The following is a 56,376-nucleotide window of genomic DNA, read 5'->3' on the forward strand; positions in this document are numbered from 1 at the left end:
CTCCACGGTGGGGCTGGTCCCGGCCATCCGCCGACTGGTCCGGGGCGGTAGCGGCACCGGGGCCGTCGAGGGGGCCGCCGGCGCGGCGACCTCGCCGGCCCCCACCGCTTGCGGCGCCCTGATCGGCGCGCGTACCCGTGTCACGTCGCCCCTGGTGGAGGCCGCCGGCACCACGGCCCCCGACGTCGCCGTGCCCGTCGCCCACGCCACCGGCTCGCCGGGGGCGGCCGGGGCGGTGGCCTCGACGAGGTTCGGCGGCGCGGCGGCTGAGCCCCGCGCGCCCTCGCCCGCCCGGGACGGCGGGCCGGCCCGCTCCGGTCCGACCGTGCCGGCGGCGGTCAGCGTCACGAACGCCACCGCGACGACGGCGGCGGCGAGGGCCGCGCGACGTTCGGCACGCGGCCCGGTCGACGGGGCCTGATGCGGGTGGACCGTCGGCGGTGGCACGGGCTGCGCCGCCCGGTGGGCGGCCAGCAGGGCGTCGAGCTGCTCGGCGACAGCGGCCCGTGCGCCGGCGGCGGTGGCGAAGGCGAGGGTGAGGTAGAAGCGGAAGTTCACGGTCGCGACGGCCGGCACCCGCAGCCCGGCGAGTCGGCCGCCGTCGGCGGCGTGCAGCAGGGTGAGCGGCACCGCGGGATGATGCGCGGGCCCCACGAGGTCGGTGTATCTCCACTCGTGCCGCCGCCCGCGCTCGGAGGAGAAGGCGACGCGGTGGTTGGTCACGACGGCCATCCCCGTGTCGACGGCCCGCACGCCCCTCGGCAGCGCGTCACCGGCGACGCCGTCCGTGGCCACGGTCAACCCCGGGGCGGGCAGCCCGGTGCCGTGCCGCGCGTCCACCTCGACGAGGTCCGCGACCGGCAGTACCCGGTAGACGACCTCGTCGTCGGCGAGGTCCACCGGCAGGCCGGCGCGCGGTTGCGTGCACCCGAGGAACCCGGCCGCCTCGATCCGCAGCCGGATCAGGTGGTCGTGGTGCCGCCGCCAGGCCGCGGCCTCCGCGTCGTACGCGCACCGCCGCCGGTGGTTCTCGCGCTCCGCCCACCTGATCTGCCACGTGGACTGCGCCGACGCCGGGGCTGCCATGATGGAGTGTGAGGTTGCCGCCACGTCTCGTACAACCACCGGCGGCTGAATTAGGAAACTGGTGCCGGTCGATACTTCCCATTGTTACCGATAGGGACGGTTCGGCCTTCGATCCTGAGCTACTGACGGTCCACCCTGACGCACGGCGCCCCCACCCCCATCCACACCTGCGCCTGCCGCCCGGCCGAGCGGACAACCATCGGCACGCAGGCCGGCCGGGCAACCCGGTTCCCGCCGACGAAGGCCAGCCACGGCGACCGACCCGCGGCAGGACCGCAGGCATTCACGCGCACGCTCGCCGCAGGCGCGACCGCAGCGCCCCAACCGATGCGCGCCTCGCCCTCCCAGCCCGGCGCCACCTGAATGTCAACCACCGCGCCGGAGCGCACCACGAGTCCCCACTTGGCGAACAACCGCGTGGCGGGGTCGGCGTCCCCCGATTCCGCCACTGCAGAACAGGCGAACCGGGCACCGCGACGTCCCCCGCGACGATCCGGTAGCCGGCCGGCGGCTCCGGCATGGCGTCGATCGCATACGCGCACGCCACCTCGCCCGGGGCCACCGGGCATCGAGGCCGGCGCCCCGCTGCCCGCACCCACCGGAGCCGCAGCCCGCGTCGAGGGCCGGAGATCCCGGCTCACGTCCCGCGAGGACGGGCACGGCGCGGCCCGCCATCGCGCCCATCGCCGACCCGCGGGATCCGCACTTCGGAGCCAACGAATCCAGTCATGTCTATCAATGTCTGGTGGAAATCCTGCAAGGTCGGCCTTCTCATCGCAGAAATCCCCCACGCGAACGGGAGAGCCATGTCGTCCACCCGATCCGCCCTGGGCCGCCTGCCGGGACACCGACTCCTCACGGCAGCAGCGACAGCCGGCGCCGGTGCGCGGTCCTGCGGGCCGCGACGATGATCGCGAGCGCCCCGCCACCGACCGTCCCGGTCAGGCCGAGGCCGACCGCGCCGAGCCGAGTCAGCGCCCGAGCCTTCACCCCGTAGAGCCATGGCGGAACACCGATCGACAGCTCGAGGCCGGGCTGGGCCGGGACCACGTCGCAGCGCACGGCGTACCGCCCGGGTGGCTCGGCCCGGATGACGAGCACGCCACGCCACTGCCGCCCGCCCGCACTCCGGACGATCTCGTGCCCGGTCGTCGACACGCTGTGCCACGCGTCAGCTTCCCGACCGTCGAACGCCGAGGGCTCGCAGGTCACCGCCGGCACGGTCGCGCCGGCCCCGGTGATCCACACCATCCTGTCGGCCTCCTCCCCGGCGGCGAAGCGCACCGGAACCGACCGCCCCGCCGGAACGCCCTGTCCGACAGAGCCGCCCAGCCGTCCCGGCAGGAACGCCAGCCCGGCGCCCGTGAGCAGAGCGAGCAGCGTGGTCACCGCCGCGACGGCGTACCACCGGCGGGACGGCCGCAGCGGCCCGGCGTCCACGGACAGGAAGGTCATTACGGCATGATGCCGGAACCCGAGCGTCGCCGCGACGGGCTGTTCGTCCGCCGTGCGTCGACGCCCCGCGACCGGGACCCCCGCGCGGGCGAGGGGCGCCCACCCGGCGGTGGACGCCCTGCCCGGTCCGGCGCCCCGGGGCTCAGGCCCCGCCGAGGGTCCGGGCGAATCGGCGGATGTCGTCGGCCAGGAGCCCCGGCTGCTCCAGCCCCGGGAAGTGGCCGCCACGGTCGTACTCGGTCCACTGCACGATGTTCGGGAAGACCCGGGCGGCCCAGGCCCGCACGGGCTGCGACGGGTCGTGCGGGAAGACCGCCACCCCGAGCGGCACCGGCAGCGGGGGCTGCTGCCGCGGCGCGGCACTGACCGGGAGCATGTCCGCCGTCTCGTAGTAGAGCTGGGCGGAGGAACCCGCCGTCCGGGTGAACCAGTAGAGCGACACGTTGGTGAGCAGGCGGTCCCGGTCCACGGCGTCCTCGGGGCTCTTGCCGGAGTCGGTCCACTCCTTGAACTTCTCCACGATCCACGCGAGCTGCCCGACCGGCGAGTCGGTGAGGGCGTACGAGAGCGTCACCGGGCGGGTGGCCTGGATCTTCATGTAGCCGGACTCGTCGTCGACGAAGTGGGCCAGCCGGGCGAGGCGCCGGCCGGTGTCCTCGTCGAGTGCGCCCAGCTCGCGCGGGTCGCCCGGAGGCGGCGTGATGAGGAAGTTGATGTGCGCCCCGATCGCGTGCTCGGCGTCCATCGCGGCGAGGGTGACCGCCACCCAGGAGCCGAAGTCGGTGCCCTGCGCCAGGTAGCGGTCGTAGCCGAGGCGGTTCATCAGCTCGGCCCACGCGCCGGCGATGCGCGGCACACCCCAGCCGGTCTCGGTCAGCGGGCCGGAGAAGCCGTACCCGGGCAGGGACGGGATCACCACGTGGAAGGCGTCCGCGGGGTCGCCCCCGTGGGCGCGCGGATCGGTCAGCGGCCCGATGAGGTCGACGTACTCCAGGAAGCTTCCCGGCCAGCCGTGGGTGAGCACGAGCGGCGTCGCGTCCGGTTCCGGGGAGCGTACGTGCAGGAAGTGCACCGTGGCGCCGTCGATCTCCGTGACGAACTGGGGGTACTCGTTCAGCCGCGCCTCGGCCGCCCGCCAGTCGTACCCGTCGGCCCAGTAGTCGGCCAGCTCCCGCAGGTAGGGCTGCGGCACGCCGCGTTCCCAACCGTCCGTGGCCGGCTCGTGCGGCCACCGGGTGTCGGCCAGTCGTCGGCGCAGGTCGTCGATGTCGGCCTGCGGTATCTCGATGCGGAACGGCTTCATCCCAGCGCCCTCCATGGTCACGGCACGCACGAGATTCACATCCTTGACGGCGTACGCGCGGGCGCGCACCTTCGCCCGTGCGGTTTGCCGCGCCGGCACGCGGGTAGACGCCGCCATCCGGCCGAGAGAAAGGCGCCAAGGGTGGAGAACAGCGAGTTCATCGGCTCGGTGGCGAGACGCCTGCGCACGTCGCCCGAGCAGGCGACCGCCATCACGCGCGCCACGCTGACGACCCTCGCGGAGCGGATCGACGGGGGCGAGGCGCGCGATCTCTCCGCCCTGCTGCCCGACGAGTTGCGGGCCTACGCGTTCGCGCCCCGCGAGACGGCCCAGCGCTTCGGGCTCGACGTGTTCGTCCAGCAGGTCGGCGGGCGGGCCGGGGTGGACGGGGCGACGGCGGAGGCCGGCGTACGCGCGGTGTTCGACACCCTCCGCGAGGCCCTCCCGCCAGGCGACTACGACGACGTCGTCACCCACCTGCCGGCGGAGTTCTGGGAGCTCACGGACTCGGCGGGCCGGTACGACGGCAGGCGCGGCGGCTAGCGCCTCGCCGGTCGGTCCGCCGGCGGCGTGCTCGTGCCACGCCCGACGCCGGAATCAGGCGGCGTCGGGGTGCCGGGGTCTGCCGACCCTCAGCCAGGTGTCCACGGCGCTGTGACCTATCGCCCACGCCCGGGGGCCAGCGGATCCGGCAGCCGATACCTACAGTCGGGGCCATGAGCACCGACGAAGGCGTGCCGGTCCGGCTCCGTGGCCATGAGGCTGAGCTGCCGGCGGGGCCGCGTCCGGCAGCACGGACCCCCGGTCGCGTACGCGTGCGAGCCGTCTACCCCGGCAGCTTCGATCCCTTCACGCCCGGGCACCTGGACGTGGTGAACCGGGCACGCGGCCTCTTCGACGAAGTGGTCGTGCTCGTCGCGGTCAACGGCAGCAAGCATCCGGGCACCGGCGAAGCGGAGCGGGCGGCCGCTGTCCGGGCCGTCCTGCCGGTCGAGTGGACCTCCGTCACCGTTGCGGCCTGGCGCGGGTTGACCTCCACCTACTGCCGTGACCATGACGTGGGAGTGATCGTCCGCGGCGTGCGTAACACCACCGACCTTTGGACCGAGTGCCAGCTCGCCGCGATGAACGAGTCGCTGGGTGTCCCCACGGTGTTCCTGCCCGCGCAGCCCGAACTGGCCGCGGTGTCCTCGACCGCGGTGCGCACGCTGGGGAGACTGCCGCGTCAGGATCAGGTGACGGTGGGGCACCAGACTGTGCCCGTCGGCCACGGCATGGGCCTTCGATAGGGCATGAGGGCGGAGCATTCGGTGGATTCCCGTACGGCCACCGCCCGGATCGTCGGGGAAGCGAACCTCGCCGGCTTCACCGCCGGCCAGCTTCTGGACGTGACGAAGGCCCTCACGATGATCCTCGCGCTGCCCCAGTCGGCGGCCGACCGCGTCGACGCCCTCGTCGTGGCCACCGGCCAGGGCGAGGAGTGGCGCCTCACCCACGCGATCCGAAGCTGGGAGGCGAATCAGGGCCTCCGCCACCTCCTGGTGGCGAACGGAAACCCGGCCGAGGAGACCTACGTCGAGCCCACGCTCGCTCACCTGCGCAGCCTCGGCCTCCGTCGCCTCGACGGGGTCTGCGTCCAGGCCGAGCCGGCCCTCGACACCGGCCGGCAGGCCGCGTGGATCGCCGAACAGGTCCGCGGCCGCGGCGTCGCGAGCCTCGCGCTCGCCGTCTCCCCCTACCACCTGCCCCGCGCCTACCTGACGGTCCTCAAGGCACTCGACCGCACTGGCCTCCGCCTGCCCGTCATACCGGTCCCCGTGGCCGTCTCCCCGGACACTCCGGTCCCGGAGACCGGAGCCACCGCCTACGACCTCCTGCCGGGCGAGGTGACACGCATCCTCACCTACGCGGACGAGGGCTGGGTCGCCACCCTCGAAAAACTCCAGCAGTACCTGCGGTGGCTGTGGAGCCGCCACGGGTCGCTCCTCGTCGGAGCCTCGGACTGAGGCCCCGGCCCGCCAGCGGTCCCCCGCCGGCCGGGGTCGTGCTGCCCTGAGCAGAATCGCTCGCCTTTCTGGGCCGTACCGCCGGAGGCTGGCGGCATGGGAACGGGCTTCAGCGGCGAGGTGGCCACCTACTACGCGCGATACCGGCGCGGGTACCCGCCGGAGGTGCTCGACGCCGTCGTCGGGGCCTTCGGTCTCGACGACGGCGACACGGTCGTCGACCTCGGCTGCGGCACCGGTCAGCTCAGCCTGCCGCTCGCCGCCCGGGTGGGCACGGTCCTCGGCGTGGATCCGGAGCCGGACATGCTGGCGTTGGCCCGGCGGGCCGCCCTCGACGCGGGGGTGACGAACGCCGCGTGGCTGCTCGGCGCGGACAGCGACCTGCCCACTGTGGGCCGGTTACTGGGCGAGCGCGCGGTCGGCGCCCTCTGCGTCGCCGTCGCGATCCACTTCATGGACCGCGAGGCGCTGTTCCGGGCCGCCCGGCCGCTGCTGCGTCCCGGAGGCGGAGTCGTCGTGATCACCAACGGCGCCCCGCTGTGGTCTCAGGACGCCGAGTGGTCCCGGGCGCTGCGCGGCTGCCTGGAAGGGCTGCTCGGGCGTCCGGTCACCGCGACGTGCCAGACCGACGACGCCGGCCGCCGGCGCAACCGGGACGCCCTCGCCGCCGCCGGCTACCGGGTGGTGGAGTCGTCGGTGGAGTACGCCGCGCCGCTCACCGTCCACGACCTGGTCGGCGGCGTCTTCTCCGCGATGTCACCGGACCTGCTGCCCTCCCCGGAGGGTCGGACCGCGTTCGCCGCCGAGGTCCGCGACGCCCTCGGCGGGCGGGAGTCGGTCACCGAGCGGGTGCGCGTGTCGCTCCAGTGCGGCCTGCCGGGCTGACCCGGCAGCCCGACGACGAACCGCCCGCATCGCCGGTGCCGGGTCGCGGCGCGACGTGCGGGGGCCCCCGCCGAGATGGCGGAGGCCCCTGCGTCGACGCTCGGTCGGGTGCCGGTCAGCACCAGCCGTTGATCGGTCCGTTCACGCCGGTCCACACGTAGGCGTCGGACACCCAGGTGCCGTCGCTCAACCGGTTCCACAGGGCGGTGGTGCCGTACCGCCCGGTGTGGGAGGTGCCGTTCGCGGAGCAGGAGACGGTGACGGTCGCGCCGTCGCCCACCGATCCCTGCAGGGCGTAGCCGGCGCCGGGCCCGGACCGCTTGTTCACCGCGCCCCCACCGTTGGCGTCGACCACCGCCTGGTTGAAGCCCAGCGCCCCGTAGTTGTAGAGCGCGCCGCCGGCGGCCCGCCAGGTCGAGCCGTGCCGCGCGCCGCCCTGGTAGGCGGAGGCGCCGTTGACGAACGCCCACTTGCCGAGGTCGTGGCCGCCGATGGACACGTACGCGCTGTTCTGCCGCAGCCCGAAGTGGACGTGCCGGCCGGAGGCCGCTCCACCGCAGGTGACGTCGGTGCCCGTGTAGCCCAGGTACGAGCCCTGGCTGACGGCGGCGCCGTTGACCGAGATGCTGCTCCACAGGTGGTAGTAGTCGGTGGAGTAGCCCCGGTCGTGGATCACCCGGATCCACCCCGTGCACATCGTGTACGCCGTGCCGGCGCGCGCCGCCCGGACCACCTGGTCGCCGCCGGCCAGGTCGATTGAGCTGTACGGCAACTCGGAGCCGCCCCAGCCGTGCGGGCCGCCGGTCAGCGTCCACGTCTGCCCGACCGCGAACGGCAGGGCCATCCCGGTCCGGTAGTCGCCGCCCGCCTGCATGACGCTCGGGCCGCTCGGGTTACTCGGGGCGCTCGTGAAGACCGCCTTCTCCTGCTTGTTCACCAGGGGCGACACGGCGGCCAGCTCGCTGAACCCGGCTTCGCCGTCGAAGTTCACCCGCCACGTGCCGGCCTCGGCACGGGCGATGAAGATCGCGCCGGTCGGGTGGACGTCCTTCTCGTGGCCGGTGACGGCCACGGCGGTGCCGAAGGCCCACTTGCCGTTCTTGCGGGTGACGGTCACGCGGGTCTCGGAGCTCTCGGCGTGCTCCGCCTCGGAGCTGTCGGCGTGCTCCGCCGCCGCGGCCTGGACCTGCCCGCGCAGCTTGGCGGTCACGGCGTCCTCGACGCTCACCTGCACCGGGGTGGGCGCCGCGGCCTGCGCGGTGCCCGCGACCAGGAGTTCCGTCGCCAGCAGCGCGGTGGCGACGCCGGCCCATCGTCTGATGTGCACCATTGACGACCTCTTTCGAATCGAAGCACATCGCTAAGTGGTGCTGACGATAGACAGAACGACGAATGTTGTCTACATGTTGACCCCTTGGCAATGAAAGTATGTTTCGCGGTCCGCGACCCGGCCGGCACGCGCGGTCACGGCCGGGCGGTGACGGCGGCTACAGGCTGGTCGCGGAGGCCGTCTCGGGGACGAGGGTGGCCTGGCTGCGGTGCGCGACCGGGATGATCAGCGCCGACGCGACCAGCGCGGCGACCGCGATGCCGAGCCAGCCCCAGAAGCCGAAGGCGATGACCAAACCCGACAGCGCGGCCGGGCCGATGATGTTCTGGGTGATCACGTGCAGGTCGAACGCGCCCAGGTACTCGCCCTGCGCGTGCTCGGGGGCGAGGCCGAACGCGAGGCCCCAGCCCGAGGCGGCCTGCATCACCTCGGCCACCGACAGGATCAGCACCGCGGCGACGATCGCGACGGAGACCAGCACGACGTTGTCGTCGAGGGCGCTCACCGCGATGACGGCGCAGCCGCCGGCCAGCCAGTAGCCGGAGCGGCGGGCGAGCCTGCCGGCGCCCTCCACGGTGTCCGCGCCACGGCTGGCCCGCACCTGGAAGAGGATGACGAACACCGTGTTGAAGATGAGCAGCAGCGGGATCAGGAAGTGCGGCAGCGAGGTGCGGTTGAGCGCCCACAGCGGCATCGTGACCAGGATGACGGTGACGTGGGAGGCGAGCACCGTCGAGACGCCGATGACGGAGAGGAAGCGGGGATCGCGTACGGCGGCGAAGCGCTTGAAGCCCACCGGGACGGGACGCGACGGCGCGTCGGGCAGGCGGGTGACCAGCAGCGCGGCGCCGGCCATCAGCAGGGCGGTGGTGAGCGGGATCAGCACGAGCAGCCGCTGGTGGAGCGCGGCGACGGCGGCCACCCCGATGCCGATGCTGAAACCGATGTTGAACACCGACCGCATCATGGCCTTGAGCTTGACCCGTTCCTCGGCGGGCACGAGGTTACCGACCAGAGCGCCGTTGGTCGGGCCGGTGCCGTACTCGATGAAGCCGACGGCGACCACCAGGACGAAGAAGTGGACCGGGTTGTCCACCAGCGCGTAGAGCCCGAAGCCCACCGCCAGCGCCGCGAACAGCATGATGAGCAACCTGCGCGGGCCCACCCGGTCGGCGATGACGCCGAACAGGACCGACGAGATGAAGGCGGACAGGCCCGCGGCCGACAGACCCAGGCCGACCTGCTTGGGATCGAGTCCGACGCGAAGTGTGAAGTAGACGACGCTGCCGCTGAGGAAGACTCCCTTGCCGATCGATTCGGCAAGCCGGATCGCGATCAGTTTCCTGCGCAGCGGATCGGCCGGCACCAAACGGGACGAATAATCAGTCAATCGAGACAAGGGCATATTTGCACATCCTGGTGTGATGGAGCGGTCCCGTCAATCCTCGCGGCGGCGCCGCCGGGCGGGACAGGGCGTTCGGCGGAGCACGGGCGGGACGACTTCCCGGGCCACCAGGGAATATCTCCCGTGTACGCCAGGAACGCGGCGCGCTAGCCACCGGCCCGGGGCGTCCCGCCCCGGGCCGGGCGACGAGGTTCCGCAGGCGCCTCGTCCCGGCATTCCCGTTCTGTCGCGGCCTGTTCCATTCAGGCCGAGAATCGCCTTCGACGCTTTTCATTTAATTGGTCGCTGAGAATGCGTCAGATGACTGACATCACTGTCGTCAGACCACGTTCATGTGTTGTTCTGTTGGCCGTCAGAAGACGTTCACGCCGATCGGAGGTCGGCGCTTCCGCGACGCCTCCACGACAGGGAGGCGTCGCGGAGCCAGTTAGGACGGGTGAGGTGTGGTAATGGTCAGCGTTGGCTCGACCTCGGAACCGGCTCATACGATGAGGCGCGATCCGGGAGATGTCGCGGACGGCACAAAACGTCGCGCCGTGACAGTTGTGCTGGCCGACGCCCAGCCGGTGGTGCGCAGGGGCCTGCACGCCCTGCTGTCCCCCTCGGCTGAGGTCACCGTGGTCGCCGAGGCGGGCACCACGCGGGAGGCGATGAGATCGGCGGCGTCGCTGCGCCCCGACGTGCTCGTGCTCGACATCGAGCTGCCGGGCTTCCAGGTGGGCGTGACGCTGCAGGAGATCGCCCGGATGTCACCCACGACCGCGGTGCTGGTCTTCACCGCGGTCGAGGACGAGGGGGCGGTCTTCGCGGCCATGCGTGCCGGCGCACGGGGCTACGTGCTCAAGAGCTGCCCGGGCGACGGAATCGTCCGGACGATCAGGGGCCTCGCCACGGGCGAGGTGATCCTCGGCCCCCGGGTGGCCGACCAGATCGTCCGGCAACTCGGCCGGGAACCACGCAACCAGCAGCTCTTCCCGGAGCTGACGACGCGCGAGCGGCAGGTGCTCCAGCTGATCGCGTCGGGCCTGCGCAACGGGGCGATCGCCACTCAGCTCAACCTCTCGCCGAAGACGGTCAGCAACCACATTTCGACGATCTTCAGCAAGCTCAACGTGTCGGACCGGTACGAGGCGATCGAGGTCGCCCGCAAGGCCAGGCTGGAGCGCGTGGGGCCGTACGGGTCGGATCCCGACCCGACGCGCGGCGGCGGTCTCCCGCCGGCCCACGGGCACGGCGCCACACCCCTGCCGGGAGCGGGCGGCTACGCCGCGTACGCCGGCGCGCAGTCGACGGAAAGGTGAACGGGATGGCCCTGGATCTGGAAGCGATCGCGAACCGGCTGGAGCCGCGGTTCGGCAAGGCGGCGCACCGCTGGGTCGGCACGCTGCCCCAGCGGCTGGACGAACTCGTCGCGCAGTGGGGGCTCGACCTCGGCGACCCCCTCAAGTCCGGCAACTCCTCCGTGGTGTTCCGCTGCCGCCACCCCCGTGGCGAGGCGGTGCTCAAGCTGTCGCCCGACAGCTACGCCGTGCGGGAGGAGGTCGACATGCTGCGCCAGTTCGCGCCCAGCGGACGGGTGCCCGAGGTGCTGGCGGCGGCCAAGGGCGCGGTGCTGCTCGAGTCGATCCACCCGGGCACCCTGGTGGAGAAGATGCCGCGGCCGCCGTCGCCGCGGGAGTACGCCGGGTTCCTCACCGACCTGCACGGCGCCGGGGATCCGGCCGCCGCGCCGCGGCGGCTGGAGGACTGGATCGACGTGCTGTTCAACTCGGCGGTGCGGCGGGGCGCCGACCTCGCCGAGTCGAAGCGGCTGCGCGACGACCTCTTCGCCGCGCCCACCGACACCGTGCTGCTGCACGGCGACCTGCACCTCGGCAACGTGCTCAGCGGCGGCGCGAAGGGCCTGGTGGCCATCGACCCGATGGCCTGCGCCGGCGACCCGTGCTTCGACGCGGTCGACTACGTGCTGGAGGGCCTGGACCGCGCGGAGATGCTGCGCCGGCGTGACGAGCTGGCCGCGGCGGCCGGCATCGACGTGGAGCGGCTCGACATGTGGTGCCGGGTGACCGCCCCGATCGGGGCGACGTACGTCAGCAACCCCGGGCACTCCGCGGAGCTGGCCGCCTTCGGGCGCGGCGAGTACTAGGCACTCCCCCTGCGGGCGGTCGGGCGGAACCCGACCCACGCACCCCCGACCGGCCCCCGGTCCGACGGCTGACCCCGTCGGGCCGGGGGCCGCGTCACGTTCCCAGGCCCCGGAGTCGGCCAGGGTGAGCAGCCGGCCGAGCGGCGATGTGTCCGGCACCCGACCGGGAGGTTTTCCCTGCTGGAGCGGGGAAGCTCGCTCTGCCGGACGGGACGTCGGACACCGCACGATCGATCCATGGTTCGTACCGGTCGTGCTTCCTTCGCTCAGGAAAGACTCTATTTCCTCAACCAGCTCCAGCCCGGCAACCCGGCGTACGTGGTGGCGTTCGCCGTCCACCTGCACGGGGCGTTGCGGCCGGCGGCGCTGCGCGCGGCGCTGACCCGCGTCGTCGCCCGGCACGACGCGCTGCGCACCACGTTCGCGCTGGTCGACGGCGTGCTCACCCAGCGGGTCTCGCCCACCCCGCACGCGGACGTCGACGTGCAGACGGGCGCGTGGGCCGACCGGGACACCCAGGAGTCCTACCTGCACACCCTGGTCGCCGAGCAGGCCCGACGCCCGTTCGACCTCGGCGACGGGCCCGTGCTGCGCGCCTTCCTGCGCTCCTGGGGCCCGGACGAGCACACCCTCGCGGTGCTGGTGCACCACATCGCCTGCGACGGCTGGTCAGTGGGGCTGCTGCTGCGCGACCTCGCCGCCGAGTACCACGCGGCGGTGTCCGGAACGGACGCCGCGTACGCCGAACCGGCGGAGTCGTACCTGGCGTACGCCCAGCGGCAGCGCGAGTCCTGGGAGCGCGACAGCTCCGGGCTGGACTTCTGGCGCGCCGAGCTGCGCGACGTCCCGCAGCTCGCCCTGCCCACCGACTTCCCCCGGCCGAGCGTGCTCAGCGCCGACGGCGCGGTGCTGCGCCGCCCCGTCGAGCCGCAGCTGGTCGAGCGGCTCACCGCGTGGGCCAGGTCGCGGGGCACGACGCTGTTCGCGGTGACGCTGGCCGCGTACGCCTCGGTGCTGTCGCGCTACGCGCGCCAGGACGAGGTGGTGATCGGGGTGCCGGTCGCCAACCGGATGGACGAGGCCGAGGAGCGCGTCGTCGGCTGCCTGGTCAACACGCTGCCGATCCGGCTCGACGTGTCCGGCCGGCCCGGCTTCGCCGAGCTGGTCGAGCGGGCCCGGCGGGCCAGCATGGCCGCGTTCGCCAACCAGGACGTGCCGTTCGAGCAGATCGTGCGGGCCACCGTGGGGGAACGGCAGCTCAGCCACGCGCCGCTGTTCCAGACCTCCCTGACGGTGCAGAACTTCCCGTTCGCGTTCCCCGAGTTCGACGGGGTGCGGCTGACCGAGGTCGACGTCGAGATCGACGTCACCAAGTTCGACCTGGGCCTGACCCTCGACGTCTCCACCGCCACGCCGTTCCTGCGGGCCGAGTACAGCACAGAGCTGTTCACCCCGGAGACCGTCGCGACGCTGCTCACGCACTACCTGACCTTCCTGCGGTCGGTCGTCGACGGGCCGGACGCCGAGCCGTGCATGGTGGACGAGGCGGAGCGGCTGCTGCTGACCGAGGGGGTGAACCCGCCGGTGGCGCGGCAGTCGGCCGACCACCCGTCGGTGCTGCGCCGGTTCGCCGAGCACGTGGCGCGCACCCCGGACGCGGTGGCGGTGCGCCACCGGGACGTGGAGGTCACCTACGCCGAGCTGGACCGGTGGGCCGGGCGGATCGCGGCGGGACTGGCCGACCGGGGGGTGCGACGCGGCGACCGGGTCGGACTGCTGCTGCGCCGCTCCCCCGCGATCGTCGCGGCGATCCTGGGCGTGTGGAAGCTCGGTGGCGTCTACGTGCCGCTGGACCCCGAGTACCCACGGCAGCGCCTCGAACTGATCACGGCCAGCGCCGACATGCCGTTCATGCTGGTGGAGGCCGGCACCGCCGACACGGCCGGCGCGCTGGCGCGGGGCCGCGACATCCGCCTGGCCGACGCGCACACCCTCGACGGGACGTCCGTGGTCGCGGAGACGTTCCCCGGGCCCCGCGACCAGGCGTACGTCATCTACACCTCCGGCTCCACCGGCGTGCCCAAGGGCGTCATGGTCGGGCACGGCGGCCTGGACGCGCTGAACGACCCGACCCCCGCCGGGCTCGACGTCACGGCCGACGACGTGTGGCTGGCCGCCAGCTCGTTCTCGTTCGACGCCTCGGTGTGGGAGATGTGGGGCGCGCTGAGCACCGGCGGCCGGCTGGTCGTCGCCGACCAGGCCGACCTGGTGGACCGGCAGCGCCTGGCCGAGCTGGTGCGCCGCGAGGGCGTCACGGTGGTGTTCCAGACCCCCGGTGCGCTCTACCGGCTGCTGCCCCCGTACCTGCGGCTGCTGGGCGCGGACGAGGTCTCCCGCATCCGCTACGTCGTCCTCGGCGGCGAGGCCCTGAGCTGGTCGCGGGTCGCGTCGCTGGTCGCCGGCGCGCCGGGCCTGCGCGCGGTGTTCGTCAACATGTACGGCATCACCGAGGGCACCATCCACGTCACGATCTTCGAGGCCCCCACGGCGGACCTGGCCCGGGTCAGGGAGGGCACCGTCGGCGTGCCGCTGCCGTCGGGGCGCTGCTACGTCCTCGACGACGACCTGCGGCCGACCGGCCTCAACGTGCCCGGCGAGCTGTACTGCGGCGGCGTGCTCGTCGCGCACGGCTACCTGGGCAACCCGGAGCTGACCGAGGCGCGCTTCCTGCCCGACCCGTACGGCGGGGGCGTGATGTACCGGACCGGTGACGTGGTCAAGTGGGGCGTCGACGGGAACATGGTGTACCTCGGCCGCAACGACACCCAGGTGCAGCTGCGCGGCTACCGCGTCGAGCTGGCCGAGGTCGAGGGCGCGTTCCTGACCCACCCGGCGGTGCGCTCGTGCGCGGTCGCGGCCGAGAACGACGAGCTGGCCGCCTTCGTCGTCGGCGAACTCGGCCCGGACGCCGAACGCGAGCTGCGCGCCCACGTGCGGGCGACGCTGCCGGCGTACATGGTGCCGTCGCGGATCCTGGCCGTCGCGGCGATCCCGCTCACCGCGCACGGCAAGGTGGACACGGCCCGACTGCTGGCCGACAGCCGCGCCGCGCGCGCCACCGTCGCGCCCGCGGCGCGGCGCGGGCTCGCCGCCGGCACCGGGTTGGAGGAGCGCGTCCGGGCCTGCTGGAGCGAGGTGCTCGACCGGGCCGACGTCGGGCTGCACGACAACTTCTTCGACCTGGGCGGGCACAGCTTCGCGCTGATCGCGCTCCAGCAGCGGCTCTCCGACGAGGGCCTGGACGTCTCCGTGACGGACCTGTTCCGCGCCGGCACGGTCGCCGGCTGCGCCGCGCACCTGCAACGGGCGGTCCCGGTGGTCGCCGACGCGCGGGTGGCGCAGCGCCACCGCGGTCGCGCCCTGCTGGCCGACCGGCGCCGGACCGCGGGAGGCCGCCGTGGCTGAGCTGCCCGACGGCGCGGCGGTGGCCGTGGTCGGCATGGCCGTACGGGTCCCCGGCGCCGAACGCGACCTGGACCTGTTCTGGCACCACGTGGTCAATGGAGTCGACGCGGTCACCTACTTCACCCCCGAGCAGCTCGTCGGCTGGGGCGTGCCCAAGGACCTCGTCGAGCGGCCCGACTTCGTGCCCGCCCGGGCGGTGCTGCGCGACGCGGACTGCTTCGACCACCGGCTGTTCAGCTACTCGCCCTCGGACAGCGCGCTGATGGACCCGCAGCAGCGGATCCTGCTGGAGTGCGCCTGGGCCGCGCTGGAGCACGCCGGCCACCCGCCGGTCGCCGCCGACGGCAACCGGATCGGGGTGTACGTCGGCACCGGCCTGAACGTCTACCTGCTCGACAACGTGTGGCCCAACGAGCGCGCGGTCGAGGCGGCCGGCGGCCTGGGGCTGATCATCGGCAGCGACAAGGACTTCGCGGGCACCCGGATCGCGTACAAGCTGAACCTGCAGGGTCCGGCGCTGACGCTGCAGACCGCCTGCTCGACGTCGCTGGTCGCGGTGCACCAGGCGGTGCAGGCGCTGCTGACCTACGACGCCGACATGGCACTGGCCGGGGGCGCCACGGTGGCCCCGCCGACGCGGCGCGGGCACGTGCACGAGCCCGGCGGGATCTTCTCCGCCGACGGCCGGTGCCGGGCCTTCGACGCCGCGGCCGACGGCACCGTGCCCGGCGACGGCGCGGGCGTGGTGGTGCTCAAGCGACTCGAGGACGCCCTGCGCGACGGCGACACCGTGCACGCCGTGATCCGCGGCTCCGCGGTCAACAACGACGGCTCCCGCAAGGCGGGCTTCACCGCGCCCGGCCCCACCGGCCAGGCCGGCGTGATCTCGGCGGCGCTGGGCGTGGCCGAGGTCGACCCGGACACCGTCGGACTGATCGAGACCCACGGCACCGGCACCGCGCTCGGCGACCCGATCGAGGTGGCGGCGCTGCGGCAGGTCTTCGACAGCGACCGGCCCGACCGGGCTCCCTGCGCGCTCGGCGCGGCCAAGTCGGTCGTCGGGCACCTGGACACCGCCGCCGGCGTGGTCGGCCTGATCAAGACCGTGCTGGCGCTGAAGCACCGCGTGATCCCGCCGATCGCCCACCTCGCCACGCCCAACCCCGCGGTCAGGCTGGACGGTTCGGTGTTCGAGCTGCCGGCGGCGGCCCGGCCCTGGGCGCCGATCGACGGCGTACGCCGGGCCGGGGTGAGCGCCTTCGGCATCGGCGGCACCAACGCCCACGTCGTGCTGGAGGAGGCGCCGCCCGCCCGGCCCCGGTCGCGCCGCCACGTCACCGAGCTGGTCCTGGTCTCCGCGAAGACCGCCGCCGTGGCGCAGGCCGGCCTGGACCGCGCCGCCGCCTGCGTGGCGCAGACCCCGCCCGGCGAGCTGGCCGACCTCGCGTACACCCTGCGGACCGGCCGGGCGGAGCTGCCGTGGCGGGCCGCGTTCCTCACCGGAGCGCACGGCTCACCGGCGACGGTCCGGCAGGTCGACGCGAAGGCGCGGGCGCGCGGCGTGGCGCTGCACCTCACCGGGGCCGGCGAGCTGACCGGCAACCGGCCCAACTACGACGCCGACCCGGTCTACCGCCGGGTCGTCGACGAGGGCGTGGCGCTGCTGCGCGACCGCGACCTCGACGAGGCCGTACGGGAGCGCTGCACCCGGCTGCTGGCCTGCGTCGGCCTGGCGCGGTCGCTGCGCAGCCGGGGCGTGGCCCCGCGCGCCCTGGCCGGCGCCGGCATCGGCGCCGTGGCGTGCGCGGTCGTGGCCGGGATCATGTCCCTCGCCGACGCGCTGGAGCTGACCTGCGGCGTCGACGTCGACGCCAGCCGGCTCGACCCGGCCGAACTGCCCGTCCACGTGCCGGGCGGAGAGCCGCCGACCGGGTACGACGGGCTCGCGTACTGGCGGGCGCAGGCGGCCGGGCCACCCGCGCCGACGACGCCGCCGGAGCTCGACCAGGTGCTCTGGATCGAGGTCGGCACGAGCGTCACCCCGCACCTGGGCCCGGACGGGCCCGCGCTGCCCGTCGACCGGCACGCCCGGCTGCTGGCCACCGTCGGCGCGCTGTGGCAGCGGGGTCTCGTCGGCGCCTGGGACCCCGTGCACGACGCGGGCCGACGCCGGCGGCCCGCCCCCACCTACCCCTTCGCGGCCACCCGGCACTACCTGGACGCCCCCGCGACCCGACTGGACACAGAGAGGCACCACTGATGCGCGACGTACACGACCGGACCTGGGTGGGCGAGTTCGAGCAGCTGTGGATGGAGGTGCTCGGCGTCGACACGATCGACGACGACGACGACTTCTTCGACCTCGGCGGCCACTCGCTGAGCGCGCTGCGGCTGAGCACCCTGATCCGCCAGGAGCTCAACCTCGCGGTGATGTTCGGCCACGTGCTGGAGAACCCCCGCTTCGCCGACCTGCGCGACGTCGCGGGCCAGGTGCCGCTGGACAAGCCGGCGCAGGTGCCGCTGGACGAGCCGGTGGCGGAGGTCGTGTGATGACCGCCCCGGAACTCTCCGCCTGGACGCCGCTCGCCGCGCGGGTGCTCGGTCTCGCGCCCGAGCAGCTGCGGGACGCGGCGGTGACCGAGTCGTTCGTCGCGCTGGGCGGCACCTCGCTGCAGGCCATCGCACTGGTCTCGCTGGGCCAGCGCGAGCTGCGGGCGCACGTGGACAGCGCCCGGCTGCTGTCGGCACTGCCGCTGGCGCGGGCGCTGGCCGGCGCGGTGGAGCACGTGGACACCGCGCCCCCGCTGGCCGCTCGGCGGCCCGCCGAGCTGGAGCTGCTGCCCGGCCAGCGCTCCATGCTGGCCGCGCACCTGCTCGACCAGGACGCGCCGTACCACCTGATGTTCACGCTGGAGGCGGACGGGCCGCTCGACGAGGCCCGGACCCGGTCGGCGCTGCGCGAGCTGGCGACCCGCCACGAGGCGCTGCGCACCCGGTTCGTCCGGGACCCGCGGCAGGCCCGGATCGTGCTGCCCGCCCCGTACGAGCCGCGGCTGCTGCACCAGACGCTGCCCGACGACGACCCGGTACGCGCCGTGCACGAGCTGTACGGCCCCTCGGCCGCGCGGTTGCTGCGCCCCTTCGCACAGCCGCCGGTCGTCTTCGTGCTGACCCGCGCCGGGCGGCGCGACCTGCTCACCATGCTGGTGCACCACACGATCGCCGACGGCTGGAGCATCGGGGTGCTCTGGCGCGAGTTCGCCGAGCTGTACGCCGGCGCCGACCCGGCGGGCGCCGCGCCGTCGCCGGAGTGGATCGGCTCCCGGCTCGCCGCGCAGGAGGCCTCCGGGGCGCTGGACGGCGCGCTGGCCCGGATCGCGGCCCGGCTGGACGGCGCGCCCTGGACGGTGGCGCTCCCCACCGACCTGCCGCCGGCCGCCGAGGCCGACGGCCGCGGCGCACGCCTGCGCTTCCACCTCGACGCGGCGACGACGCGGGCCGCGACCGAGCTGGCCCGGCACTGCCGGGTGACGGTGACGTCGGTGGCCATGGCGGCGTGGGCGCTGGCCACCGCCCGCCGCGCGGGCCTGACCGACCTGGTGCTCGGGGTGCCGGCGGCGGGCCGGTTCGAGGCGGGCATGGCTGGCATCGTGGGCCTGTGCACCCGGGTCGTCCCGGTGCGCTGCGCGGCGACCGACGACCTCGACGCGCGGGACTACGTACGCGGGGTGGCCGCCTCGCTGGCCGAGGCGGCGGCCGACGCCGACGTGCCGTTCGAGCGGGTCGTCTCCGGGCTCGGCGGCACCACCGACCCGGGCCGCAACCCGCTGGCGCAGCTCGGCTTCGCCGCCCACCACGAGCTGGTGCCCGACGAGCTGGAGGCGGGGGGCCGCACCTGGCGGGTGCACGAGGGCCACTGCCACGGCGCGGTGTTCGACGCGCTGCTCTACCTCCAGTCGTGGTCGGACCGTCCCCGCTTCGCCCTGGAGTACGCCACGTCGGTGCTCACCGCGGCCGACGCCGGGGAGCTGGCCGAGTCGTTCCAGGCCGCGCTGCGGGAGCTGGCCGCCGGCCCGGGCGTCGCCCTGCGCGACGTCACCACCCTGTCGGCCGCGCAGCACGCGCGGCTGCGGGCGCTGGGCGCGGGCGGGTCGCACGACACGGCCGACGACGTGTGGAGCCGGTTCGCGGCGCACGCGCGGTCCGCGGGCGAACGGGTCGCGCTGGTCGACGCGCACGCCGGGCTCACGCTGACCTACCGCGAGCTGCACGACCGGGCCGTCGCGCAGGCGCGGCTGCTGCACGCGCGCGGCGTGCGCGCCGGCGACGCGGTGGTCCTGGAGCTGCCCCGCTCGGCCGCCGAGGCCGTGGCGGTGCTGGGCGTGCTGCGGCTGGGCGCGCACTACGTCGCGGTCGACCAGCACGCCACGGACGAGTGGCGGGCCCACCTGGCCGCGGCCGTCGCGCCCCGGGCCCGCCTCGGCGCCGCCCCGGCCGGCGCACAGTGGTCGGGCGCCGCCGACTGCGCCCTGGCCGGCCCGGACACGCCGGCGCGGGCCGGGGCGGCCGGCGGCCCCGGCGTCGTCGGGACCGGCGACCACCCGGTCGAGGCGGCACCGGCCGACCCGGCGCGGACCGCGTACGTCTCCTTCACCTCGGGCTCGACCGGGGTGCCCAAGGGCGTGGTCGTGCCGCACCGGGCGGTGCTGCGGCTGGCCGACGACCCGGGGTTGTTCGCCGACCGGGCGGGCATGCGGATGATGCGGCTCTCCCCGCTGGCGTTCGACGCGTCCACGCTGGAGCTGCTGGTGCCGCTGGCCAACGGGGACACGGTGGTCGTGTTCCCGCCCGGGGAACCGACGCCAAGCGGGCTGGCCGAGTTCCTGCGCGCCGCCGGGATCACCCACGCGTGGCTCACCTCGGGCGTGTTCCACCTGGTCGCCGACCACCGCCCGGACGCCTTCGCCGGGCTGCGGCAGCTCTTCACCGGCGGCGGCGTGGTCTCCCCCGCGCACGTGCGCCGGGTGCTGCGGGCCTGCCCGGGGCTGCGCGTCACCAACGGCTACGGCCCCACCGAGAACACCACGTTCACCACCACCTGGTCCGTCGACCACGCCGACGCGACGCCGGACCCGCTGCCGATCGGCGCGCCGGTGCACGGCACCGACCTGTACGTCGTCGACCCGGCGGGGCGCCTCGTCCCGCCGGGTGCGATCGGCGAGCTGGGCACGGCGGGCACCGGGCTCGCCGACGGCTACCTCGACGACCCCACGCGCACCGACGCGTCCTTCGTCCGGCTCGGGAAGCCGGGGGTGCGCCTGTACCGCACCGGCGACCTCGTGCGCTGGGGTGCGGACGGGCAGCTGCGCTTCCTCGGCCGCAACGACCGGCAGGTGAAGATCGCCGGACACCGGGTGGAGCTGGTCGACGTCGAGCGCCGGCTCCGGGCCCGGCCCGGGGTGCGCGACGCGGTGGTGTTCACCACCGGCGACCCGGTGACGGGCGTACGTCTGTGCGCCGCGCTCAAGCCCGCCCCCGACGGCCTGGACGTGGCCGGCGTGCGCCGTGCCGTGGAGGCCGAGCTGGCCCCCTACGCCCGCCCGCAGCAGTGGGTGACCGTGGCCGAGTTCCCACTCGACCGCAACGGCAAGGTTGACCTGCGGGCCCTGGGCGCGCTGGCCGGGGCGGCGCAGCCCGCCGCCGCGACGAACACCGGCGCGGCGGCGGGGCAGCCGGCAATGGTCCCCGCCCCGCGCTCGGCGTCGCTTACCGAGTTCGAGGACCTGGTGACGGGCGCCTGGGTGGAGGCGCTGGGCACCGACGACTTCGACGTCGACGAGGCGTTCTTCGACGTCGGCGGGGAGTCGCTACGACTGGCGATCGTGCGCCGACTGCTCCAGGAGCGGCTGGCCGGCCGGGCCATCCCGCTGACCGACCTCTACCGCTTCCCCACCGTCCAGACCCTGGCCCGGCATCTGCACGCCCAGACCGAAGGAGCAGGCGCATCCTCATGAACGGCGACATCGCGATCGTAGGCATGGCGGGCCGGTTCCCCGGCGCCGCCGACGTCTGGGAGTACTGGTCCAACGTGGTCGCGGGGAAGATCACGATCAGCGAGCTGACCCGCGGGGAGCTGCTGGCCGGGGGCGTGCCCGCCGACCAGCTCGACGACCCCGCGTACGTGCCGGCGCGCGGCGTGCTGGCCGACCCGGACCTGTTCGACGCCGCCTTCTTCGGCATCACGCCGCGGGAGGCCGAGACCATGGACCCGCAGCACCGGCTGCTGATGCAGACGGCGTGGGCCACCCTGGAGTCCGCCGGGCTGGCCACCCGGCACCCCTTCGGCCGGGTCGGCGTGTTCGCCGGGGCCGGGTTCAACTACTACGCGCTGCACCACGTGTACGCGCAGCCCGGCCTCGTCGAGACCCAGGGGCTACTCTCGGTCGTGCTGGGCAACGAGAAGGACCACCTCGCCGCGAAGGTCGCGTACCGGCTGGACTTGGGCGGTCCCGCCGTCACCGTGCAGACCGCCTGCTCGACGTCGCTGGTGGCGGTGCACCTGGCCTGCCAGAGCCTGCGTACCGGCGACTCGGACGTCGCACTCGCCGGCGGCGCCTGCGTGGCCGTGCCGCAGCAGGCCGGCTACCTCTACGAGACGAAGGGCATCATGTCGCCCGACGGCGCGTGCCGGCCCTTCGACGCCTCGGCCGCCGGCACCGTCCCCGGCAACGGCGTCGCCATGGTGGCGCTCAAACGCGCCGAGGACGCCCGCCGCGACGGGGACACCGTCTACGCCCTCATCAAGGGCTCGGCGGTGAACAACGACGGCGGCATGAAGGTCGGCTACACGGCGCCCGGCATCGCCGGCCAGATCGACGTGCTGACCCGCGCGTACGCCGCCGCGGGCGTCGACCCCGCCAGCGTCGGCTACCTCGAGGCGCACGGCACCGCCACCGAGGTCGGCGACGCGATCGAGCTGTCGGCGCTGACCGAGGTGTTCCGCCGCGGCGCGCGGCCGTGCTCGATCGGCTCGGTCAAGGCCAACGTCGGCCACCTCGACGCGGCCGCCGGTGTCACCGGGCTCATCAAGGCCGCGCTGGCCCTGCACTTCCGGCAGATCCCGCCGCTGGCCGGCCTCAAGCAGGCCCGGCCCGAGCTGCTCGACGGGTCGACCCCGTTCACCGTGGGCAGCGTGGCCCGCCCGTGGGAGGCCGACGGGCCGCGCCGGGCGGCGGTCAGCTCCTTCGGGCTGGGTGGCACCAACGCGCACGTGGTGCTGGAGGAGGCCGACGGCCCGGCCGGGTCCGGGCCCGGGAGGGCCGACGGTCGTACCGAGCTGATCGTGCTGTCCGGGCGCGACCCGGAGGCGGTCCGCGCGGCCGCCGAGCAGTGGAGCGAGCACCTGCGGCAGCGCCCCGACCTGGCCGTCGCCGACGTCGCGCTGACGTCGCAGACGTACCGCAGGCACTTCGCGCACCGGCTCGCGGTCGCCGCGCCGGACGTCCCGACGGCGCTGGCCCGGCTGCGCAGGGCGCCCGTCCGCGAGGCCGCCCGCCGGCCCAGCGTGTTGTTCCTGTTCCCGGGCCAGGGGGCGGAGTTCCCCGCCATGTCGCGGGGCCTCTACGACCGCTACCCGTCCTTCCGGGCGGAGCTCGACCACGGGGCGGGGCTGCTGGCCCCGCTCCTGGGGCTGGACCTGCGCGACGTGCTGGTCGACGACGACCCGCACGGGATCGTGCACCGCACCGACGTCACCCAGCCCGCGCTGGCCCTGCACGAACTGGCGCTCGGCCGGCTGCTGGTGTCGTGGGGCGTACGCCCGGCGGCGTTGATCGGCCACTCGGTCGGCGAGTTCGCCGCCGCGGCGCTGGCCGGCGAGCTGGCCGCCGACGACATGCTCCGCCTGGTCGCGACCCGCGGCAGGCTGATGCAGGACGCGCCCGAGGGCGGCATGCTGGCCGTGCTCGCGCCGCCGTCCGTGGTGCAGGAGCAGTTGGCGGGCCTGGACGGCCTCGACGTGGCCGCCCGCAACGCTCCCGAGTTCACCGTGGTGGCCGGGCCGGTGACGCAGCTCGCCGCGTTCCGGGAGCGCCTCGACGCGGGCGGGATGCACTGCCGGGCGTTGCCGGCGCGGCGCGCCTTCCACTCGCGGATGATGGCCGACGCGGCGCGGCTGCTCGGCGCCGAGGCCGACGGCGTCGCCCGGCGACCCCGGACCGTCCCGGTGATCAGCACCGTCGACGGCACGCTGCTGGGCAAGGGGCTGCCGCGCGCCGAGGGCTACTGGGGCGCGCAGCTGCGCAGCCCCGTGCGCTACCACGACGCGCTGCTGACCGGGCTCGGCCTGCCCGACCCGGTCCTGGTCGAGGTCGGGCCGGGCACCGCGCTCACCGGCATGGCCCGGCAGGGTGGGCAGCGGGTGCCCGCGTTCGCCCTCCAGCCCCGGCCGGCGGGGCGCGCCGACGCCGGCGACGTGCTCGCCGGGCTCGGTGGGCTGTGGACCGCCGGGGCGTCCGTCGACTGGGCCGCGGTGCGCGGCGAGAGCGTCGCCCGGCGGGTCGCGCTGCCCACGTACCCGTTCGCCCGCACCCGGCACTGGCTCGACGCCGCGCCGCCGCGACCGGCCGCGGCCGTCGAGGAACCGGCGCCGGAGCCCGCCGGCGGAGGCGAGAACGAGGTGGTGCAGGAGATCATGGAGCTGTGGGGCAGGATGCTCGGCTCGGCCGAGATCGGACCGGACGCGAACTTCTTCACCCTCGGCGGTGAGTCGCTGCTGTTCATCCGCATGATCACGCAGGTGCAGCGCAGGTTCGGGGTGCGCATCCCGGTCGAGACGCTGTCGGCCGACCCCACGCCGCGCACGCTGGCCGGGCTGGTGACGGCATGACGGGCCACGACGAGCTGGACCTGGCGGCGGCGGTGGCGGCCGTGCTCTGCCACCGCCTCTCGGGCGCGGCCTCGGTCGCCGTGCGCGGCCCGCGCGGCCACGTCCTGGTGCGCCTGTCCGCGGACAGCACCCTGACGGAGGTACGCGAGCAGACGCGCGGCCGGTGGCGGGACCCCGCCGTCGACGCCGCGCCGGACGGGCGCGTGGACGTCGCGCTGGCCACGACGGGTGCCGCCGGGGCGTCGGCGGTGCTGGCCGGGGTGCCCGTCCGGCTCGCCCGCGGCCACGGCGATCCCGCGTGCCTGCAGGAGCGCCTGGACACCCTGCACGCCTGGCTCGCCGCCCACCCGGACCGGCCGGTGCGGGAGGCCGCGCTGGTCGGCCCGGTGGAACGCAAGACGCTGCTCGGCTTCAACCCCGCGCCGACCCCCGCGCCGCGCACCCCCGTGCACGAGACGATCTGCCGCCAGGCGGAGCGCACCCCGGACGCCGTCGCGCTGCGCGGCGGCGGCCGGGACCGCAGCTACCGCGAGTTCCTGGACGAGGCGGCGGCGCTGGCCGGGCGGCTGCGCGCCGAGGGCGTGGGCCCCGGGTCGGTGGTCGGCCTGTGCACCGAGCGCAGCCCCGAGATGGTGGTCGCGGTGCTCGGCGTCCTGCTGGCCGGCGGGGCGTACCTGCCGCTGGACCCGTCCCACCCGCGCCCCCGGCTGGACCTCATGCTCCGCGTGGCCGACGCCGCGCTGGTGCTGGCCGACGACGCGGGGCGGACCGCGCTGGGCTGCGGCGGCGAGCCGTCCGTGCCCGTACGGCCGCTGACCGGCGGCGACCTGCCGGCCGCGCCCGTCGACTGGCGCGGCTACCGGGCCCCGGATGAGGTGGTCGAGGGGCTGTCGTACGTCATCTTCACCTCCGGCTCCACGGGGGCGCCCAAGGGCGTGCAGATGACGCACCTGTCGCTGGCCAACCGGCTGGTGTGGATGCAGGACGCGTACCGCATCGGCCCCGGCGACGTGGTGCTGCAGAAGACGCCGTACACCTTCGACGTGTCGGTGTGGGAGCTGCTGTGGGCGTTCATGGCCGGGGCGACGCTGGTCACCGCCGAGGCGCAGGCCCACCGCGACCCGCAGGAGATGGTCGACGTCGTCGCCCGCGAGTCGGTGACCACGGTGCACTTCGTGCCGTCCATGCTCGCCCTCTTCGTCGAGGAGGCCGGCCTGGATCGCTGCGCCGGCCTGCGCCGGGTCATCTGCAGCGGGGAGGCGCTGCCGCCGAAGCTGGTCAACAAGCTCACCGGCACGCTGCCGCAGGTCGAGGTCCACAACCTGTACGGGCCCACCGAGGCCGCCATCGACGTCACCGCCTGGCCGTGCCGCCGACCCGAACCGGACGACACCGTCCCCATCGGCCGGCCGATCGCGAACGTCGCCGCGTACGTCCTCGACGAGCGCGACGAGCTGGCCCCGCTGGGCGTGCCCGGGGAGCTGGTCCTGGGCGGCGACTGCCTGGCCCGGGGGTATGCCGGGCGACCCGACCTGACCGCCGAGCGGTTCGTCGAGGTGGGGGTCGCCGGGTGGCCGCAGCGGGTGTACCGCACCGGCGACCTGGCCTGGTGGTCGCCGGACGGGCACCTGCACTACGGCGGGCGCATCGACACCCAGGTGAAGGTCCGCGGGCAGCGGGTCGAGCTGGGCGAGATCGAGTCGGTGCTCAACCGGCACCCGCTCGTCGCCAACAGCGTCGTGCTGCTGCGCGACGACCTGGGCGCCGCCCCGACCCTGGTGGCGTACGTGGTGGCCGAGCGCGACGCCGACCCGGACGCCGTGGCCGAACCCGCGCTGCGCGCCTTCCTGGCGCGGCAGCTGCCCGACCACATGGTGCCCCTGCGGTACGTGGTCCTGCCGGAGCTGCCCGCGACCGCGAACGGCAAGGTCGACCGACGCGCCCTGCCGGCCCCGCCGGCCCGGGTCCGCCGGCGCGCGGCGACCGGCCCGGGCAGCCGGGCATGATCCGCGATCCGTGGCGTTCCCGCTCGCCTCCGCCAAGGCCCGTCGCGTGGCGCTCTGCTGGCTGTGGCCGGCCACGAGCGCGCGCTTCGCCGGCTGATTCTTCCTGGTAGCGGGCCTGGTGGCGCAGATCGGGTGGAAGACTGGGGCTGTCGCCGAGGGGGGTCCGTATGTCTGCTGGTCGTTACCTTGCGGTCGCCGGTCCGCGCGAGCTCCGGGAGGGCGAGGTGGCCGCGGCCGAGCCGGGGCCCGGCCGGGTGACGGTCGACATCACGTACACGGGGATCTGCGGCACGGACGTGCACGGTTACACCGACGGGCACATGCTGCCGCCGGCGGTCTTCGGGCACGAGTGGACCGGTTCGGTCTCGGCGGTGGGCGACGGCGTGGACGGGCTGCGGGTCGGCCAGCGCGTGGTGGGCGGCGTGGGGCCGGTGTGCGGCCGGTGCCGCCAGTGCGTCGCCGGGCACGCCCGCAACTGCGACACGGTGTTCGCCGAGGCCAACGGGGTCGACGCCGACGCGCCGCCGCACGGCGCCTTCGCCACCCGGGTGCAGGTCTCGGCGCGGCGGGTGATCCCGGTTCCGGAGAGACTCTCGGCGGTGGAGGCGGCGCTCGTGGAGCCGGCCGCCGTCACCTTCCACGCCGTGCGGCGGGTCGCGGCGGAGTACGGCGCCACCACCGTGGTCCAGGGCGCCGGCCCGATCGGGCTGCTCACCGCCCAGCACGCGCGCAACGCCGGGGCAGGGCCGATGATCATCTCCGAACCCTCGGCGGCGCGGCGCGCGCTGGCGGGCCGGCTCGGCTTCGCCCACGTGGTCGAGCCCGCCGAGCTGCGGGCCGCGCTGGACGAGCTCACCGCGGGCCTGGGCGCCGACGTCGTGTACGAGTGCAGCGGCGTACCGGCGCTGTTGCAGCCGTCGGCGGAGCTGGCGCGCCGGGGCGGGACGCTCGCGTTGCTCGGCTATCCCCTGGAGAACTCGAGCGTCAGCTACGGCGACTGGCAGAGCCGCGAGCTGACGGTGATCGGGTCGCTGGCGTACCACCACGAGGACTTCGTGGGCGCCATGCACGCGATCGCCGCGGGTCGCATCGACGTGGCGGCGCTGCACACGGGCACCTTCGGCCTGTCGTCGCTGAAGGACGTCCTCGAGGAACTCGACTCCGGCCGCAGCGAGCACACGAAGGTGCTGATCGACCCGAGCCGGGCCTGATCCAGGCGGGCGGGACCGGCGTACGCCGGGTGTGGCCGGTCAGAACAGCGTCGACGGCCCGACCGGCTCCGGTTCCGGCAGCGGCTCGACCCCGGGCAGGCGCGCCCGCACCTCGTCGTGGAAGCGGCGGGCGAGCTCGGGCGCGTCGGCGTTGTCCGGGGTGTGCACGAACACGGTCGGCGAGCGGCCCTCGCGCAGCCAGCCGGTCACCACGTCGAGCCACGGCCGCCAGCCCTCGACGGTGCGTGTGGGGTCGTCCCGGCCGAGGTACCGGACGATCGGCCGGTCGGTCAGCGCGCGGGTGCGCAGCGGGGTGCGCGGCTTCCTGGTCCACGCCTCCCGTTCCGCGTCGCTGGTCGGCGGGGTGCGGAAGAACGCCGTCGTGTCGAAGGGCACCCATTCCGCGCCGACCGTGCCGAGCGCCTCCTCCAACGCCCGCGCCGCCCGGGGGTCGTCGAAGAACGCGGGGTGGCGCACCTCCACGGCGTACCGGTGGGCGGTGGGTAGCCCGCGCAGGAAGCGGGCCAGCGCGGGCACGTCGGCGGGGCCGAACGAGCCCGGCAGCTGGATCCAGAGGGCGTGGGCCCGCGGGCCGAGGGGTTCGACGGCGTCCAGGAAGGCCCGCAGTTCCGCGTCGGCGCCGGTGAGCCGGCGTTCGTGCGTGACGACCTTCGGCAGCTTGGGCAGGAACCGGAAGTCGGGGTCGGTCTGGCGCGCCCACGAGGCGACCGTCTCGCGGCCGGGGGTCGCGTAGAAGGTGGTGTTCCCCTCGACGGCGGTGCACCAGCCGGCGTACGCGCGCAGCCGCTCGTCAGCCGGCAGCGGGTGCGCCAGGAAGCGCCCCTGCCAGGACTTGTGCGTCCACATGGCGCACCCCACGTGCAGGCGCATCGGATCCTCCCACCGCTCGACGGCCCCGACGCGGGGTGACCCGCGCCGCGGGTACGGTATCCGGCCGCGCCGGCGGGGGCGAGTCCACGTACGGACGCCGGCCGTACCCGTGCGGGCACGGCCGGCGTCCACCGGTCGACCGGTCCGGTCAGTGGCCCTGGTCGTGCGGCACGGTGACGGTCACGGTGCAGCCGACCGGGCGGCCGATCTCGTCGTGGCCGGCGTACGTCAGGGTGTAGACCCTGTCCCCACCGGCGCCGTCGCGTTCCGCCCGCAGCCGCCCGGTGAAGTCGGGCGTGCCGACGGTGAGGTCGCTGACGTCCGCGGCGTCGCCGCCGGACACCGCCGTCAGGTTGAGCGCGTTCGGGCCGAGGACGCCGTCGCGCAGGTCCGCCGTCACGGTGACGTCGACCAGCTGGTGGTTCGGCGGCCACAGCACCGGCCGGTCCACCACGCAGTCCACCTCGCGGGTGGGCACCGGCTGGTCCAGGGTGGCGACGGCGTGGCCGATCGTCGCGGTGAGCCGCCCGCCGGCCTCGTAGTACATGTGCGCGGTGCGGCCGTCGAAGTAGAACGTCGGCGCGGCCGAGCGTCCCAGGTCCGGCGCGGCGACCATCGAGTCGTGCACGACGCCGAGGTGGACCTCCTTGTCGAAGTCGTCGCCGACGTCCACGGCGTGCATGTTGCCGTCGGCCGCGTGGAAGATCACCAGGTTGCGGCCGTTCCAGCGCAGGAAGAACGGGCCGGAGGCGTTCGGGCCCTGGATGCCCCTCGGGGTCACGATCGGGTCGGGCTGGATCGTCCAGGTCCGCGCGTCCGGGGAGACCGCCCAGCGGATCCGCCGGGACACCGGCCCGGTCGGCCCGGGGGGCGCGGCGGTCGGGTTGTCCATGAAGAGCATCAGGTACCGGCTGCCCAGCCGCGGCACGGCGTGCTCGAACACCCGGGCGTAGGAGGTCTCCCCACCGGTGCTGTCGTCGCGGCTGATCGCCGTCCCGCCGTAGTCGAAGTGGATGCCGTCCTCGGAGGTGGCGTACCGGGTGATCGAGTTCTCGCCGTGGAAGTAGAGGAACAGCTTGCGCTCCCCCTCGACCCAGATCGCGTGCGGGGAGGAGATGTGGCTGACCGTGGAGTAGTGGGGCAGCCAGGTGTTGCCGATCAGCGGATTGGCCCGGTACTCGGTCCACGGGCCGTCGATCGAGTCCGCGTACGCCAGGGCGATCCCGCCGGGCCGTTCGTGGGGGGCGTAGTACAGGTAGTAGGTGCCCAGCGGGTTGGGGAAGTAGTCGGCGGCCCGGATGACGCTCGGGAAGATGAACTCGTTGGTCGGGTTGTAGGTCAGGGCGCTCTTGTCGAACGCGGTGCCCGCGTAGGTGAAGCGCGGGAAGTCCAGGGCCGGGTCGGCTCCGGCCGGAGCGACACCGGCCACGGTGGCGACCAGCATGCCCGCGCTGGCCGCCGCCACGGCGGCGCGGACGGGCACTCGGACGGGTGCTTTCGTCATCGCTGTTCCTGCTCTGTCGGGGGTGGGGGCCACCCGGCCGCCCGGACGGGCTGCCGGCGCGCGGGGCCGTCGGCGGACGGTTGAGGGGTGGGACGGGTTCCGCCGGTGACGACTGTGGACGTCGCGCGTCGCGCCGCAGGGCGGCACGAAGTCACGCTGTGTGAGACGGCCGACCACCGCGAGGGTGAGCGGGCCGCCCGGGTCGATTGCTAATACGTATTACCATCTATGCTTCTCGAATGTTGCTCGACCGGGGCGAGTCTTGTCAAGGGGTCGGCCGCCGGCCCCGGCGCCACGGCCCGACGGCCCCGGCGGGGGCCAACCACCCGTGAGGGCGGAGTCGACCGTCAGGAGCTAATCCGCATTACTCCAGGGACTTCATCTCCGCGAAATCTCTGCGCCCACCCCTTGACACACACCCGGTCCGCCCGCCAGGCTCCTCCCCAACGCCGAGCGCTAATACGCATTAGCCGCACCGGAAGGACCCGTTGTGCCCTCTACACCCCGACGCGTCACTCAGCGTGACATCGCGCGGCTGGCTGGCGTCAGTCAGGCGACCGTGTCGCTGGTGCTCAACAACCGGGCCGACGCCGACGTCCGCATCGCGCCCGAGACCCGCGACCGCGTGCTGCGGACCATCGCCGAGACCGGGTACGCAGCGGATCCCGTGGCCCGCCGCCTCGCCGCGCGGTTCAACCGGATCATTGGCGTCTTCACCTACGAGCCCGCCTTCCCCAGCGGCAGCCGCGACTTCTTCCACCCCTTCCTGCTGGGCATCGAGGAGTACGCGGAACGGGCCGGCTGCGACCTGCTGCTGTTCACCAGCGCCCCGGTGGTCGACGGCCGGCGACGCATCTTCCACCAGGACAACCGGCTCCGCCTGGCCGACGGGTGCATCCTGCTCGGGCGGGAGATCGACGCCGCCGAGCTGCACCGGCTCAACCGCGACGGCTTCCCGTACGTCGCCGTCGGGCGCCGCGACGACGCCGGCGGCCCGGTGCCGTACGTCGGCGCCGACTACGCCGCGGCGGTGGGCGAGTTGGTCGGCCTGGCCCTCGCCCGCGGCCACCGGCGCCTGGCCTACCTGAACACGGACCTGAGCGCGGAGTCCTCGGCGGACCGGCGGCGCGGTTTCGTCGAGGCCGCGACGGCCGCGGAGAGCGCCCGCCACCTGACGACCGTCGCCCCGGACGCCGAGGCCATCCTCGACGACCTGCTGGCCGACCGGACCACGGTGGCCTTCGTCGAGGACTTCGCCACCGCCGTGGCGCTGGAACTGGCCAGCCGGCGGCGCGGCCTGAGCGTGCCCGGCGACCTGTCGATCCTGACCCTCGGCGACCCGACGGTCCCGGTTCCCACCGACCTCGCGTTCACCGGATTCCGCATCCCCCGCGAGGAGATGGGCCGGCAGTCGGTCGAGGTGCTGGCCAGCGTCATCGACGGCAGCGCCGTCGGCGTCCAGCAGCGGCTCCTGCCCTGCGAACTCGTCGAGGGCGACACCCTCGGCACCCCTGATCGGCGGTCCACCGCAGCTGAGCGGTGACCGTGCAACCCGGAAGGAAGCAAGTGGTACAGATGCGTGCGGACGTCCTCGTCGTCGGGGGCGGGCTGGGCGGGGTGGCGGCGGCGCTCGCCGCGGCCCGGGCCGGCCGGTCGGTCATCCTGACCGAGGAGTTCGACTGGCTCGGCGGACAGCTCACCAGCCAGGCGGTCCCGCCGGACGAGCACTCCTGGATCGAACAGTTCGGGGCCACGGCGAGCTACCGGGCCCTGCGCACCGGGATCCGCGACTACTACCGCCGGCACTACCCGCTCACCGAGCGGTCCCGGGCCTGGACCGACCTCAACCCGGGCGCCGGCTGGGTGAGCCGGGTCTGCCACGAGCCCCGGGTGGCCGTCGCCGTCATCGAGCAGATGCTGGCGCCGTTCCTCGGCTCCGGCCGGCTGAGGGTGCTCCAGCCGTACCGGCCGGTCGCCGCCGAGACCGACGGGGACCGGGTGGTCGGGGTGACCGTGGCGCACCGCGACCGGGACGAGCGGATCGACCTCGTCGCGCCGTACGTCCTCGACGCGACGGAGACCGGCGAGCTGCTGCCGCTGACCGGCACCGAGTACGTCACCGGCTTCGAGTCGCAGGCCGACACCGGCGAGCCCAGCGCGCCGGCCGAGGCGCAGCCGATGAACATGCAGGCCGTCTCCGTCTGCTTCGCCCTCGACCACGTCGACGGCGACCACACCATCGACCGGCCGGCGAACTACGACTTCTGGCGCGACTACAAGCCGGACTTCTGGGGCGACCGGCTGCTGTCCTGGCGGTCGCCGCACCCGCGCACCCTGGAGATCGTCGAGCGCAGCTTCACCCCCAACCCGGACGACGACCCGCTGGCCGTCAACGCCGACCAGCGGCTCAACCCCGGCGACGGCAACCTCTGGACGTTCCGGCGCATCGCCGCCCGGCGCAACTTCACCGACGGCGCGTACGACAGCGACATCACGCTGGTGAACTGGCCGATGATCGACTACTTCGAGGGCCCGGTCATCGACGTGCCGAACGCGTCGTGGCACCTGAGCAAGGCCCGCGAGCTGTCGTACTCGGTGCTCTACTGGATGCAGACCGAGGCGCCGCGGCCGGACGGCGGGACCGGTTTCCCCGGCCTGCGCCTGCGCGGCGACGTGACCGGCAGCCGTGACGGCCTGGCGCAGGCGCCCTACATCCGGGAGTCGCGCCGCATCCGGGCCGAGTACACGGTGGTCGAGCAGGACCTGTCGCTGGCCGTGCGCGGCGAGCACGGCGCGGTCGCCTACCCGGACTCGATCGGCGTCGGGATGTACCGCATCGACCTGCACCCGTCCACCGGCGGCGACAACTACATCGACGTCGGCTCGTGCCCGTTCGAGATCCCACTGGGCGCGCTGATCCCGCAGCGGGTCGAGAACCTGCTGCCGGCGGGCAAGAACATCGGCACCACCCACATCACCAACGGCAGCTACCGGCTGCACCCCGTCGAGTGGAACGTCGGCGAGGTCGCCGGCCTGCTCGCCGACTTCTGTCTGGCGCGGGGCGAGTCCCCGCGCGCGGTCCGCGGCACCCCCCGCCTGCTGGCCGACTTCCAGGACCGCCTCTCGGCAGCCGGCGTGGAACTGCGCTGGCCTGAGATCGCGGGCTACTGAACACCCCCGTTGAGGAGAAGATCATGAGATTGGGAAAGGCTGTGCGCGGTGTCGCGGCGACACTGGCCGGCGTCCTCGCGCTGACCGCCTGCGGTGGCGGTGACGAGGCCGGGAACAAGGGTCCGGCCAGCCTGCGGATGACCGTCTGGTCCGCCAACGAGGCGCACCTCAAGCTGTTCAACGAGATCGCCGACGAGTACCGCAAGACCCACCCGGACGTCGCGGCGATCACGTTCGACCCGCTGCCGTTCGAGAACTACACCACCACGCTGACCACGCAGATCGCCGGCGGGAACGCGCCCGACCTGGCCTGGGTGTTCGAGAACTCGGCCCCCGACTTCGTCTCCTCCGGCGCGCTGCTGCCGCTGGACGAGACGCTGAAGAAGACCGAGGGCTACCAGTACGACGACATCTCCCCGGCCACGCTCAAGCTCTGGCAGGACGGGGGCAAGCTGTACGCGTACCCGTTCTCCACCTCGCCGTTCGGTGTCTTCGTCAACACCGACCTGCTCAAGAAGGCCGGGCAGAAGACCCCGGCCGAGCTGGTCGCGGCCGGGCAGTGGAACTGGGACACCGCGCTGACGGTCGCCGGCGCCACCGCGGGCGCCACTGGCAAGGCCGGCCTGGTGATCCGCGACTTCGACTACAAGGGCTGGGACAACCTCTCGACCTTCTGGACGGGTTGGGGCGCCCAGGCGTGGAGCGAGGACGGGAAGTCCTGCGGATTCGCCGCCCCGGAGATGGTCGAGGCGATGACCACCCTGCACAAGGCGATCTTCACCGGCAAGGCGCTGCCCGGCCCGGGCACGACCGCCGACTTCTTCGCCGGTGACGCGGCCATGACGGTCACCCAGATCTCGCGCGCCTCGCTGCTGAAGCCGGGCGGCTTCGGCTGGGACCTGGTCCCGCTGCCGGCGGGGCCGAAGGGCAACTACTCCGTGGTCGGCCAGGCCGGCGTCGGCGTGATGAAGAAGAGCAAGAACGCCGATGCTGCGGCGGACTTCCTCGCCTTCCTGACGAACCCCACCAACTCGGCCAAGCTGGCCCAGTTCTTCCCGCCGCCGCGCCAGTCGCAGCTCACCGCGGAGACGCTGGCCAAGACGAACCCGACGCTGAAGCCCGAGCAGTTGCAGAAGGTCGTCATCGACGGCATCACCAACGGCGTGGTCAAGCCCAGTCACGCCGGGCAGGCGGAGCTCAGCCAGCAGGTGCGCGCCAGGCTCGACCCGCTCTGGAAGGCGGACGCGGACGTCAAGGCCGTCCTCGACGGTGTCTGCACCAAGATCCAGCCGCTGCTGGCGAAGTAGGGCAGTCTGACCATGTCCCAGACGGACACGACGGTGGGCGGGACCTCGGCCCCGCCCACCCGGGACCGGTCGCGGCCGTACTGGACCAGTCGCCGCCGCGACCAGCTCACCGGTTACCTGTTCATCGCTCCCCAACTGCTCGGCAGCGCCGTCTTCGTGATCCTGCCGCTGATCCTGGTGGTCTGGTACAGCCTGCACGAGTGGAACGTGCTGGCCGGAACGTTCGAGTTCGTCGGCACCGAGAACTACGCGAACCTCGCCGAGGACACCAACCTGGGCTCGGTGCTGCGGGCCACCGGCCTCTTCTCGGTCGGGCTGGTGGTGTTCAACCTCGGCCTGGCCCTGCTGCTCGCCGTACTGCTCAACCAGAAGCTGCGCGGGACGATCGTGTTCCGCACCCTCTTCTTCTCCCCCGTGGTCGTCTCGCTGGTCGCCTGGACCATCGTGTGGGGGTTCCTGCTACAGGACAACGGCGGCGTGAACGGCCTGCTCGACACCGTCGGCGTGGACGGGCCGAACTGGCTGCGCGGTGAGGGCACCGCCATGTTCTCGGTCGTCGTGGTGCAGGTGTTCAAGAACGTCGGCCTGAACATGGTGCTCTTCCTGGCCGCGCTCCAGGGCGTGCCGGGCGAGCTGTACGAGGCCGCCGAGGTGGACGGGGCGAGTCGGCTGCGCCAGTTCTGGCGCATCACCGTGCCGATGATCAGCCCGACCATCCTGCTCACGTCGATCATCACGGTGGTCGGCTCGTTGCAGGTCTTCGCGCAGATCGCGGTGCTGACCCAGGGCGGCCCCGGCACGTCGACCACGGTCCTCGTCTACTACCTCTACCAGCAGGCGTTCCAGTTCCACCACTTCGGCTACGGCGCCACCCTGTCGATCGTCCTGTTCGGCATCGTGCTCGCGCTCACCGTGCTGCAGTGGCAGATGCGTAAGAGGTGGGTCCACCATGAGTCGTGAGCTGTCGCGCCGGACCAAGCTGGTGCTCTACGGGGTACTGATGGTCCTGGCGGTCCCGTTCGTCTTCCCGACCTGGTGGATGGTCACCTCGTCGCTGAAGCCGGTGGCGGACATCTTCGCCTTCCCGCCGAAGCTCATCCCGGTCGACGCGGAGCTGGACGCGTACCGGCGGGTGTTCGAGTTGCAGCCGTTCGGCCAGCAGTACCTGAACAGCCTCTACATCGCGCTGGTGGTGACCGTCGGCACCCTGGCGGTGGCGGCGCTGGCCGGGTACGCCTTCGCCCGGATCCGCTTCCGTGGCCAGAACGTGCTCTTCCTGGTGATCCTCGCCGGCCTGCTCATCCCGAGCGAGGTGACGATCGTGCCGCTGTTCCAGATGTTCTTCAAGCTGGGCCTGGTCGACACCCACTGGCCGCTGATCCTGGTGCCGATCCTGGGGGCGCCGAGCGTGCTGGCGACCTTCATCATGCGGCAGTTCTTCATCAGCCTCCCCGGCGAGCTGGAGGAGGCGGCCCGGGTGGACGGGCTGGGTCGGTTCGCCACCTTCTGGAAGATCGCCCTGCCGCTGTCCCGGCCCGCGCTGGGCGCGGTCGCCATCTTCACCTTCCTGCACAGCTGGAACCTCTACCTGGAACCGATCGTGTTCCTCTCCTCGCCGGACAAGTTCACCCTGCCGCAGGCGCTCACCCAGTTCGTCGACGCCTACGGCGGCCCGATGTGGAACGTCCAGCTCGCCGCGGCGTCGATGACCGCGCTGCCGGTCCTGGTGGTCTTCGTCATCGCGCAGAAGCAGTTCGTCGAGGGCCTGGCGCACACCGGGCTCAAGGGATGACGGTGCCGGCGCCCCTGGTGGGCCTCGACATCGGCGGCACCAAGACGGCGGCGGCGCTGGTCGGAGCCGACGGGAAGGTGCTCGGGCGTCGCCTGGCGCCCACCCCCGCCGGGTCGGGGCCGGCGGCCGTGCTGGACACCGCCGCGCGGCTCGCCCGGGAACTGCTCGATCCGGGCGCTGCCGGCACGGTCGGCGTGGGCACCGCCGGCACGGTCGACCCCGCCACCGGCACCATCCGGTACGCCACCGACAGCCTGCCCGGCTGGACCGGCACGCCGGTCGCCGACGAGTTGGCCGCGCGGCTGGCCCGACCGGTCCGCGTCACCAACGACGTGAACGCCGCCGCGCTCGGCGAGGGCTGGGTCGGCGCCGGCCGGGACCGGCGGGACCTGCTGCTGGTCGCGGTCGGCACCGGCCTGGGCGGCGCGATGCTCCAGCACGGCCGGGTCGTCACCGGGGCCCGGGGCGGCGCGGGCGAGGTGGGGCACCTGCCGACTCCCGGCGCCGAGCGGCTGCGCTGCGGCTGCGGCCGGTACGGGCACCTGGAGGGCGTCGCCTCGGGCACGGGGCTGTCCGCCGCGTACGCCCTGGAGACCGGCCTCCGGATCACCGGACGGGCCGTGGCCGAGCGGGCGGCGGCCGGCGAACCGGCCGCCCGGGAGGTGGTGGACCGCGCCGCCACGGCCCTCGGCCGGGCGCTCGCGGGGCTGGTCGCCCTGCTCGATCCGCAGGCGGTGCTGGTCGCGGGCGGGGCGGCCGACGCCCTGCTCCCCGGCGCCCGCGCCGCCTTCACCGCCGAGCTGCCCGCGGCCTGGGCGGACGTGCCCCTGTCCCCCGCGGCGCTCGGCGCCGACGCGGTCGTCGTGGGCGCCGCGCGGCTGGCGGGCCACCCCGGCCACGGCCGGCAGGCGGACGACGTCCCCGCCGTGGTCACCGACGAGAGGACGAGAGCGTGAACGTGTTCGACAAGCTGGCCGGCGGCCTCGTGGTCTCCTGCCAGCCGGTGCTCGACGACCCCGACGACCCGATGCGCGACCCGTACGTCCAGGCCCGGGTGGCCGCGGCGGTGGTCCGGGGCGGCGCGGTGGCCGTCCGGGCCAACGGCACCGCCGACATCAGGGCGATCCGCGCCGCCGTCGACGTGCCGATCATCGGGCTGCACAAACAGGGCGTCGACGGGGTGTTCATCACCCCGACGGCGGCGCACGCGCTCGATGTCGCCGCGGCCGGCGCGCACATCGTCGCCGTGGACGCCACCGACCGTCCCCGCCCGGACGGGCGCAGCTTCGCCGACACGGTCCGGGCGGTCCGGGAGCGGACCGACGCGCTGATCCTCGCCGACGTCTCCACCGTCGAGGAGGGGGTGGCCGCCGTGCGCGACGGTGCGGACGCCGTCGCGACGACCCTCTCCGGCTACACCCCGGCCAGCCCGCCGACCGACGGACCGGACCTGACGCTGCTGGCCCGGCTCGCCGACGTGCTGGCGGTGCCGGTGATCGCCGAGGGGCGCTACCGCAGCGCCGAACAGATCGGGCAGGCGTTCGCGGCCGGCGCCCACTCGGTGGTGATGGGCAACGCGGTCACCTCGCCGCTGTGGCTCACCCGTCGCCTGGTGCCGGCCACCCCGTCGGGCGGCCGGCTCACCTGACGCCGCCGCAGCGGGACCGGGTGCGGCCCGGGGCCGCGGCGATTCGTACTTCCTGCCGCGCCCGGGCCTCGGTCGGTAGGACCGGTCCCGTCGGGGGCGGGCCGGTACCGACGAACCGTCGACGCCGGCCCGTCCCCTCGCTCAGGAAACGGGTCCGGGGCAGCAGACCGTGAGCGCGCCGGGCACCACCCGCACCTTGAGCCTGGTGGTCTCCCCGCGGGCGCCGCCGTCCAGCTCGTACGTGCGCGGCGCCGCGAGACGGACCTTGATCCTGCGGCCCCGGGTGATCCGCACGAACGGCGACTCCTCCGAGCGGCCGGCGGCCATCCGGCCCAGGGTGCGCGCCCAGTCCACCGCGCCGTCGGCGGTGGACACGCCGACCTCCAGGCAGCCGTCGTCAGGCCGGGCGTCGTCGAACGCCGGGATGCCGCCGGTGATCGTGCCGACGTTGCCGAACAGCACGCAGCTCGCGTCGCCGTCGAACCAGTCCGCGCCGTCGACCGTGATCCGGGTGCGGACCAGTTCGCCGCGGACGTGCCGCAGCCCCGTCCACATGTAGGCGAGGCGACCGAGCTTGCCCTTGAGCGTACGGTCGGCCTCACGGATGAGGTCGCCGTCGAAGCCGGCGCCGGCCATCACGGCGAAGTGCTCGCCGTTGACCCGGCCCAGGTCCAGGGCGCGGCGCCGGCCGTGCAGGCCGATCCGGACGGCCTCGGGCAGGTCCTCCGGAATGCCCAGGTTGGCGGCGAAGAGGTTGGCGGTGCCGGCGGGCACGATGGCCATGGCGGTGCCCGAGCCCGCGAGGGCGTCGGCGCAGCGCTGCACCATGCCGTCGCCGCCCCAGACGAAGACCAGCTCGGCGCCCTTGCGCAGCGCCTTGCGGACCTTCTTCGGCGCCTTGCGGCTTTTCGGCACCTCGTACCAGATCAGCTGCTCGACCGCGCCGGCCAGCTCGGCGCGCAGCGCGTCGAGGCCGCCGCCGAGGGTCTTCTTCTGGTGGGCGACGACCGCGACCGTGCCCACCCGGGCCGCGGCCGCCGGTCCGTCGCCCGCCGTGCTGCTCGTGCTCATGGCCGCCGGGAATACCCGGCCGGCGAGGTTTCCACGCCCCGCCGGCCGCCCGGGTGGCCGGCGGGCACGGCCCGGCCTCACCGTCGCGCCGGCCGCCGGCCCCGGGTCGACACGAACTGGTACGACAGCACGGCGAACCCTGGATCCCGCACGAGCCTGCGGAACGCCTCCAGCTGGCCGGGCGACACCCCCGCCTCGATCAGCTCCGGCTCCAGCTGCCGGGAGTTCGTCTCGTACAGCGACGCCCCGAGCGAGCCGCCGGGCCAGCTCTGCGAGTGGGTGACCGTGTCGACCTCGACCAGTCCCGCCGACGCGAGGTGCCCGTGCACGTCCTGCGCCCAGGCCAGATCCGCGCCGTGGCTCTGCAGGACGCCGAGCATCGCGTCGGTCACGTGGGCGAAGAGCTTCGCCGCGTCGTCGCTCGGCGCGGCCAGTACGCGCAGCGGCGCGGTGCAGTCGAACTCCTCGACGACCAGCCACCCGCCCGGGGCCAGCGCGCCGGCCAGCGCGGTCAGCACGCGCCGCCGCTCCGGCAGGTGCAGCAGGACCAACCGGGCGTGGATCACGTCGAAGGCGTCGCCGGGCGGCGGCTCGCTGCGCACGTCGTGCCGGCGGACGTCGAGGTTGGCCGCGGGGGCGAGGTGCGCGGTGTCGATGTCGGTCGCCAGCACGCGCCCCGCCGGGCCGACCGCCTCGGCCATGCTCCGGGCGACCGAGCCGCCGCCGGCGCCGATCTCCCAGCACACGCCGCCCGGGGCGAGCACCGGGGCGCCGAGCCGGGTCGCCGTGATCGGATCCAGGAACGCCTCCAGCGCCCGCAGCTGGGGCACCGCCTCCGGTGCCGCGTTGTCGAAGGTGTACTCGGTGTCACGGATGTCTGTCGGCATCGTCGCTCGTTCCTGTCGAGGATGGTCGGGTCAGGTGTGCGGGATCGGCCCGGAGCCCGGGCACCGGTCGGGGCGCCGGCAGCTCCGCGACCGCGGCGACGCTGAGCATCGCCGCCAGCCGGCCCGGCTCGGCCCGGGCCTCGTCCGCCGGGCGGTCGTAGACCACCCGGCCGTACTCGAGCACCGCGATCCGGTCCGCGATCTCGACGGCGTGCTGGAGCTGCTGCTCGACCAGCAGCACGGCCAGCCCGGTGCCGGCCAGGGTGCCGACGAGGTCGCGCACCCTGGCCGCCAGGCCGGGGGCGAGCCCTTCGCACGGCTCGTCCAGCAGCAGCACCCGGGGCTGGCCGAGCAGGGCCCGGGCGATGGCCAGCATCTGCTGCTCGCCGCCGGAGAGCTGGTCGCCGCGGTGGCGCAGCCGGGCCGCCAGCCGGGGCAGCAGCTCCAGGATCCGCGCGACGGTCCACCCCTCGCCCCCGGGCGTCGCGGCGCGCCACGGCACCGCCGCCAGGGCGAGGTGCTCGGCCACGGTCAACCGGGAGAAGACCCGCCGGCCCTGCGGGACGAGGCCGACCCCGCACCGGGCGATGCGGTGCGGCTGCCGGCCGGCGACCTGCACGCCGCCGACCTCGATCCGCCCCCCGGAGGGCCGCACCAGCCCGGCGACGGTGTGCACGAGGGTGCTCTTGCCGGCGCCGTTGCGGCCCACCACCGCCTGCACGGTGCCGGCCGCCACGTCGAGGGTGACCTCGTGCAGCACGGTCCCGCCGGAGTAGCCGGCGCAGAGCCGCTCCGTGCGCAGCATCAGGACACCCCCTCCGCGTAGGCCTGCCGGACCGGACCGGAGGCGCGGATCTCGGCCGGCGTCCCGGTGGCCACCGTCCGGCCGTCCCGCAGCACGGTCACCTGGTCGCAGAGCGCGTACACCAGGTCCAGCCGGTGCTCGACCAGCAGCACCGCGACGGCGCGCGGCAGGGCCCGCAGGAACTCCACCAGCCGGCCGACCTCGACGACGGACAGCCCGGCGGCCGGTTCGTCGAGCAGCAGCAGCCGCGGACGGCCGGCCAGGGCCATGGCGATCTCGAGTTGCCGGCGCTGCCCGTGGGCGAGCTGACCGGCGGGAGTCCCGCCGACGTCGCGCAGGCCCAGCCGCTCCAGCCAGGCGCCCGCCGTACGTTCGGCGGCGCCCCGCCGCGCGCCCGGCCGCCACCGGCCCGGCCGCACCGCGTGGGGCAGCGCGGCGACCACCACGTTCTCGGTCGCGGTCAGGGTCGACCACACGGCGGGGCGCTGGTGGATCCGGCCGATACCCCGCCGGGCGCGGGCGGCCGGGCCGAGCCGGGTGACGTCCCGGCCGCCGATCAGCACGCGGCCGCCGCCCGCCCGGGTCGCCCCGCCGAGCACGTCGAGCAACGTGGTCTTGCCGGCGCCGTTGGGCCCGATCAGGGCGTGCCGCTGGCCGTGGTCGATCCGCAGGTCGACGCCGTCCAGCGCGGCCAGCGACCCGTACCGGACCGTGACGCCCCGGGCGGAGAGCAGCGGCGTCATGCGCGTGCCTCCGTCGGTGCCGGCCGCTCCGGACCGGGCGGGCGCGCCGGCAGCCCGGGCAGCAGCCGTCCCCGCCCGCCCCACGGCCGGTGCCCGTCGCCGGGCAGCAGGTAGACGGTGACGACGAACGCCACCCCCAGCACCAGGGGCGCGTGCCCGGGGAGCACGCCGAAGAGCCAGTCCCGGGCGGCGACGACGATCGCGGCGCCGACGAGCGCGCCGCCGACCGACGCGGCGCCGCCGACCACCACGCCGAGCAGCAGGAGCGCGGAGGTGTCGAAGCCGAAGTCGGCGGGCGAGATGAACTGCTGGGTGACCACCAGCAGGGAGCCCGCGGCGCCCGCGACCGCCCCCGCGGCCACGTGCACGGCCGCCACGTGCGCCGGCACCCGGTGGCCGCTGGCCCGCAGCCGCGCCTCGTCGTCGCGGCCGGCCCGCAGCAGCAGGCCGACCCGCGTGCGCAGGATCAGCCACACCGCGCCGACCAGCACGGCGACGACCACCAGGGCGTACAGATAGCGCGCCCGGTCGGTGGCCAGCACCGGCAGCCCCCACAGGGGCCGCACGGGCGGAACCCCGGCGAGGCCGTCGGTGCCGCCGGTAACCGAACGCCACCGCCCGAGGACGGTCACCACGAGCTCGCCGATCGCCAGAGTGATCATCAGGACGACCACGCCCCGCGCGGCGACCACGAGCGGAATCGTCGCCGCGGCCAGCGCCGCCCCGGCCGCCGCGGCCACGACCAGGTGCACCACCGCCACGTCGGAAAGTCGGCTGCCGACGACCGCGCTCGCGTACGCGCCCGCCGCGTAGGGCGCGGTCTGCCCGAGGGTGGGCAGCCCAGCGACGCCCGTGAGCAGGGCGACGCTCACCCCCACCAGGCCCAGCGCGAGGGTACGGGCCAGCAGCGCCACGGTGTAGTCGTCGACCGCCCACGGCGCCAGCACCAGGCCGACCAGGACGAGGGCGGCGACTCCGCGCCGCAGCGCGCGCACCGCCTCGTCCCTCACGACGTCCTCCGGGCCGGGGCCAGCCCGCGCGCCCGAACCGCGAGGACGGCGGCCATGGCGGCGAAGAGCAGGAACGGTGCGGCCGACGGGGCGAGCGCCACCCCGAGGGTCTGGATCTGCCCCACCGCCAGGGCCGCGAGCAGGGTGCCGGTCATCGACCCGAGGCCGCCGAGGACGACGACCACCAGGGAGAGCAGCAGCACCGCGTCGGCGGTGTCCGGCCCGGGACCGATGATCGGCGCGCCGAGCACGCCCGCGACGCCGGCCAGCGCCCCGGCGGTGGCGAGCACGCCGACGCGGATCCAGGCCGGGTTCACGCCGAGGACGGCCACCATCTCGGCGTCGTCGACGGCCGCGCGGACCAGCATCCCGGCCCGGGTGCGACGCACCGCGACGTGGAGCAGACCGGCGAGCACCGCGGCCACGACGATGAAGACCAGCCGGTACGCCGCGTAGCGGTGCCCGGCCACCACCACCGACCCGTCCAGCGCCGCCGGCACGCGCACCGGCGGGTCGTCCGGCCCGAACGCCCCCGCGAGCAGGCTGCCCCCGGCCAGCGCCACCCCGAAGGTCAGCAGCGCCTGGGTGAGATGGCTGCGCGCGGCGACCCGGGTCAGCAGCCCGGCGACCAGCGCGCCGGCCGCGGTGGCGGCGAAGGTCCCGACGGCCAGCGCCAGCACCAGGCTCGCCCAGCCGCCGTCGAGCAGCGCGGCGGCGGTGTACCCGCCGATGGCGTACAGGGTGCCGTGCGCCAGGTTCAGGATGCCGGCGACGCCGAAGCAGAGCACCAGCCCCGCCGCGGCGACGAAGACCAGCAGCCCGTAGGCCACCCCGTCCAGGGCCGGGACCAGGTACGGGTCGATCCGGGTGTCGACCGCCACGGCGCTCACCCGCCGACGGTGGCGAGGTCACCCACGACGGTGTTGGACAGCGCCCGGCCGTCCTGGCGCACCTGACGCAGGTACCACTTCTGCACCGGCGCGTGCGTGGTCGGCGAGAACTGCCAGGTGCCGCGCGGGCTGGCGATCTGGCCGAGCTGGCCGATGGCGGCGTTGATGCTCTCCGGGGTCGGGTCGTCGCCGGCCGCCGCGATGGCCCGGTCCAGCACGGCCGCGGCGTCGTAGGAGGCCATGGCGTACGTGGTCGGGGAGCCGTCGTTCTTCGCCTTCCAGGCGGCCACGAAGGCGCGGTTCTCCGCGTTGTCCAGGTCGGGCGAGTAGTTCAGCACCGAGTAGACGTCCCGGGCGGCCTCGCCTTGGGCGTCGAGCACCCCGCCCTCGGTCAGGAACCCGGCGGCGTAGAGCGGCAGGTCACTGATCTCCGACTGCGCGTACTGCTTGACGAAGTCGACGGCCGCGCTGCCGGCGTAGAACGTGTAGACGGCGTCCGCGCCGGAGGCCTTGATCCGGGCGAAGTACGGCGTGAAGTTGGTGGTCGTCGGGAACGGGGTGAAGGTGGTCTTGCCGTCGGGGTTGGCCAGCGTGCCGCCGGCCTTGGCGAACGCGTCGGTGAAGCCGCGCAGCTCGTCCCAGCCGCCCTGGTAGTCCGGGCCGATGGCGTAGACGCTGCCGTCGACGTTGTCGCGCACGTGGCGGGCGATCGCCTCCCCCGGCTCGTCGGAGAGGTACGAGGTGTGCCAGATCCTGGACACGTCCTTGAGTTCGGGGCGGCCGTTCGAGCCGACGAACGGCACCTTGGTCTCGTTGAGCAGCGGATAGACCGCGGCCACCGAGCCGCCGCCGACGATCCCGGTGAGCGCGGCCACGCGGTCCTGCTTGAGCAGTTTCGTCGCGGCGGGCACCGCGGTCGCGGCGCCGTTGCCCTCGTCGGCGACGACGAGGTCCACCTGCCGGCCGCCGAGCTTGCCGTCGTGAGTGGCCAGGTAGAGCTCGAAGCCGGCGCGGATCTCCTTGCCGACCGCCTGGTACGTGCCGGACAGCGACGCCAGCAGGCCGATCTTGATGGATCCGGCGGCGCCGGCGCCGCGCCCGCCGTCGGCACAGGCGGTCGCGGCGAGCAGGACGAGGGCGAGCAGGGCCGCGGTGCGGGCACGGCTGCGCCGGGGGGTGGTCAGAGACATGTCTTCTCCAGGAGGGATGGGGGTTCCGGCGTGGAGTGCCGGGGTGTCAGCGGCTGCGGCTCAGTGCCGCCCGCGCCGCCGGGGTCAGCGCGTCGCCGATGCGGTTCGCCAGCTCGGTCATCTCGTAGGAGACCTTGCCGACGTCGCACTGCGGGTCGGCGAGCACGAGTAGGGACGCGCCGTCGTTGAAGGCCATCGAGAACATGAAGCCGCCCTCGAGCTGGGTGACGTTGGAGATCACCGCGCCGGCGTCGAAGAAGGCCGCCGCGCCACGGAGCAGGCTCACCAGCCCGCTGCCGGTCGCCGCCAGCTGGTCCGCCCGGTCCGGCGGGAGGCCCCTGGTGGCGGCCACCATCAGTCCGTCGCTGGAGATCGCGATCGCATGGCTGACCTCGCTGGCGCGCTCGGCGAAGGCGTCCAGCAGCCAGCCGAGATCCTGTTGGTCGGTCACGTGCTCTCCCTGTCGGGTCAGTTGTTGATCAGGTTGGGCCGGCGTCCCGCCACGCCCCTCGCGTACGCGGCCATGGCGGTGGCCACCTGGGTCGGGTCGCGGTGCGCGGAACGCTGCTGCGGCACGGTGACGCCGCCCGGGACCAGGTGCCGCTGCGGCTGGCGCCGGGGCAGGCCGGAGGTGGTGGTGGCGACGACCTCGGGTGCGTCGGCCCGGGCGGCGGTGCGCCAGGCGTCGTCGGCGGGGCTGGCCCACGGCCTCGCGTCCGCACCGTCGTCGTGGCCGGCCTGGAACCAGTGGTTGACCTCCTCGAAGATGACGAGTTCCTCGGTGGGCTGGTCACCTCGCCCGGGCGGTGCCGGCGCGGGCCGGAACACCGGTGCCACCGGCAGTGCCCGGTCGGCCGCCGTTCGCCCCGCCCACGGCTGCGCCGGGCCTTCGGCCCACGGCTCCGGGGCGGCCCGGTACGCCGCCGGCAGCCCGGTGGTCCGCGCCGCGCGCCGGGACGGCCTGGTGGGCGTGAGCAGGAACTCCTCCGGGGGCAGCGGCCGGATGATCTCCCCGGGCAGCGCCGCCTCGGCGATGGTGCCGCGGCGGGGGCCCGGGCGGAGCTGGACGGCCGCGCCCAGCCGGGCGGCGAGCTGTCCCACGACGACCAGCCCCATCGCCCGCACGGCCGCGACGTCGATGGCGGGCGGGCGGGCCAGCAGGTCGTTGAGCTGTTCGCGCCGCTGCGGGGACAGCCCCACGCCCTCGTCGCTGACCTGGACGATCACCCGGTCGCCGAGGCTGCGGCCGGTCACCCACGCCTCGGTGCCCGGCGGGGAGTAGCCGGTGGCGTTGTCCATCAGCTCGGCCAGCAGGTGCACGACCTCGTCGACGGCGTCGGCCGCGACGGCGACGTCACCGTCGACCATGCCGAGCCGGATCCGGGCGTAGTGCTCGATCTGGCTCTGCGCGGCCTGGAGCACCTGTTGCAGTGGCACGTCGTGCTGGCGCACCCGTCCCACCCCCACCCCGCCGAGCACCAGCAGGCTGGCGTTGATGCGCCCCATCCGGGTGGCCAGGTTGTCCAGCGTGTACAGCTGGTCCAGCCGCTCGGGGTCGGTCTCGTCCCGCTCCACCTTGTCGACCTGCGCCAGCACCGCGTCGACCAACCGCTGCTCCCGGCGGCTGAGGTGGATGAAGATGTCGGCCGTGTTGGCCCGCATGACCGCCTGCTCGGCCGCCGTACGCACGGCCGCCCGGTGCACGGCGGCGAACGCCTCCCCCACCTCGCCGATCTCGTCGCCGCTGGACGGCTCCAGGGCCTCCGCGGACTGCCGGCGGGCCAACTCGTCCGGGTCGACCGACGAGCTGTCCGGATGCTGGAGCCGGGCCACCACCTGCGGCAGCCGTTCGAACGCGACGGCGTTCGCCGCGTCGCGCAGCCGACGTAGCCGCCGCGTGATCTGCCGGGCCACCGCCCAAGTGACCAGGGCCGTGAGCAGCAGCGCCAGCACCACGGCGGCCGCCTCCACGGCCGTGCGCCGCCGCTGGTCGGCGTGGGCGGACCGGATGTCGTCGAGCACCGCCGCGTCGACGCGTTGGCGCAGCTCGGCCAGGCGGATGGACCACTGCTGGGTCGCGGCGACCCAGGCGCCGAGGTCCAGCCGCAGCCGGCTGCCCGCCCGGGTCCTCGACACCTCGTCCTGCAACCGTTGGAGCAGCAGGGCGTCCCCGCCGCTGCCGGCCTGCTCCCACCAGCCCCGCCAGGCGGGCCGGGCGAGCGCCAGGAAGGACAGGCTGGACTCGGTGAAGCCGGACCGGGCAGCCGTGATGTCCTGCTGCATGGCGGGGGTCAACTGGTCGGCCGCGACCGCGCGAAGGACGGCGACCTGCTGCTGGCCGGCCGCCTCGGCCGCCTTCGACAGCGCCGCCGAGGCGCGCATGCCGTCGGTGATCCGGGCGTTGACCGCCCCGAGGGTGACGCTCTCGCGGAGGCTGAGCAGGTCGGCGATCACGATCCGGTAGCTGAAGGTCATCGCCGACACCGAGGCGTGCGCCGCCGTGCGCACCTGCGCGCGCAGCGGCGGCAAACCCTCCAGCGCCAGGTCGATCCGCTGCAGCGCGGTCCGACTGGCGGCGGGTCCGGAGGGTGCCAGGGCCCGCTGCCGGCGGTAGCGGGCAACGGCGTCGTCGGTGCTGCTGGTGGCGTCCGCGAAGGCTTCCTGCTGCTCGGCCGTGCCCCGGCTGAGCAGGTCGGCGGCGACGACGCGCTCGCGTTGCAGCCGGTGGGCCAGGTCGCCCGCGTCGGCGCCGAGGTGCGCCAGGAGTCCGAGGTCGCTCGCGCGGGTCGTCTGGCGGACGCTCTCGGTCAGCGCGAGGCCGGCGAATCCCATCACGGCGACCAACGGGGCCGCCACGATGAGGCGCATCCGGGTGGCGATCCGCCAGCCGCGGCGACCGGTCGGGTAGGGTCGGGCCGCGTGGGACCTCGTGCTCGACGCCAAGATCGACTCCCGCAACTAATCCAAGACGGCCAATGCGCACCTTGCCATTTGCACGTCTCATTCCGCCGGAACCCGCGCCCGCAGACCAGCCCTCGCGGTGGTACAAACGGCCCGTACCGGCATCTGTACCCGGCGTCAGCGGCGCCGGGCCGGCCCCGCGGTCCCGGCCCGCGCAGGTCAGGGGTGCCCGGACCGCCCGCCCGAGGGATGCGGCGGGAGATCCGCCTCCGGTGGCCCGCCAAGCACCTGGCCGATCAACTCCCGCAGCTCGTCGATCGCGGCCACCACCGCCTCCGGATCGCGCGCGTCGCGCCGGGCGAACGGCGGCGCGGGGACCGGGTCGAGCCCTGCCGCCGCCGCGGATCGGGGGCCGCGGCGACCGTCCGCCGCCAACTGCTCCGCCGCGACCTGTGGCCACAGCGCCGCCAGGCAGCCGCCGGTGCCGAGCACCTCGTCGCAGCGGACGGCGAACTCGTGGCTGCCGAACCGGCGGCCGGACTCGACCGCCGCGACCGTCTCGCGGCTGAACCGCACCCGCTCCGCCAGCGCCCGCTGGGTCAGTCCCTGCCGGGTACGCCAGGCGCGCAGTTCGGAGCGGAACCGGTGGATGGCACCGGAGCCGTTGGCGCTCGGCGGGGGCGTGCGATCCATGGGTTCACCTTCACGACGCCGACCGGCCGGCATCGGCATCGGCATCAATCGACATTGGGCGACGAATGGGTATTCGCAGGGGACAATTCTTAACCCATGACCCGACGGGTGTGAAGACGTGACTTCGGACGGTAGTCACCGGTCACCCGGCGACGGCCGCCGCCGGCCCCCCGGACGGCACCGTCGCGTCGACGACCACCGGCAGGCTGCGGTGCGCCCGGAAGGCGACGTTGGCCTTGTACGAACGGCGGTGGCCGGCAGCCAGGCGCAGGCCGGGAACCGCCTGGCCGAGTCGGGTCAGTGCCACCCGCGCCTCCAGCCGCGCCAGCGCCGCACCGATGCAGAAGTGCGGTCCGTGCCCGAACGACAGGTGCCCGTCCGCGTCGGTCCGGTGCGGATCGAATCGTTCCGGACGGGCGAACACCGCCGGATCCCGGTTCGCGGCGCCGATCAGCAGCAGGCAGCGCGCACCCGCCGGAATGGTGACGTCGTCGAGGGTCACCGCTCGGCGGGTCACCCGCAGCCAACCGTCGATGGCGGGAGCGAAACGCAGCGTCTCGGTCAGGAACGCGGGGATCCGCCGGGGGTCCTCGCGGAGCTCGCGCCACCTGCCCGGGTCCGACAGCGCCTGGTCCAGCGCGTGGGCGAGCAACCCGGCCGTGGTCTCGTGCCCGGCGACCAGCAGGTTGAACACGATGCTCGACACCTCGGCCACCGTGAGCACCTCGTCGTCACCGTCGCGGTACGCCAGCAGTTGGCTGACGTAGTCGTCGCCGGACGGGCCGGCGACGAGTCGCGCGCGGACCAGCTGCTCGCAGTAGCGCCAGAACTCCCACAGGTCCCGCGCGAGCCGCACCTGTTCGGCCGGGTCCGGCCGCCCCCAGATCAGGGCGATCTGGCCGTCCCCCCACGCCCTGACCCGCCCGACGTCCTCCTCCGGCACGCCGAGGATGTCGAGCAGCACCAGCAGGGGCAGTTCGGTGGTGAACTCGCCGACGAGGTCCGCCCGCCCACCGGGGCGGGCGACGAGCCGGGACACCAGTTCGTCGACCCGGCGCCGGACGATCGCGCCGTACCGGTGCTCGACGCGCTCGGGGGTGTTGGCGAACGTCACCCGCAGGGCCCGGCGGGTCCGGGGGTGCACCGGGGGGTCCGCGGCGGCGGTGGTGGGCGGCGCGTCGATGCGCGCGATGATCTCCATCGCCTCGGGGCAGACGTCGTAGATCGGCGCGAGGGTGAGGGCGTTGCCGAAGGTCTGCGCGTCGCTCAGCGCGCGGCGGACGTCGGCGTGCCGGGTGATCAGCCAGAGCCCGAGGTCCGGGTCGTGGTGCGCCCTGTCCGGTTCGTCGAGCAGCCGCCGCCACACCTGCGCCGGATCGACGAGATACGCCCCCACGAACGGATCCAATCGCATGAGCGCCTCCCGGGGGGTGCCATGGCCACGAACGGAACTGCCGAACGACTCCCGGGAATCCGGTTGTCGCCGCACGCCTTCACGGTGCGCCGATTCCGGGGGCAAGTCAATATCGGCGTTCTTCAATGAATTGAGGTGCGATTTCCACGCCGTCGGATCGTGCGCGCAGCACGTCGTCCTGCAAGTTGCGGAACGTTTCCTGCCCGCTGGTAGCGGCGATGAACAGGGTAGACGACGCGGCGGCCGGCACCGGGCACTCGCCGGTCCCACCGTCCCGCGTGTCCCGCGGCGACAGCGCGAAAGGCAGTACGCGATCGACGGGGGACGCCGCCAGGAAAAGCCGATCCGCATTCGGCCGCCGCACGCGGAGCGGGCCCGCGCGGCGTCGCGGGAGCGGCCGCCCCGTCTCCAAAAGGAGGTTCCCCGGCGGGAAGCGGCGGCGTCCGGGTAACGGCCCCGGGCCGGCCGGCGGCACTGCACCGGCCGGCCCGGGCGTGGTGTCAGAGGGTACGGGCGAGCCGGTCGGCGAGGATGCGGGTGAACCGGGACGGGTCGGCCAGTTCCCCGCCCTCGGCGAGCAGCGCCAGGCCGTGGAGCAGCTCGGCGGTCTCCTTCAGCAACTCCTCGTCGCCGCCCTGCTCGTGCGCCTTGCGCAGGCCGGTGACCAACGGGTGCCCGGGGTTGAGCTCCAGGATCCGCTTCACCGCCGGCACCTCGTGCCCCATTGCCCGGTACATCTTCTCCAGCGTCGGAGTGATGTCGTGGGCGTCGCCGACGACGCAGGCGGGCGAGGTGGTCAGCCGGGAGGAGAGGCGGACCTCCTTGACGGAGTCGGCGAGGGTGGTGCCCATCCAGGTGAGCAGGTCGGCGAAGTCCTTGCGCTGCTGCTCGCGCTCCGCCTCGGCCTCCTTCTTCTCCTCCTCGGTGTCCAGGTCCACCTGGCCCTTGGCGATCGAGCGCAGCGTCCTGCCGTCGTACTGGCCGACGCGCTCGATCCACACCTCGTCGACCGGGTCGGTGAGCAGCAGCACCTCGTAGCCCTTGGCGCGGAACGCCTCCATGTGCGGCGAGTTCTCGATCATCGTGCGCGAGTCGCCGGTGGCGTAGTAGATGTCGCTCTGCCCGTCCTTCATCCGGCCGACGTAGCCGGCCAGGTCGGTCGGCTCGGCCGGGTCGTGGGTGGAGGCGACCGACAGGATCTCCAGGAGGGTGTCCCGGTTCTCCGTGTCGTCGATCAGGCCCTCCTTGACCGCGGCCCCGAACTCGGTCCAGAAGGTCCGGTAGCGCTCGGCGTGGTTGACCTTCATGTCCTTGACGGTGGCCAGGATCTTCTTGACCAGCCGGCGGCGGACGACCTGGATCTGCCGGTCCTGCTGGAGGATCTCCCGCGAGATGTTCAGCGACAGGTCGTGCGCGTCCACGACGCCCTTGACGAAGCGCAGGTAGTTCGGCACGAGCGCTTCGCAGTCGTCCATGATGAAGACGCGCTTGACGTAGAGCTGCACGCCGCGGCGACCCTGCGGAGCGAAGAGGTCCAGTGGCGCGTGCGACGGGATGAACAGCAGGGCCTCGTACTCGAAGGTCCCCTCGCCCCTCATGTGCACGATGTCCAGCGGGTCGGCCCAGTCGTGGCTGACGTGCTTGTAGAACTCCTTGTACTCGGCCTCGTCGACCTCGTCGCGCGACCGGGCCCAGAGCGCCTTCATCGAGTTGAGCGTCTGGGTCTCGGTGCTGGTCTGGTCGCCCTCGCCGGGACGCTCGACGGTCATCCGGATCGGCCAGGCGATGAAGTCCGAGTACCGCTTGACGATCTCCCGGATCGTCCACTCGGCGGTGTAGTCGTGCAGGTTGTCCTCGTCGTCGGCCGGCTTGAGGTGCAGGGTCACCGAGGTGCCCTGCGGCGCCTGCTCGACCGACTCGACGGAGTACGTGCCCTCGCCGGCCGACTCCCAGCGGGTGCCGCCGCTCTCCCCCGCCCGGCGGGTCACCAGCTCCACCCGGTCGGCGACCATGAACGCCGCGTAGAAGCCCACCCCGAACTGGCCGATCAGCTCCTGGCGCGCCCCGGCGTCGGAGGACTCACGCAGCTTACGCAGCAGCTCGGCGGTCCCCGACTTGGCGATCGTGCCGATCACCTGGACCACCTCGTCGCGGGACATGCCGATGCCGTTGTCCCGCACGGTCAGCGTGCGCGCCGCCTTGTCGACCTCGATCTCGATGTGCAGGTCGGAGGTGTCGGCCTCCAGCTCCTTGTCGACCATCGACGCCAGGCGCAGCTTGTCCAGCGCGTCCGAGGCGTTCGAGATCAGTTCACGCAGGAAGACGTCCTTGTTCGAATAGATCGAGTGGACCATCAGCTGGAGCAGCTGACGCGCCTCGGCCTGGAACTCCAACGTCTCGGCCCGGTTGCTCACACCGTGTCCTTTCATCCTCGAAAGCCCACCGAAGGTTCGCGGAAAGGATACGAGCCGTCGCCGACGGCGAGACGACGGGACCGCGGAGCGTCGGAGGGCGTCGCGTTGCCCCCGCGCCCTAGTGTCGGGGGTGGCGTCGGAGTGGCCGCCGGGAGAAGCCGAGGGCTGGTGCGACCGCCGCAGCGGGCGGTCAGTACGGTAGGGATGTGTCTCTATGGATGGCCGCGATGTGGGGACTGGTCGGCAGCGCGGTGGCCGAGGCGCTGAACCTCTCCGGGATGATGCGCCCGACCAGCGAGTCCGGTGGCCGGTGGCAGTGGCCGTGGCGGGACCGGCGGGACGCCCCGATCGTCGTGTTCGCGGTGCTGCTCAGGACCGTGGCCGGCACCGGCCTCGCCGCCGCGGCCGGGGCGGGCGGCCTGGCCACCACGGCGTTCGCCAGCTTCACCTTCGGGGTCGCGGCGCCGCTGGTGATCGCCAAGATGTTCGACCAGGTCCGGGTGACGGACCAACCGACCGACCCCGGTTGGGACGGCACGAGCGGCGAGCACGATGACGCGGCGTGAGAACCTGCGGGCCAGGTTCGTCTCCGCGCTGGCCGCCCGCCCGGCCACCACCGCCACCGCCGTTCCCGTACCGACCCGGACGCGGCTCGCCGCCGCGCTGGCCGCGCGGCCGGTGGCCGCCCGCGCCACCGGTCCGCTCCCCCACCCCGACGCCGGGGACGACGGTGACGGGAAACTGACCCACCGGGTCCGGTCGGTGCTCGCCGGCCTGCTCGGCGTCACCACCGACCAGTTGCGGGTCGACGCCGACGGCGACGTCGGCATCCGCGCCGGGTCGGCCATGATCTTCGTACGCGCACAGGACGACCCGCCGCTGGTCGACGTGTTCTCGCCGCTGCTCACCGGCGTCGACCCCACCGAGTCCCTGTACCGGCGGCTCTCCGACCTCACCAACGGGCTCGTGGTCGGGCGCGTCTACTGCACCGGCGACACCGTATGGGCGTCCATCCCCGTCTTCGGGCAGGACTTCGCGCCCACCCACCTGCTGCTGGCCCTGCGGGCCATGATCGCGCTCGCGGACGACCTCGATGACCAGCTCCGGCGTGAGTTCGGCGGCAGCCGCTTCTTCGGCCCGGAGTCCGCCGGGCTGGTGGCGGTGCCCGACCCGACCGGCTACCTGCGTGACCTCGACCGGGCCGGCGCGAACGGGGCGGGCAGCGTCCTGGTCGACCTGCTGGCGGACCGGGGCCGGACGGGGGAGCTGCGGATCCGCGCCGAGCACGGCGACTGGCACGCCGCCGCCCGGCTCGCCGCGCTGCTCGCCGAGGAGGGCCGCACCGACGAGGCCGAACGGTACTGGCGGGTCGCCGCCGAGCAGGGTGATCCGCGCGCCCGCGACGAACTGGCCGCCCTGCTGGCCGCCCGGGGCCGGCACGACGAGGCGGTCGACCTGCTGCGGCAGGCGGTCGACGGCGGAGACTGGCGGCACCTTCCGCTGCTGCTGACGCTGCTCACCGAACGCGGCCTGGTCGACGAGGCCGTCGAGCTGCTACGCCGCCGGGCCGCCGGCCGGGACTGACCGTCCGTACCCGTCGAGGCCGACCTGGCATGTCGAGGTGTGGGGACGCGGGCACCTGGGTACAGAGACCCGCTGGGGTGCCGGATGGGCAGCTGAATCCGGGTGCCAGGATGTGCGGGAACGCCAGCAAGGGTCGTCGGGGCCCGGAAGTGAGGGCTGCGATGAGGTGCGACCAAGGGTGACGCGACCCACGGGGGACCTGTTCGCCGACGGCGGTGAGACCGGGCGGCTGATGGCGCGCCTGGACTGGGCCGCCACCCCGCTCGGCCCGGTCGACGGCTGGCCGCAGAGCCTGCGCGCCGCCGTCCGGATGGTCCTCTCCTCCCGCTACCCGATGCTCCTGCTGTGGGGTGACCGCTTCACCCAGCTCTACAACGACGCGTACTCGGCCCTGATCGGCGACAAGCACCCCGACGCGCTCGGCGGCGACGTGCGGGTCACCCTGGCCGAGGGCTGGGACGTGCTGGCCCCCCTGATCGACGAGGCGATGGCGACCGGCGTCGCCAGCTGGGTGCCGGCCCTGCAACTGCTGCTCGACCGGGCCGGCTACCGCGAGGAGGCGTACTTCAGCGTCTCGCACGCCCCCGCCCGCGACGACGAGGGACGCACGGTCGGGGTGCTCACCGTGTGCAGCGAGGTCACCGAACAGGTCGTCGGGGAGCGCCGGCTGCGACTGCTGCGCGACCTCTCCGTCGGTGGTGACGGACGGACCGTCGACGTCGAGAGCACCTGCCTCCGGCTCGCCGAGGCCATCGGCGGGCACCCGCTGGACGTCCCGTTCGCCGCGATCTACCTGCGCGAGGGCGCGCTGCTGCGCCGCGCCGCCTGCGTCGGCGGGGAGCCTGTGGCCGCCGCCCTGCCCGCCACGCTACCAACGGGCGAGGAGCACGAGTGGGGTCTGGCGGGCGCCGCCGCCGGCACGACGACCGAGGTGACCGGCGTCGACCGGCGCCTCGCCCTTCCCGCCGGGCCGTGGGGCGACCCGCTCCGTACCGCCCTCGCCCTGCCGCTGCCCTCCGCCGAGGCGGACCAGCCCCTCGGGGTGCTGCTGGTCGGGGTGAGCCCGAGCCGGGGGCTGGACGATGCCTACCGCGCGTTCCACGCGCTGCTGGCCCAGCAGGTGGCCGTCGCCGTGCGCAACGCGCGGGCGTACGAGGAGGAACGTCGGCGGGCCGAGGCGCTCGCCGAACTGGACCGGGTCAAGACCGGCTTCTTCACCAACGTCAGCCACGAGTTCCGCACCCCGCTGACGCTGATGCTCGGCCCGCTGGCCGACGCCCTCAACGACAACGAGCACCCCCTGCCGGCGACCCAGCGGGAGCGGGTCGACACCGCCTGGCGCAACGCCACCCGGCTGCTCACCCTGGTCAACAGCCTGCTCACCTTCTCCAGCCTGGAGGCCGGGCAGGCGCAGAGCCAGGCTCGCGAGGTCGACCTGGCCGGGCTCACGATCGAGCTGGCCGGCGTCTTCCGGGCGGCCGTCGAACGCGCCGGGCTGCGCCTGGTGGTCGACTGCCCGCCGCTGCCCCGCGCGGTCTCCGTCGACCCGGTCAACTGGGAACGCATCGTCACCAACCTGCTGTCGAACGCACTGAAGTACACCTTCGTGGGTCGGATCCGGGTCGCGCTGAGTGCCGACGACGAGGAGGTGCGGCTGACCGTCGCCGACACGGGCATCGGCATCGCCGAGGAGGACGTGCCACGGCTCTTCGAACGCTTCCACCGGGTGCAGGGGGCCCGGTCGCGCAGCCACGAGGGCACCGGCATCGGGCTCGCCCTGGTCCGCGAGCTGGCCCGCCTCGAAGGCGGCGACGTGCGGGTGGAGAGCCAGGTCGGAACGGGGACGACGTTCACCGTGGCGCTGCCCTGGACCGCCGTGGGTCGCACGGGCGGGCCGGCCGCGCCCGTGGACGGGGTCGGGGACGCGACCCGGGCCGCCGTCCAGGAGGCGATCGGCTGGCTGACCGACCCGGCGCAGGCGGGGGCGTCCGCGCCGGCCGGGCCGCCGACACCGACGTACGGTGCCGTGGACGCGCTGCGGCACGCGCGGATCCTGGTCGCCGACGACAACGCCGACATGCGCGCGTACCTGGCCCGGTTGCTGGGCGAGCAGGGCTGGCGGGTGGAGACGGTCGGCAACGGCCGGCAGGCCCTGGAGGCGATCCGCCGGGAACAGCCCGACCTGGTGCTCACCGACGTGATGATGCCCGACGTCGACGGCTTCGAGCTGGTCCGTCGGCTGCGCGGGCAGGCCGACACCCGGACGCTGCCGGTGGTGGTGCTCTCCGCGCGTGCCGGCGGGGACGCCAGCGTGGAAGGGCTTGACCTGGGCGCCGACGACTACGTCGTCAAGCCCTTCGCCGCAGCCGAGCTGATCGCCCGGATCCGGGCCACCCTGCACGGTGCCCACACCCGGGGGCACCTCCGGGGCGACGCGGCGGCCGCCGCGACCGACGCGACCGGCGCGGGCGGCCTCGGCGGCACGACGCCCGACGCGGACGGCCTCGGCGAGAACGCGCCCGACTCGGCGACCGAGGGCGGCGGTGCGCGGCCGGGGACGCCGGCCGGCCCCGAGGGCGGCCGTGCGGCGGGCGCCTCCGCCGGTTCACCGACCGTGGGTGGCGCTCCGGTGGACGGGCCGCCGGCAGCCCCGGACGAGGGTTCGTCCGTCGGCGGGAACGGGGCGCACCCGCACAACGGAGGCCGCCGGCCGGCTCCCGAGCACCTGGCCGCGTTGGACACGGGCTGGACGTACCCCTCGAAGCCCACCTCTGCCGCCGCGATGCGCCGGGACGTGCGGGCCTCGCTGGAGGACCTGGACGTCGATCCGGACACCGTGGCCGATCTCCTGCTGGCCGCCTCCGAGGCGGTCAACAACGCCGTCGAGCACGCCCAACGCCCGACCCGTCCCGAGGTGCGGGTACGGCTGCGGGTGGCCGATGACACGGTACGGATCTCGGTGCGCGACTTCGGCACGTGGCGGGACCGCCGCCCGGCCATGGACCGGGGGCGGGGCGCCACGCTGATGAACGCGTACGGCGACGTGCGGCTGGTCTCCACCGCCGAAGGCACCATCGTCACCATCGAACGCCGCCTGCGGCCCACCACCTGACCCAGGGTCGTTTCCCCCTCGTCTCCCCTCTGAGCTGAGGCGTCTACGGCATCGGACCTTGGGGGTACGCTCCTCGGCGCCCTGTCGAGCTGATGTCGTAGACGATTCAGCGATGCCCCTCCGTCCCGAACCGGGCGGGCGGCGGGGGACCCCGGCGGCCGACC

At 74.3% G+C, this 56,376-nt stretch carries 43 protein-coding genes; 23 read left to right on the plus strand and 20 right to left on the minus strand.

What is annotated here, in order from left to right:
- From ACSNN9_RS09650 to ACSNN9_RS09660, 3 genes are all read right to left on the minus strand, one after another.
- On the minus strand, window positions 1–1,086 hold a 1,086-nt coding region (locus ACSNN9_RS09650; protein ID WP_436672638.1), incomplete at its 3' end, for a hypothetical protein.
- 855 nt (window positions 1,087–1,941) lie between these two features.
- Complete coding sequence (locus ACSNN9_RS09655) at window positions 1,942–2,541, minus strand: hypothetical protein (protein ID WP_436672641.1); 600 nt, start codon at window positions 2,539–2,541, stop codon at window positions 1,942–1,944.
- A gap of 142 nt (window positions 2,542–2,683) precedes the next feature.
- Window positions 2,684–3,844: an epoxide hydrolase family protein gene (locus ACSNN9_RS09660; protein WP_436672706.1), complete on the minus strand. Its 1,161-nt coding sequence runs from the start codon at window positions 3,842–3,844 to the stop codon at window positions 2,684–2,686.
- Between the two features lie 141 nt (window positions 3,845–3,985).
- Here ACSNN9_RS09660 and ACSNN9_RS09665 point away from each other — a divergent pair, with 141 nt between their 5' ends.
- The 4 genes from ACSNN9_RS09665 to ACSNN9_RS09680 all read left to right on the plus strand — a co-directional run bounded on the left by ACSNN9_RS09665 (window position 3,986) and on the right by ACSNN9_RS09680 (window position 6,735).
- Window positions 3,986–4,387, plus strand: coding sequence for a DUF2267 domain-containing protein (locus ACSNN9_RS09665; RefSeq protein ID WP_436672643.1), 402 nt, complete (start codon window positions 3,986–3,988; stop codon window positions 4,385–4,387).
- A 173-nt stretch (window positions 4,388–4,560) separates the two neighbouring features.
- Window positions 4,561–5,133: a pantetheine-phosphate adenylyltransferase gene (coaD, locus tag ACSNN9_RS09670; protein ID WP_436672645.1), complete on the plus strand. Its 573-nt coding sequence runs from the start codon at window positions 4,561–4,563 to the stop codon at window positions 5,131–5,133.
- Window positions 5,134–5,154: 21 nt separating this feature from the next.
- Window positions 5,155–5,850, plus strand: a complete 696-nt coding sequence (locus ACSNN9_RS09675; protein WP_436672647.1) for a YdcF family protein — start codon at window positions 5,155–5,157, stop codon at window positions 5,848–5,850.
- Between the two features lie 96 nt (window positions 5,851–5,946).
- Window positions 5,947–6,735, plus strand: a complete 789-nt coding sequence (locus ACSNN9_RS09680; RefSeq protein WP_436672649.1) for a class I SAM-dependent methyltransferase — start codon at window positions 5,947–5,949, stop codon at window positions 6,733–6,735.
- A gap of 115 nt (window positions 6,736–6,850) precedes the next feature.
- Here the strand turns inward: ACSNN9_RS09680 and ACSNN9_RS09685 are convergent, their stop codons facing one another.
- Window positions 6,851–8,065 (minus strand): peptidoglycan DD-metalloendopeptidase family protein, encoded by a 1,215-nt coding sequence (locus tag ACSNN9_RS09685; protein WP_436672650.1) that lies wholly within the window; start codon window positions 8,063–8,065, stop codon window positions 6,851–6,853.
- A gap of 157 nt (window positions 8,066–8,222) precedes the next feature.
- Complete coding sequence (locus ACSNN9_RS09690) at window positions 8,223–9,455, minus strand: MFS transporter (protein WP_436672651.1); 1,233 nt, start codon at window positions 9,453–9,455, stop codon at window positions 8,223–8,225.
- 551 nt (window positions 9,456–10,006) lie between these two features.
- Here ACSNN9_RS09690 and ACSNN9_RS09695 point away from each other — a divergent pair.
- From ACSNN9_RS09695 to ACSNN9_RS09735, 9 genes are all read left to right on the plus strand, one after another.
- On the plus strand, window positions 10,007–10,771 hold the full coding sequence (locus tag ACSNN9_RS09695; RefSeq protein ID WP_436672652.1) for a LuxR C-terminal-related transcriptional regulator: 765 nt from the start codon (window positions 10,007–10,009) through the stop codon (window positions 10,769–10,771).
- Between the two features lie 5 nt (window positions 10,772–10,776).
- Window positions 10,777–11,616 (plus strand): aminoglycoside phosphotransferase family protein, encoded by an 840-nt coding sequence (locus ACSNN9_RS09700; protein ID WP_436672653.1) that lies wholly within the window; start codon window positions 10,777–10,779, stop codon window positions 11,614–11,616.
- A gap of 237 nt (window positions 11,617–11,853) precedes the next feature.
- The gene (locus tag ACSNN9_RS09705; protein ID WP_436672655.1) at window positions 11,854–15,081 is read left to right on the plus strand and encodes a non-ribosomal peptide synthetase; all 3,228 of its coding nucleotides are present in this window, start codon (window positions 11,854–11,856) and stop codon (window positions 15,079–15,081) included.
- Complete coding sequence (locus ACSNN9_RS09710; RefSeq protein ID WP_436672657.1) at window positions 15,074–17,341, plus strand: beta-ketoacyl synthase N-terminal-like domain-containing protein; 2,268 nt, start codon at window positions 15,074–15,076, stop codon at window positions 17,339–17,341. The genes ACSNN9_RS09705 and ACSNN9_RS09710 overlap by 8 nt, the downstream gene beginning before the upstream one ends.
- Window positions 17,341–17,631, plus strand: a complete 291-nt coding sequence (locus ACSNN9_RS09715; protein ID WP_436672659.1) for a phosphopantetheine-binding protein — start codon at window positions 17,341–17,343, stop codon at window positions 17,629–17,631. Before ACSNN9_RS09710 ends, ACSNN9_RS09715 begins: the two co-directional genes overlap by 1 nt.
- Window positions 17,631–21,095: a non-ribosomal peptide synthetase gene (locus ACSNN9_RS09720; RefSeq protein ID WP_436672661.1), complete on the plus strand. Its 3,465-nt coding sequence runs from the start codon at window positions 17,631–17,633 to the stop codon at window positions 21,093–21,095. Before ACSNN9_RS09715 ends, ACSNN9_RS09720 begins: the two co-directional genes overlap by 1 nt.
- On the plus strand, window positions 21,092–23,968 hold the full coding sequence (locus ACSNN9_RS09725; protein ID WP_436672663.1) for a type I polyketide synthase: 2,877 nt from the start codon (window positions 21,092–21,094) through the stop codon (window positions 23,966–23,968). Before ACSNN9_RS09720 ends, ACSNN9_RS09725 begins: the two co-directional genes overlap by 4 nt.
- Entirely contained in the window at window positions 23,965–25,974 is a 2,010-nt protein-coding gene (locus ACSNN9_RS09730; protein WP_436672665.1) for an amino acid adenylation domain-containing protein, read from the plus strand. The genes ACSNN9_RS09725 and ACSNN9_RS09730 overlap by 4 nt, the downstream gene beginning before the upstream one ends.
- 167 nt (window positions 25,975–26,141) lie before the next feature.
- On the plus strand, window positions 26,142–27,185 hold the full coding sequence (locus ACSNN9_RS09735; RefSeq protein WP_436672666.1) for a zinc-dependent alcohol dehydrogenase: 1,044 nt from the start codon (window positions 26,142–26,144) through the stop codon (window positions 27,183–27,185).
- A gap of 39 nt (window positions 27,186–27,224) precedes the next feature.
- On the opposite strand, the gene ACSNN9_RS09740 is transcribed toward ACSNN9_RS09735, so the two are convergent.
- Together ACSNN9_RS09740 and ACSNN9_RS09745 are read right to left on the minus strand one after the other, a co-directional pair.
- Window positions 27,225–28,052, minus strand: a complete 828-nt coding sequence (locus tag ACSNN9_RS09740; protein WP_436672707.1) for a DUF72 domain-containing protein — start codon at window positions 28,050–28,052, stop codon at window positions 27,225–27,227.
- A gap of 172 nt (window positions 28,053–28,224) precedes the next feature.
- Window positions 28,225–29,580 (minus strand): hypothetical protein, encoded by a 1,356-nt coding sequence (locus ACSNN9_RS09745; RefSeq protein WP_436672668.1) that lies wholly within the window; start codon window positions 29,578–29,580, stop codon window positions 28,225–28,227.
- 490 nt (window positions 29,581–30,070) lie between these two features.
- On the opposite strand from ACSNN9_RS09745, the gene ACSNN9_RS09750 reads away from it, so the two are divergent.
- From ACSNN9_RS09750 to ACSNN9_RS09780, 7 genes are read left to right on the plus strand one after another with little or no spacing between them, the layout of a single operon-like run.
- The gene (locus ACSNN9_RS09750) at window positions 30,071–31,123 is read left to right on the plus strand and encodes a LacI family DNA-binding transcriptional regulator (RefSeq protein WP_436672670.1); all 1,053 of its coding nucleotides are present in this window, start codon (window positions 30,071–30,073) and stop codon (window positions 31,121–31,123) included.
- A 32-nt stretch (window positions 31,124–31,155) separates the two neighbouring features.
- Entirely contained in the window at window positions 31,156–32,751 is a 1,596-nt protein-coding gene (locus ACSNN9_RS09755) for an FAD-dependent oxidoreductase (protein ID WP_436672672.1), read from the plus strand.
- 23 nt (window positions 32,752–32,774) lie between these two features.
- Window positions 32,775–34,058, plus strand: coding sequence for an ABC transporter substrate-binding protein (locus ACSNN9_RS09760; RefSeq protein WP_436672673.1), 1,284 nt, complete (start codon window positions 32,775–32,777; stop codon window positions 34,056–34,058).
- 12 nt (window positions 34,059–34,070) lie between these two features.
- Window positions 34,071–35,018 carry a carbohydrate ABC transporter permease gene (locus ACSNN9_RS09765; protein WP_436672674.1) on the plus strand — a complete coding sequence of 316 codons (948 nt, stop codon included), beginning with the start codon at window positions 34,071–34,073 and terminating at the stop codon, window positions 35,016–35,018.
- The gene (locus tag ACSNN9_RS09770; RefSeq protein WP_357875456.1) at window positions 35,008–35,850 is read left to right on the plus strand and encodes a carbohydrate ABC transporter permease; all 843 of its coding nucleotides are present in this window, start codon (window positions 35,008–35,010) and stop codon (window positions 35,848–35,850) included. The genes ACSNN9_RS09765 and ACSNN9_RS09770 overlap by 11 nt, the downstream gene beginning before the upstream one ends.
- A gap of 2 nt (window positions 35,851–35,852) precedes the next feature.
- Window positions 35,853–36,806, plus strand: a complete 954-nt coding sequence (locus ACSNN9_RS09775; RefSeq protein ID WP_436672676.1) for an ROK family protein — start codon at window positions 35,853–35,855, stop codon at window positions 36,804–36,806.
- Window positions 36,803–37,498, plus strand: coding sequence for an N-acetylmannosamine-6-phosphate 2-epimerase (locus ACSNN9_RS09780; RefSeq protein WP_436672677.1), 696 nt, complete (start codon window positions 36,803–36,805; stop codon window positions 37,496–37,498). Before ACSNN9_RS09775 ends, ACSNN9_RS09780 begins: the two co-directional genes overlap by 4 nt.
- Before the next feature lie 141 nt (window positions 37,499–37,639).
- Here ACSNN9_RS09780 and ACSNN9_RS09785 read toward each other — a convergent pair whose 3' ends face one another.
- The 13 genes from ACSNN9_RS09785 to htpG form a co-directional block, all read right to left on the minus strand.
- Window positions 37,640–38,569: a diacylglycerol/lipid kinase family protein gene (locus ACSNN9_RS09785; RefSeq protein WP_436672679.1), complete on the minus strand. Its 930-nt coding sequence runs from the start codon at window positions 38,567–38,569 to the stop codon at window positions 37,640–37,642.
- A 77-nt stretch (window positions 38,570–38,646) separates the two neighbouring features.
- Window positions 38,647–39,456, minus strand: a complete 810-nt coding sequence (locus ACSNN9_RS09790; protein ID WP_436672682.1) for a class I SAM-dependent methyltransferase — start codon at window positions 39,454–39,456, stop codon at window positions 38,647–38,649.
- A complete protein-coding gene (locus ACSNN9_RS09795) occupies window positions 39,437–40,261 on the minus strand; it encodes an ABC transporter ATP-binding protein (RefSeq protein WP_436672685.1) in 825 nt (274 codons plus the stop codon). The genes ACSNN9_RS09790 and ACSNN9_RS09795 overlap by 20 nt, the downstream gene beginning before the upstream one ends.
- Window positions 40,261–41,004: an ABC transporter ATP-binding protein gene (locus ACSNN9_RS09800; protein ID WP_436672686.1), complete on the minus strand. Its 744-nt coding sequence runs from the start codon at window positions 41,002–41,004 to the stop codon at window positions 40,261–40,263. Before ACSNN9_RS09800 ends, ACSNN9_RS09795 begins: the two co-directional genes overlap by 1 nt.
- Window positions 41,001–42,014, minus strand: coding sequence for a branched-chain amino acid ABC transporter permease (locus ACSNN9_RS09805; protein WP_436672688.1), 1,014 nt, complete (start codon window positions 42,012–42,014; stop codon window positions 41,001–41,003). The genes ACSNN9_RS09800 and ACSNN9_RS09805 overlap by 4 nt, the downstream gene beginning before the upstream one ends.
- Window positions 42,011–42,904 (minus strand): branched-chain amino acid ABC transporter permease, encoded by an 894-nt coding sequence (locus tag ACSNN9_RS09810; RefSeq protein WP_436672689.1) that lies wholly within the window; start codon window positions 42,902–42,904, stop codon window positions 42,011–42,013. The genes ACSNN9_RS09805 and ACSNN9_RS09810 overlap by 4 nt, the downstream gene beginning before the upstream one ends.
- Window positions 42,901–44,094 (minus strand): ABC transporter substrate-binding protein, encoded by a 1,194-nt coding sequence (locus ACSNN9_RS09815; RefSeq protein WP_436672691.1) that lies wholly within the window; start codon window positions 44,092–44,094, stop codon window positions 42,901–42,903. The genes ACSNN9_RS09810 and ACSNN9_RS09815 overlap by 4 nt, the downstream gene beginning before the upstream one ends.
- Before the next feature lie 46 nt (window positions 44,095–44,140).
- A complete protein-coding gene (locus tag ACSNN9_RS09820; RefSeq protein WP_436672693.1) occupies window positions 44,141–44,545 on the minus strand; it encodes a roadblock/LC7 domain-containing protein in 405 nt (134 codons plus the stop codon).
- A 17-nt stretch (window positions 44,546–44,562) separates the two neighbouring features.
- Window positions 44,563–46,962, minus strand: a complete 2,400-nt coding sequence (locus ACSNN9_RS09825) for a sensor histidine kinase (RefSeq protein ID WP_436672695.1) — start codon at window positions 46,960–46,962, stop codon at window positions 44,563–44,565.
- Window positions 46,963–47,214: 252 nt separating this feature from the next.
- Window positions 47,215–47,688 (minus strand): helix-turn-helix transcriptional regulator, encoded by a 474-nt coding sequence (locus ACSNN9_RS09830; RefSeq protein ID WP_436672696.1) that lies wholly within the window; start codon window positions 47,686–47,688, stop codon window positions 47,215–47,217.
- 142 nt (window positions 47,689–47,830) lie between these two features.
- Window positions 47,831–49,102, minus strand: coding sequence for a cytochrome P450 (locus tag ACSNN9_RS09835; protein ID WP_436672697.1), 1,272 nt, complete (start codon window positions 49,100–49,102; stop codon window positions 47,831–47,833).
- Between the two features lie 106 nt (window positions 49,103–49,208).
- Complete coding sequence (locus ACSNN9_RS09840; protein WP_436672699.1) at window positions 49,209–49,352, minus strand: hypothetical protein; 144 nt, start codon at window positions 49,350–49,352, stop codon at window positions 49,209–49,211.
- A gap of 250 nt (window positions 49,353–49,602) precedes the next feature.
- Window positions 49,603–51,516: a molecular chaperone HtpG gene (gene htpG, locus ACSNN9_RS09845; RefSeq protein WP_436672700.1), complete on the minus strand. Its 1,914-nt coding sequence runs from the start codon at window positions 51,514–51,516 to the stop codon at window positions 49,603–49,605.
- A gap of 206 nt (window positions 51,517–51,722) precedes the next feature.
- Here htpG and ACSNN9_RS09850 point away from each other — a divergent pair, with 206 nt between their 5' ends.
- From ACSNN9_RS09850 to ACSNN9_RS09860, 3 genes are all read left to right on the plus strand, one after another.
- Window positions 51,723–52,082 (plus strand): hypothetical protein, encoded by a 360-nt coding sequence (locus tag ACSNN9_RS09850; protein ID WP_436672701.1) that lies wholly within the window; start codon window positions 51,723–51,725, stop codon window positions 52,080–52,082.
- Window positions 52,069–53,100 (plus strand): T3SS (YopN, CesT) and YbjN peptide-binding chaperone 1, encoded by a 1,032-nt coding sequence (locus ACSNN9_RS09855; protein ID WP_436672703.1) that lies wholly within the window; start codon window positions 52,069–52,071, stop codon window positions 53,098–53,100. Before ACSNN9_RS09850 ends, ACSNN9_RS09855 begins: the two co-directional genes overlap by 14 nt.
- A 178-nt stretch (window positions 53,101–53,278) precedes the next feature.
- Entirely contained in the window at window positions 53,279–56,212 is a 2,934-nt protein-coding gene (locus tag ACSNN9_RS09860; protein ID WP_436672705.1) for an ATP-binding protein, read from the plus strand.
- The last annotated feature ends 164 nt before the right edge of the window (window positions 56,213–56,376 follow it).

It is taken from the genome of Micromonospora sp. URMC 107 (assembly GCF_051386315.1).
In the GTDB taxonomy this organism is placed as follows: domain Bacteria; phylum Actinomycetota; class Actinomycetes; order Mycobacteriales; family Micromonosporaceae; genus Micromonospora.

Coding starts and splice junctions, on each gene's coding strand:
- ACSNN9_RS09655 (WP_436672641.1), bottom strand. CDS start 2,541: ATGACCTTCCTGTCCGTGGACGCCGGGCCGCTGCGGCCGTCCCGCCGG.
- ACSNN9_RS09660 (WP_436672706.1), bottom strand. CDS start 3,844: ATGAAGCCGTTCCGCATCGAGATACCGCAGGCCGACATCGACGACCTG.
- coaD (WP_436672645.1), top strand. CDS start 4,561: ATGAGCACCGACGAAGGCGTGCCGGTCCGGCTCCGTGGCCATGAGGCT.
- ACSNN9_RS09680 (WP_436672649.1), top strand. CDS start 5,947: ATGGGAACGGGCTTCAGCGGCGAGGTGGCCACCTACTACGCGCGATAC.
- ACSNN9_RS09685 (WP_436672650.1), bottom strand. CDS start 8,065: ATGGTGCACATCAGACGATGGGCCGGCGTCGCCACCGCGCTGCTGGCG.
- ACSNN9_RS09700 (WP_436672653.1), top strand. CDS start 10,777: ATGGCCCTGGATCTGGAAGCGATCGCGAACCGGCTGGAGCCGCGGTTC.
- ACSNN9_RS09705 (WP_436672655.1), top strand. CDS start 11,854: ATGGTTCGTACCGGTCGTGCTTCCTTCGCTCAGGAAAGACTCTATTTC.
- ACSNN9_RS09715 (WP_436672659.1), top strand. CDS start 17,341: ATGCGCGACGTACACGACCGGACCTGGGTGGGCGAGTTCGAGCAGCTG.
- ACSNN9_RS09720 (WP_436672661.1), top strand. CDS start 17,631: ATGACCGCCCCGGAACTCTCCGCCTGGACGCCGCTCGCCGCGCGGGTG.
- ACSNN9_RS09725 (WP_436672663.1), top strand. CDS start 21,092: ATGAACGGCGACATCGCGATCGTAGGCATGGCGGGCCGGTTCCCCGGC.
- ACSNN9_RS09730 (WP_436672665.1), top strand. CDS start 23,965: ATGACGGGCCACGACGAGCTGGACCTGGCGGCGGCGGTGGCGGCCGTG.
- ACSNN9_RS09735 (WP_436672666.1), top strand. CDS start 26,142: ATGTCTGCTGGTCGTTACCTTGCGGTCGCCGGTCCGCGCGAGCTCCGG.
- ACSNN9_RS09740 (WP_436672707.1), bottom strand. CDS start 28,052: ATGTGGACGCACAAGTCCTGGCAGGGGCGCTTCCTGGCGCACCCGCTG.
- ACSNN9_RS09745 (WP_436672668.1), bottom strand. CDS start 29,580: ATGACGAAAGCACCCGTCCGAGTGCCCGTCCGCGCCGCCGTGGCGGCG.
- ACSNN9_RS09755 (WP_436672672.1), top strand. CDS start 31,156: ATGCGTGCGGACGTCCTCGTCGTCGGGGGCGGGCTGGGCGGGGTGGCG.
- ACSNN9_RS09760 (WP_436672673.1), top strand. CDS start 32,775: ATGAGATTGGGAAAGGCTGTGCGCGGTGTCGCGGCGACACTGGCCGGC.
- ACSNN9_RS09765 (WP_436672674.1), top strand. CDS start 34,071: ATGTCCCAGACGGACACGACGGTGGGCGGGACCTCGGCCCCGCCCACC.
- ACSNN9_RS09770 (WP_357875456.1), top strand. CDS start 35,008: ATGAGTCGTGAGCTGTCGCGCCGGACCAAGCTGGTGCTCTACGGGGTA.
- ACSNN9_RS09785 (WP_436672679.1), bottom strand. CDS start 38,569: ATGAGCACGAGCAGCACGGCGGGCGACGGACCGGCGGCCGCGGCCCGG.
- ACSNN9_RS09790 (WP_436672682.1), bottom strand. CDS start 39,456: ATGCCGACAGACATCCGTGACACCGAGTACACCTTCGACAACGCGGCA.
- ACSNN9_RS09795 (WP_436672685.1), bottom strand. CDS start 40,261: ATGCTGCGCACGGAGCGGCTCTGCGCCGGCTACTCCGGCGGGACCGTG.
- ACSNN9_RS09800 (WP_436672686.1), bottom strand. CDS start 41,004: ATGACGCCGCTGCTCTCCGCCCGGGGCGTCACGGTCCGGTACGGGTCG.
- ACSNN9_RS09815 (WP_436672691.1), bottom strand. CDS start 44,094: ATGTCTCTGACCACCCCCCGGCGCAGCCGTGCCCGCACCGCGGCCCTG.
- ACSNN9_RS09825 (WP_436672695.1), bottom strand. CDS start 46,962: ATGCGCCTCATCGTGGCGGCCCCGTTGGTCGCCGTGATGGGATTCGCC.
- ACSNN9_RS09830 (WP_436672696.1), bottom strand. CDS start 47,688: ATGGATCGCACGCCCCCGCCGAGCGCCAACGGCTCCGGTGCCATCCAC.
- ACSNN9_RS09835 (WP_436672697.1), bottom strand. CDS start 49,102: ATGCGATTGGATCCGTTCGTGGGGGCGTATCTCGTCGATCCGGCGCAG.
- ACSNN9_RS09855 (WP_436672703.1), top strand. CDS start 52,069: ATGACGCGGCGTGAGAACCTGCGGGCCAGGTTCGTCTCCGCGCTGGCC.